At 69.7% G+C, this 57671-nt stretch carries 36 protein-coding genes (2 of these 36 only partly in view); 20 read left to right on the forward strand and 16 right to left on the reverse strand.

Annotation, left to right across the window (positions count from 1 at the left end):
- A protein-coding gene (locus tag ACFOGJ_RS14310) for an FAD binding domain-containing protein (protein WP_379901499.1) crosses the window boundary here: on the reverse strand, window positions 1–626 show its 5' portion. The gene continues 322 nt to the left of window position 1, outside the view; 626 of the gene's 948 nt are visible here — the first part of the coding sequence; it begins with the start codon at window positions 624–626; the stop codon falls past the left edge of the window.
- Between the two features lie 226 nt (window positions 627–852).
- Window positions 853–1509 carry a glutathione S-transferase family protein gene (locus tag ACFOGJ_RS14315; RefSeq protein WP_379901501.1) on the reverse strand — a complete coding sequence of 219 codons (657 nt, stop codon included), beginning with the start codon at window positions 1507–1509 and terminating at the stop codon, window positions 853–855.
- A 268-nt stretch (window positions 1510–1777) separates the two neighbouring features.
- Here ACFOGJ_RS14315 and ACFOGJ_RS14320 point away from each other — a divergent pair, with 268 nt between their 5' ends.
- Window positions 1778–3031, forward strand: coding sequence for a polyhydroxyalkanoate depolymerase (locus tag ACFOGJ_RS14320; protein ID WP_379901503.1), 1254 nt, complete (start codon window positions 1778–1780; stop codon window positions 3029–3031).
- 82 nt (window positions 3032–3113) lie between these two features.
- The gene (locus tag ACFOGJ_RS14325; RefSeq protein WP_379901505.1) at window positions 3114–3929 is read left to right on the forward strand and encodes an SDR family NAD(P)-dependent oxidoreductase; all 816 of its coding nucleotides are present in this window, start codon (window positions 3114–3116) and stop codon (window positions 3927–3929) included.
- A 28-nt stretch (window positions 3930–3957) separates the two neighbouring features.
- Here the strand turns inward: ACFOGJ_RS14325 and ACFOGJ_RS14330 are convergent, their stop codons facing one another.
- The 3 genes from ACFOGJ_RS14330 to ACFOGJ_RS14340 all read right to left on the reverse strand — a co-directional run bounded on the left by ACFOGJ_RS14330 (window position 3958) and on the right by ACFOGJ_RS14340 (window position 5850).
- Window positions 3958–4440: a hypothetical protein gene (locus ACFOGJ_RS14330; protein WP_379901507.1), complete on the reverse strand. Its 483-nt coding sequence runs from the start codon at window positions 4438–4440 to the stop codon at window positions 3958–3960.
- A gap of 96 nt (window positions 4441–4536) precedes the next feature.
- A complete protein-coding gene (locus ACFOGJ_RS14335) occupies window positions 4537–4773 on the reverse strand; it encodes a hypothetical protein (protein WP_379901508.1) in 237 nt (78 codons plus the stop codon).
- 204 nt (window positions 4774–4977) lie between these two features.
- Entirely contained in the window at window positions 4978–5850 is an 873-nt protein-coding gene (locus tag ACFOGJ_RS14340) for a nitroreductase family protein (RefSeq protein ID WP_379901510.1), read from the reverse strand.
- A gap of 157 nt (window positions 5851–6007) precedes the next feature.
- Here ACFOGJ_RS14340 and ACFOGJ_RS14345 point away from each other — a divergent pair, with 157 nt between their 5' ends.
- Complete coding sequence (locus ACFOGJ_RS14345; RefSeq protein WP_379901512.1) at window positions 6008–6811, forward strand: helix-turn-helix transcriptional regulator; 804 nt, start codon at window positions 6008–6010, stop codon at window positions 6809–6811.
- A 19-nt stretch (window positions 6812–6830) separates the two neighbouring features.
- Here the strand turns inward: ACFOGJ_RS14345 and mgtE are convergent, their stop codons facing one another.
- Window positions 6831–8207 carry a magnesium transporter gene (mgtE, locus tag ACFOGJ_RS14350; protein ID WP_379901514.1) on the reverse strand — a complete coding sequence of 459 codons (1377 nt, stop codon included), beginning with the start codon at window positions 8205–8207 and terminating at the stop codon, window positions 6831–6833.
- Window positions 8208–8408: 201 nt separating this feature from the next.
- Here mgtE and ACFOGJ_RS14355 point away from each other — a divergent pair, with 201 nt between their 5' ends.
- Window positions 8409–9578 (forward strand): GGDEF domain-containing protein, encoded by a 1170-nt coding sequence (locus ACFOGJ_RS14355; RefSeq protein ID WP_379901515.1) that lies wholly within the window; start codon window positions 8409–8411, stop codon window positions 9576–9578.
- A 12-nt stretch (window positions 9579–9590) separates the two neighbouring features.
- Here ACFOGJ_RS14355 and ACFOGJ_RS14360 read toward each other — a convergent pair whose 3' ends face one another.
- The 6 genes from ACFOGJ_RS14360 to ACFOGJ_RS14385 form a co-directional block, all read right to left on the reverse strand.
- A complete protein-coding gene (locus ACFOGJ_RS14360) occupies window positions 9591–10313 on the reverse strand; it encodes an ABC transporter ATP-binding protein (RefSeq protein WP_379901517.1) in 723 nt (240 codons plus the stop codon).
- Window positions 10310–11086: an ABC transporter ATP-binding protein gene (locus ACFOGJ_RS14365; RefSeq protein ID WP_379901519.1), complete on the reverse strand. Its 777-nt coding sequence runs from the start codon at window positions 11084–11086 to the stop codon at window positions 10310–10312. The genes ACFOGJ_RS14360 and ACFOGJ_RS14365 overlap by 4 nt, the downstream gene beginning before the upstream one ends.
- The gene (locus tag ACFOGJ_RS14370; RefSeq protein WP_379901521.1) at window positions 11083–12090 is read right to left on the reverse strand and encodes a branched-chain amino acid ABC transporter permease; all 1008 of its coding nucleotides are present in this window, start codon (window positions 12088–12090) and stop codon (window positions 11083–11085) included. The genes ACFOGJ_RS14365 and ACFOGJ_RS14370 overlap by 4 nt, the downstream gene beginning before the upstream one ends.
- Window positions 12087–12956: a branched-chain amino acid ABC transporter permease gene (locus ACFOGJ_RS14375; protein ID WP_379901523.1), complete on the reverse strand. Its 870-nt coding sequence runs from the start codon at window positions 12954–12956 to the stop codon at window positions 12087–12089. The genes ACFOGJ_RS14370 and ACFOGJ_RS14375 overlap by 4 nt, the downstream gene beginning before the upstream one ends.
- 240 nt (window positions 12957–13196) lie before the next feature.
- A complete protein-coding gene (locus ACFOGJ_RS14380; RefSeq protein ID WP_379901525.1) occupies window positions 13197–14450 on the reverse strand; it encodes an ABC transporter substrate-binding protein in 1254 nt (417 codons plus the stop codon).
- A 145-nt stretch (window positions 14451–14595) separates the two neighbouring features.
- Complete coding sequence (locus ACFOGJ_RS14385; protein ID WP_379901527.1) at window positions 14596–15516, reverse strand: LysR family transcriptional regulator; 921 nt, start codon at window positions 15514–15516, stop codon at window positions 14596–14598.
- A 101-nt stretch (window positions 15517–15617) separates the two neighbouring features.
- Here ACFOGJ_RS14385 and ACFOGJ_RS14390 point away from each other — a divergent pair, with 101 nt between their 5' ends.
- Entirely contained in the window at window positions 15618–16949 is a 1332-nt protein-coding gene (locus ACFOGJ_RS14390) for an aromatic ring-hydroxylating oxygenase subunit alpha (protein WP_379901529.1), read from the forward strand.
- Between the two features lie 3 nt (window positions 16950–16952).
- Window positions 16953–17483, forward strand: coding sequence for an aromatic-ring-hydroxylating dioxygenase subunit beta (locus tag ACFOGJ_RS14395; protein ID WP_379901531.1), 531 nt, complete (start codon window positions 16953–16955; stop codon window positions 17481–17483).
- A 184-nt stretch (window positions 17484–17667) separates the two neighbouring features.
- Here ACFOGJ_RS14395 and ACFOGJ_RS14400 read toward each other — a convergent pair whose 3' ends face one another.
- Window positions 17668–18681: a zinc-dependent alcohol dehydrogenase family protein gene (locus ACFOGJ_RS14400; protein ID WP_379901533.1), complete on the reverse strand. Its 1014-nt coding sequence runs from the start codon at window positions 18679–18681 to the stop codon at window positions 17668–17670.
- 204 nt (window positions 18682–18885) lie between these two features.
- Here ACFOGJ_RS14400 and ACFOGJ_RS14405 point away from each other — a divergent pair, with 204 nt between their 5' ends.
- The 6 genes from ACFOGJ_RS14405 to ACFOGJ_RS14430 all read left to right on the forward strand — a co-directional run bounded on the left by ACFOGJ_RS14405 (window position 18886) and on the right by ACFOGJ_RS14430 (window position 26791).
- Window positions 18886–21051 (forward strand): thiamine pyrophosphate-dependent enzyme, encoded by a 2166-nt coding sequence (locus tag ACFOGJ_RS14405; RefSeq protein WP_379901535.1) that lies wholly within the window; start codon window positions 18886–18888, stop codon window positions 21049–21051.
- A gap of 4 nt (window positions 21052–21055) precedes the next feature.
- The gene (locus ACFOGJ_RS14410) at window positions 21056–22624 is read left to right on the forward strand and encodes an indolepyruvate oxidoreductase subunit beta family protein (protein ID WP_379901537.1); all 1569 of its coding nucleotides are present in this window, start codon (window positions 21056–21058) and stop codon (window positions 22622–22624) included.
- 80 nt (window positions 22625–22704) lie between these two features.
- A complete protein-coding gene (gene dctP / locus ACFOGJ_RS14415) occupies window positions 22705–23676 on the forward strand; it encodes a TRAP transporter substrate-binding protein DctP (RefSeq protein WP_379901539.1) in 972 nt (323 codons plus the stop codon).
- 39 nt (window positions 23677–23715) lie between these two features.
- Entirely contained in the window at window positions 23716–24237 is a 522-nt protein-coding gene (locus ACFOGJ_RS14420; RefSeq protein WP_379901541.1) for a TRAP transporter small permease, read from the forward strand.
- 48 nt (window positions 24238–24285) lie between these two features.
- Window positions 24286–25617 carry a TRAP transporter large permease gene (locus ACFOGJ_RS14425; protein ID WP_379901543.1) on the forward strand — a complete coding sequence of 444 codons (1332 nt, stop codon included), beginning with the start codon at window positions 24286–24288 and terminating at the stop codon, window positions 25615–25617.
- A 40-nt stretch (window positions 25618–25657) separates the two neighbouring features.
- Window positions 25658–26791, forward strand: a complete 1134-nt coding sequence (locus tag ACFOGJ_RS14430) for a zinc-binding dehydrogenase (RefSeq protein WP_379901545.1) — start codon at window positions 25658–25660, stop codon at window positions 26789–26791.
- Window positions 26792–26809: 18 nt separating this feature from the next.
- On the opposite strand, the gene ACFOGJ_RS14435 is transcribed toward ACFOGJ_RS14430, so the two are convergent.
- Window positions 26810–27250, reverse strand: coding sequence for a VOC family protein (locus ACFOGJ_RS14435; RefSeq protein WP_379901547.1), 441 nt, complete (start codon window positions 27248–27250; stop codon window positions 26810–26812).
- Window positions 27247–28866 (reverse strand): AMP-binding protein, encoded by a 1620-nt coding sequence (locus tag ACFOGJ_RS14440; RefSeq protein WP_379901549.1) that lies wholly within the window; start codon window positions 28864–28866, stop codon window positions 27247–27249. Before ACFOGJ_RS14440 ends, ACFOGJ_RS14435 begins: the two co-directional genes overlap by 4 nt.
- A gap of 496 nt (window positions 28867–29362) precedes the next feature.
- Here ACFOGJ_RS14440 and ACFOGJ_RS14445 point away from each other — a divergent pair, with 496 nt between their 5' ends.
- From ACFOGJ_RS14445 to ACFOGJ_RS14465, 5 genes are all read left to right on the forward strand, one after another.
- Window positions 29363–46534 (forward strand): cadherin-like domain-containing protein, encoded by a 17172-nt coding sequence (locus ACFOGJ_RS14445; protein ID WP_379901551.1) that lies wholly within the window; start codon window positions 29363–29365, stop codon window positions 46532–46534.
- 205 nt (window positions 46535–46739) lie between these two features.
- On the forward strand, window positions 46740–48425 hold the full coding sequence (locus tag ACFOGJ_RS14450) for a TolC family protein (RefSeq protein ID WP_379901553.1): 1686 nt from the start codon (window positions 46740–46742) through the stop codon (window positions 48423–48425).
- Window positions 48422–49402 (forward strand): efflux RND transporter periplasmic adaptor subunit, encoded by a 981-nt coding sequence (locus tag ACFOGJ_RS14455; protein WP_379901555.1) that lies wholly within the window; start codon window positions 48422–48424, stop codon window positions 49400–49402. Before ACFOGJ_RS14450 ends, ACFOGJ_RS14455 begins: the two co-directional genes overlap by 4 nt.
- A complete protein-coding gene (locus ACFOGJ_RS14460) occupies window positions 49399–50811 on the forward strand; it encodes an efflux RND transporter periplasmic adaptor subunit (protein WP_379901557.1) in 1413 nt (470 codons plus the stop codon). The genes ACFOGJ_RS14455 and ACFOGJ_RS14460 overlap by 4 nt, the downstream gene beginning before the upstream one ends.
- A complete protein-coding gene (locus tag ACFOGJ_RS14465) occupies window positions 50796–53078 on the forward strand; it encodes an HlyD family efflux transporter periplasmic adaptor subunit (protein WP_379901559.1) in 2283 nt (760 codons plus the stop codon). The genes ACFOGJ_RS14460 and ACFOGJ_RS14465 overlap by 16 nt, the downstream gene beginning before the upstream one ends.
- Before the next feature lie 5 nt (window positions 53079–53083).
- Here the strand turns inward: ACFOGJ_RS14465 and ACFOGJ_RS14470 are convergent, their stop codons facing one another.
- Complete coding sequence (locus tag ACFOGJ_RS14470) at window positions 53084–54136, reverse strand: DUF4434 domain-containing protein (RefSeq protein WP_379901561.1); 1053 nt, start codon at window positions 54134–54136, stop codon at window positions 53084–53086.
- 195 nt (window positions 54137–54331) lie between these two features.
- On the opposite strand from ACFOGJ_RS14470, the gene wecB reads away from it, so the two are divergent.
- The 3 genes from wecB to ACFOGJ_RS14485 all read left to right on the forward strand — a co-directional run.
- The gene (wecB, locus tag ACFOGJ_RS14475) at window positions 54332–55441 is read left to right on the forward strand and encodes a non-hydrolyzing UDP-N-acetylglucosamine 2-epimerase (protein WP_379901563.1); all 1110 of its coding nucleotides are present in this window, start codon (window positions 54332–54334) and stop codon (window positions 55439–55441) included.
- Entirely contained in the window at window positions 55438–56943 is a 1506-nt protein-coding gene (locus ACFOGJ_RS14480; protein WP_379901565.1) for a glycosyl transferase family protein, read from the forward strand. The genes wecB and ACFOGJ_RS14480 overlap by 4 nt, the downstream gene beginning before the upstream one ends.
- Window positions 56944–57010: 67 nt before the next feature.
- Window positions 57011–57671, forward strand: partial view of an NfrA family protein gene (locus ACFOGJ_RS14485; RefSeq protein ID WP_379901567.1) — the beginning only. 2705 nt of this gene lie beyond the right edge of the window; only the first 661 of its 3366 coding nucleotides appear in the window; the start codon lies at window positions 57011–57013; the stop codon falls past the right edge of the window.

Genomic DNA, 57671 nt, shown 5'->3' on the forward strand with positions numbered 1-57671 from the left:
TAGATGCCGGCCTCCCGCGCGCCGGCCGGAGCGGGGGGGAAATGCACGGCGGTCACCATCTCGCCGGGCTCCAGGGCATTGGTCAGGAAGTCGACGAAGAAGTCCTGCGCGGCGATCCGCCGCCGGCCGGTGGCCGCGGCGACCTCCACCTGCGCGTCAAGGGCAACGAGGACCCCGGGATAGTCCGCGGCGGGATCGGCATGGCAGATCGAGCCGCCCATCGTGCCCTGGCTTCGGATGGCGGGGTGGGCGATCCGTCCCGCTGCCTCTTTCAACAGCGCGAAGCGGCCCGCCAGGCGGGCATCGCGGGCGACGGCGGCATGGGTGGCCATCGCACCGACGGTCACGCCGGTTTCATTGACTTGAATTTCATTCAAGCCGCTGATGCGCCGCAGCGAAACCAGCCCGCCGACCTCGGCAACCCCGAGATTGAGGACGCCGACCAGAGTCTGGCCGCCGGCGAGGCAGGCAAGATCCTCGTCCGAAGCGAGAAGATCCAAGGCTTCGCCCAGGTCGGTGGGTTCGAAATACTTCATCGCTTCCGCATCGGCCCCCATGCCCTGCCGCACGTCCACCAGTCCCTTCGGCGCTTGCCGGATTGATGGCAGGCGGTCGATCCAGGACATTGACTTTCACAGTGTGAAAGTTGCTGCCGGCGTCGTCAATCGCTTCGACAGCCGCCGGCCCATCAGGCGGGGGGTGGATTGTAGGAAGTGCGCCAGGATGAGCGGCATCGGGCCGCGCCCGACGGACTCTTCGCTGAAATCGGGACAGGCTGCCGCGCGTGCCGGCAGCCGGGCATCGCCAGCCGCCAGGAGGGGGACGGAGTTGCCGCTGCCAGTCGATCCCCGGCTAGAACTCGACGTCCAGCTCCTCGATCTCTTCCGGCTCGGCCAGGGCGGCCTCGGTCCATTCCAGCATCGGCGCCCAGGACAGGATCGTCTCGGAATAAGCGGCAGTCGCCTCCTCCAGCGCGACGTCGTAGGTGCGGAAGCGGGTGCAGACCGGCGCATACATAGCATCCGCCAGGGTCGGCGCATTGCCGAACAGGAACGGCCCGCCATAGGTCTTCAAGCAGTCGCGCCAGATCTCCAGGATCCGCTCGATGTCGGGCTTGGCGCCCGACCAGATCTTGAAGCCCTCGAAGCGGGCCTTGAGGTTCATCGGCAGGGCGGAGCGCAGATTGTAGAAGCCGGAATGCATCTCGCCGGAGACGGCGCGGCAATGCGCCCGCTTCACCCGTTCCTCCGGCAGGATTCCCTTTTTGGGGTCCAGCTCGGCCAGGTACTCCGCGATCGCCAGGGTGTCCCAGACGATTGCGCCCTCATGCTGCAGCCGCGGCACCAGGAAGGAGGGAGAGAGCAGCAGCAGCTCCGCCCGGCTGGCGCTGTCGTCCGGGCCGACGACTTCCTCCTCGAAATCCAGGCCGGCCATGCGGCAGAGCAGCCAGCCCCGCAGCGACCAGGAGGAGTAGTTCTTGCTGGAAATCGTCAGGACCGCCTTGGCCATCCACCTCTCCCCGCTGGCCGGGCCGCTGCCGACCCGGAGGTTTCCGGGGGCAGGGGCCGGCCGCGTCGACCGATTTTTGCCTCGCAACGCAACATAAATGCCGCTTCCCTCTTTCGCAACGCAGCAAAAGAACCTTAACCTGTTGCATGGCAGACTGCTGGTCGGGCTGCCCCATCCCCCCGCCGGCGGCATCGCCCTGGCGGGTGGGGCGGACCGGACTGTCGCCGCATGAAGCGGCGTACCCATCGAGAGCGGACTGCCATCGCCCATGCACTACCTGGCCTATGAGATCCAGTCGAACCTCGCCGCCCCGATGCGGGCGCTGGCGCGGCGGGCGGTGGAAACTGCGGACGGCTGGACCATGGGCACCCTGGACGGCTGGATGGGCGGGCTGCCGGCCTGGCGGGCGATGACCGCCGGCTGGGCGCTGCTGGCCGATACGAAGCTGAGCCACAGGCGGCCGCCCTTCGGCATCGATTCCGTACCCGTCGGCCGCCGCCAGGTCGCGGTGCGGGAAGAGGCGGCGCTGACGACGCCGTTCGGCACCCTGCTGCGCTTCGCAAAGGAGGGCGCGCCCACCGCGAACGGCGGCGAGGCGCCGCAGCCGAAGGTGCTGGTGGTGGCGCCGCTGTCGGGCCATTTCGCCACCCTGCTGCGGGGCACCGTGCGCACCCTGCTGCGGGAACACGACGTCTACATCACCGACTGGCACAATGCGCGCGACGTGCCGCTCGCCGCCGGTCGCTTCGGCTTCGACGAATATGTCGAGCATCTGATGACCTATCTGCGGCATCTGGGCCCGAACACTCATGTGGTCGCGGTCTGCCAGCCCTGCGTGCAGGCCCTGGTTGCGGTCGCCCTGATGGCGGAGGCGCGCGATCCGGCGCAGCCCGCCAGCCTGACCCTGATGGCCGGGCCGGTCGATACGCGGATCAACCCGACCGAGGTGAACCACCTGGCGACGGAACGCTCCATCGACTGGTTCGAGCGCAATCTGATCGCCACCGTGCCGCCCTGCCATCCGGGCGCCGGCCGGAAGGTCTATCCGGGCTATATGCAGCTGATGGCCTTCATGGCGATGAACCCGGACCGCCATGTGAAGGCGCATGGCGACCTGTTCCGCCACCTGGCCAATGGCGACCGGGAAAAGGCGCAGGCCGTGCGGGTCTTCTATGACGAGTATTTCGCGGTGCTGGACCTGACCGCGGAATTCTATCTGGAGACCGTGCAGAAGGTGTTCCAGGAGGCGCAGCTGGCCACCGGCGAGCTGACCTTCCGCGGCCAGAAGGTGAAGCCCGCCGCGATCCGCCGCACCGCCCTGCTGACGGTGGAGGGGGAACGCGACGATATCTGTTCGATGGGCCAGACGGTCGCCGCCCACGACCTCTGCACCGGGCTGAAGCCCTATCTGAAGCGCCACCACCTGCAGGCCGATGTCGGCCATTACGGCGTCTTCAACGGCCGCCGCTGGGAAGGCCAGATCTACCCGATCGTGCGCAACCTCATCCTCTCCGCCGAATAGCCGCGAAACGTCCCGCCTGGACGCCGGCCGCGCCGCCATGAACCATGGCGGCCGCAATCGCATGGCTTCCGGAGGGGAATGAATGACAACCGACAACAGTGCAGTGCCCGACTATCTGCAGGCACTGCGCCTGGACGGCCGCGGCTTCGTGGTGCTGGGCGCCGGCCAGGGGATCGGCCGCCAGGCCGCCCATGCCCTGGCTCAGGCCGGGGCGGACCTGGTGCTGGTGGACCGCGACCGCGACCGGGCCGACCGGATCGCGGCGGAGGTCGGCGGCACGGCGGTCGCCACCGACGTGACCGGCCGGGCGGGCATGGATGCCGTCTTCGAGACCGTCGCCGCCCGCCTGGGAGACAGCTTCGCCGGACTGGTCGACATCATCGGCATGGCCGACAACCAGCCGATCGCCGAGGCGTCGGATGCGGTCTGGGATTGGCATTTCGACATCGGGCTGCGCCATGCCTGGCTGGCGATCCAGGCCGCTTCCGCGGGCCTGGGCGAGCGCGGCGGCAGCCTGGTCTTCGTCGGCTCGATGTCGGGGACCATGTCGATCCCGAAGCAGGGGATCTACGGTGCGGCGAAGGCGGCGCTGCACCACCTGGTGGCCTGCGCGGCGGTGGAGCTCGGCCCCCGCAACATCCGGGTCAACGCGATCGCGCCGGGCTTCGTGCGCACCCCGCGCCTGGTCGCCGCGCTCGACGACGACTACTGGTCCGCGGTCGGGGAGGCGATCCCGCTCGGCCGGCCGGCGGAACCGGAAGACATCGCCAAGGCGATCCTGTTCCTGGCCTCAGACCTGTCGGGCTGCACCTCGGGTGCGGTTCTGCCGGTCGACGGCGCGCTGACCCGCAAGGTGGCCGTGCCGCCGATCCCGGTCAGCGGGCCGATGGTCCAGTAGCGACGCCGGAGGGCCTACTCTGGGAGGGTCACTTCGCGGCTTCCGCCGGGCTGACGGTGCCGCCGGCCCGCTCGCAATCCTCGACGCTGGCGGCACTCAGCCGCACCGCACCGAAGCTGCACGCCACCGCGGCTTGCATCCCGCCGGCCGGAGCGGCAAAGACCGGCACGTATTGCGTCACCGGCATGTAGCCGATGATCGGTCCCGGACCGTTGGGGCTGCCGGCGCCTGCTGCCGGGGCGACGGTCCCGCCGGCGCGGGTGCAGGAATCGGCATGCCCCGCCACCAGCGGTTCGCCGTCGCCGAGGTGGCATACCACGCCGCCGGCCCTTGCGGCGGCCATGCCCGTCGCGGCCCCCCGATCCTGCAGAGTGGCCGGTTCGGGCAGGCCGAAATACAGGCAGGACCCGTTGCTCGTGAGGATATTGCCGCAGCCGGCCTCTGCGCCGGCCGCGATCGAGGTACCGAGGCCAAGCACTGCCAGACCAAGGCCGAATCGCATCTTATCCATCGTCTGTCTCCCGTACCGGCCCGTCGGCACTATAGATCGATTTCCTTCCGGCGGGAGCTTGGGTCCGATCAGCGGCCGCGTGTTGGCGGATGAAGCTCAGCTGACCGTCAGAATCTCCGCCAGCGGCTTCTTCAGCTTCGCCGCTGCGGGCACGGTGGCATCGGCCGCCGGGTGGCCAACGGCCAGGATCATCATCGGCTTCTCGGATTCCGGCCGCCCCAGCAGGCCGTTCAGGAAGCGCATCGGGTTCGGCGTATGAGTCAGGGCGACCAGCCCGGCATGGTGCAGGGCCGCAATCAGGAAGCCGGTGGCGATGCCGACGCTTTCCGGCAAATAGTCGTTCTTGTAGCGGCTGCCGTCGGCCAGCGCGCCCCAGCGCTCCTCCTCTTCCGCCGCCAGCCGTGCCGACGCCGCAGATGGTCGCGGAACGCCTCCGCCGCCGCCTGCATCTGTGCATCCGGCATCTCGATCCTGTCGGGCAGCGGCAGCGCCTCGTAGCGCAGCTCCTCGCAGGAAAACATCGCGCCCTCGCCTGTTCTAGGACTCGTCCGCCCGGGTCTGCCGGCGTTTCGTCGCCTGGCCCGCCACCCGCGGCTTCGAGAAATCGGCCGCCGGCTCCAGGCTGCCGCCGGGATTGGGGTTCGGCCCGGTGAAGGCAGTGTCCCAGTCGCCCAGCTTCTCCGCCCGGTCCGGCCAGGCGGCCATTTCCTCGTGGTGCCGGTACATGGCGAAGGGGCGCAGGCTGCTCTCGTAGAAATCCACCTGCGCGTGGCGCCGGTACTGTTCCGGGTTGTAGCGGTTCCAGTGCAGGCATTGCGCCAGCGGCCGGCGGTAGCGGCGATGCTCCTCCTCCGTCGGGTAGCCGATCGGCACCGTGCCGTAGGCCCGCATCCAGTCCGGATAGCCGAGCAGGTCCGACAGCTCGCGGTTGGTGATCTCCTCGCCGCCGCCGGACAGCCAGGCGGAGGTCAGCCCCTCCGCCGCCACGGCCAGCTGGACGTTCTGCACCGCAGCGCCAAGGGAGCAGAGGAAGATCGCCTGGTTGTTGTCCAGATATTCCCGCTCCCAGTCGGGGCTGGTGGGCTGCGGGAAGCAGACCTTCCAGCGGGGATCGCCCAGCACCAGGACGATCGCCACCGTGTTCGCCAGGTAGCTCTTCTTCACCGCCGGGAAGCCCTTGGCATGGTCCACCAGGCGCTGCGCCTGGCGCAGGAAGACCTCCGTCACCGCGTCGCGCATCGCCGGCTCGTCGACGACGATGAAGTCGAAGCACTGCACGTTTGCGCCCGACGGCGCCCAGCGGCCGGCATCGACGATCCGCTGCAGCGCCGCCCGGTCGACCGACCGGCCCGCCTCGAACCGCCGCACGCTGCGCCGCCGGCGCACCACGTCCTGGAAATCCGCGTTCATCCGTTCCTCCCGGTTCCATGGCCTTTGCACGGAAGCTAGCGCGGCGCCGGCCAGGGATCATTCCCCAGGAATGGGGAAAAGCCCGCTCTCGCCCGCGGCGGGATCGAAGCCCTATGATGCGGCGGCCGAACAGACCGATGCGGCAGGGGAGGCCGCCATGCAGATCCGCAGCTTTGACGAGGCCGGACCATCCGACGGGCAGGTGCCCGTGGCGGCCGTCCAGCGGCTGGTCGCCGGAATCGGCGGGGCCGGCTTTACCGACGCCATGCTGGCGTTCTGCGCCGAAAGCTTCGGCGCCAGCTTCGTCTCGATCTTCGCCCCGGGACAGGTGGCGGCGGCGGGGACCGGCGGCGACCCCGCGACGGCACCGCGCCTGCTGGGCACCGCCACCACCACCCACCCTTTGAATGCGGCGCATGCGGCGGAGGGCTATATGCGCCACTACGGCGAGGATGCGAATTTCCGGATCCTGACGGCGGCGCGGGAGCAGGGTCTCTGCCTGACCTACCAGCGGGCGGACGAGATCGCCGACCTGGGCTACCGGCGGGCCTGCTACGACCGCACCGGCATTGTCGACCGGCTGTCGCTGGTGCGGGCGGGCGGGCGCGATCGGGTTGCGCTGAGCCTGTACCGCAGCCGCGCCGCAGGCCCCTTCGCCGACGGCCTGCGCGAGGCGGCGACCGGCGCCTTCCCGTTATTGCTGGAGGTGGTCGACCGGCACCTGGCCAGCCTGCCGCCGGCGGCGGACGCTTCCCCGGCTGAAGGGGAGGCCCGCCTGCGGCGGCGCTTCCCCGACCTGACCCCGCGGGAATGCGCGGTCGCGGCGCGGGTCCTGGCCGGACAGAGTGCGGCCCGGATCGCCATGGAACTGGGCATCGCCGAAAGCACCGTCGTCACCCACCGCAAGCGGGCCTATGCCCGGATCGGGGTGGACGGGATGAAGGCGCTGTTCCGCGCCTGATCCGCCGCCGGTCCGACCCTCACAGGTACAGGGTGGTGGCGATCACGAAGAAGATCAGCACCCCGATCACGTCGTTGGAGGTGGTGATGAAGACGCCGGTGGCGACGGCGGGGTCGAACTTCAGCTTGTCCAGGATCACCGGCACCAGGGAACCGATGACGGAGGCCTGGGCCATCACCGCGACCAGGGTCAGCCCGGCGGTCAGCGCCAGCAGGTCCGGGTTTGGCACCTCGGCGATTGTGGACAGGACGAAGATGCCCAGGGTGACGATCAGCGCGACAGCGATGCCGTTCAGCAGCGCACCGCCCAGTTCCCGCAGGGTGCGGCCGAAGATGTCGCCGGCCCAGTAGCTGCCGGAGGCCAGCGCCTGCACGGTGACGGTGGAAGCCTGGATGCCGGCATTGCCGGCCAGCGACATGACGATCGGGATCAGGGTGGCGAGAATCGCCGCTTCCGCCAGCGCATCCTCGTAGGAACCGACGACCAGGGCCGCGGTACCGGAGCCGATCAGACCGGCAGCGAGCCAGGGCAGCCGGCGCGGCACGATCTGCAGCGGGCTGTCGGCGGGGCTGGTGTCGGGGTCCAGGCCCGACATCAGCATCATGTCCTCGGCCGCCTCCTCGCGCTCGGTCTCCAGCAGGTCCTCGGTGGTGACGACGCCGAGCAGCCGGCCCTGCGCATCGACCACCGGCACCATCGCCAGGTCGGCGCGCTCCGCCAGGCGGGCGACCTCCTCCCGGTCGGTGTCGGCGGAGACGGAGACCGCGTCCATCCGCACCAGGTCGCGCAGCGGCGTCTCCGGCGGGTTCAGCAGCAGGTCGCGCAGCTTCAGAAAGCCGAGCAGGCGCCGCTCCGCATCCACGACGTAGACGGTGTAGAGCCGGTCGATCCGGTCGGCGCGGGCGCGGATCTCGGCCACCGCCTCGCCGACATTCATCCCGATCGGCACCGCCACCAGCCGGCGCTGCATGATCGCTCCGGCGGTCTCCTCCCGGAAGTCCAGCGCGGTGCGCAGGGCGGCCTGGTGTGGATGCTCCGCCAGCGCCCGTTCCTTCAGCTCCTCCGGCGTGTCGGCAAGGAAATCGGCGGCATCCTCCACCGGCAGGCGGGCGGCGATGCGGGAGATCCGCTTCTGCAGCTTCTCGTCCAGCAGATGCTCGCTGATCCAGGGGTCGAGTTCCGCGACCAGCGCCAGGCTCGGCGCGTCCGGCAGCATGTCCAGCAGCTTGCGCGCCCGCTTCGGCTTCAACTGCAGGATCAGCCGCGCCGCCTCGAACGGCGGCAGGTCGGTCACCGCCTGCAGCTCGCCGGTGGCGCCCCGCTTCAGGGCGTCGGCGACGGCGGCCACCGCCTCCGGTTCGCCATGGGCGGCGCGTTGCAGATCCTCGAGCTTCATGGTGCTTCCTGCCGGCAGAAGGTGCGGGGACGATAGTCGGAACGGACGGCCCCGCAAGCGGTTCCGTGTGACGGTTTCGCGACGCCGGCAGCTTGGTGGCGGCGGCGGACTGGCGTAGGACTGGGCGGCTTGGAATCTGGCGGGCGGCTGGAAGCGGGAAGCCGCGCGCGGCAGCGGACGGGGACAGCGGACGGGGAAGCCTTGCTCGACTACATCACAGCGCTGGTGATCCTCGCCGCGGCGGCCCTGACGGTCGGCGCCGGCCTGCTCGTGGCCTGGCTGCGCGACCGCGCGGCGTCCAGCTTCCTGTGGTGGGCGACGGGCTTCGGCGCCACCGCAATCGGCCTGGCGCTCGTCGCCGCGCATCCGCTGCCCGACATCGTCACCGTCGGTCTCGCCAACCTGCTGCTGCTTCTGGCCTTCGCCGGCTGGATCTGGGGCGCGCGGCGTCTGGACGGCCTCTCCCTGCGGCCGGAGGCGCTGCTGCCGGCGGCCACCTGGCTGCTCAGCATCGCCGTGCCGGAGCTGCGCGAGACCTTCTTCCTGCGCTTCGCCCTGCTGAACACGGGCTCGGCGATCGGCTATGTCCTGCTCGCCCGGGCGATCTGGCCCCGCCCGGCCGCGGCGGCGGCGGCGCTTCCCGCCGGCTCCAGCCGGCGGCCGATGGCGCTTTTCCTGCTGCTGGCCGGAATCTGGAGCCTGGCGATCGCAGGCGCCGGCCTCTGGCTGCGTCCGCCCGCGCTCGGCGGCTTTCCGATCGCCTGGCTGGACGGCATCGTCGAGGTGCTGATCCTTCTGGTGATCGTGATCTATGGCGCCCGCCTGGTGCGGGAGCGGGTGGAGATGCGTCTGCGCGTCCTCGCCGATACCGACCCGCTGACCGGGGTGCTGAACCGGCGGGGCCTGGGCGAGCGGCTGGAGCGCCTGCTGGCCCGCGCCAGGGAGCCCGGCGGGGCGCTGGCGCTGCTGATGTTCGACCTCGATCATTTCAAGCGGGTCAATGACAGCTTCGGCCACGAGACAGGCGACCTCGTCCTGCAGGCGTTCTGCCGGCGGGCCGAAGCGCAGCTGCGGCCGGACGACCTGTTCGGCAGGCTGGGCGGCGAGGAATTCGCCGCGGTGCTGCAGGTGCAGGACATCGGCCAGGCGCAGGAGGTGGCGGAACGCATCCGGCTGGCGCTCGCGCGGGCCCCGGTGGAGGCTGCCGGCCGTCGCGTGCCGGTCACGGTCAGCGTCGGCGTCGCCCTGCTGCAGCCCGGCGCGGAGACAGCAATGGCGGCGCGGCCGTTCGAGGTGGCGGACAGCGCGCTCTACGCCGCAAAGGCGGGCGGCCGCAACCGGGTCGAGCTGGCCGGCGCACCCGCCGGCTGAAGCGGACGCGCCCTACTGCGCCAGGCCCATATGCCGCTGCAGCACCTCCGGGTCGCGCAAGGCCCCGCTTTCGCCGTCGAAGACGATGCGGCCACGGTCCAGGACGATGGCGCGGGGCGCGAAGTCGAGCGCGAAGCGGGTGTGCTGCTCCACCAGGATCACCGCCAGGCCGCCCTCGTCGCGCAGGGCGCCGATGGCGCGCTCCAGCTCCTCCACGATCACCGGCGCCAGGCCTTCCGACGGTTCGTCGAGCAGCAGCAGGCGCGGGTCGCCCATCAGCGCGCGGCCGATCGCCAGCATCTGCTGTTCGCCGCCGGACAGCTGGTTGCCGCGGTTCGCCCGCCGCTCCGCCAGCCGGGGGAACATCGCGTAGACCCGGTCGGCGCTCCAGTCGCCGCCGCTGCCGACCCGGCCCGCCACCGCCAGGTTCTCCTGCACGGTGAGGGAGGCGAAGATCTCCCGCTCCTGCGGCACGAAGCCCAGCCCGGCGCGGTTGCGGGCATGGACCGGCCGGCGGGAGATGTCGTCGCCGGCGAACGAGATGCCGCCGCGATGCAGGTCGGCCAGCCCCATCACCAGGCGCAGCAGCGAGGTCTTGCCGGTGCCGTTGCGGCCCAGCACGGCCAGGCTCTCCCCCGGCGCCAGGGCCAGGTCGATCCCTTCCACCACGACGGTCTCGCCATAGCCGCCGGTCACGCCCTGCAGCGCCAGCAGCGGTTCGGCCGCCCCCGTCATGCCGGATCCGTCCCGGGGGCGGCACGCTCGCCCAGATAGACCGCACGCACCTCCGGGTCGGCAGCGATCTCCTGCGGCGTGCCTTCGGTCAGGATGCCGCCGTCGACCAGCACCGTGATCCGCTCCGCGAAGCGGAACACCACCTCCATGTCATGTTCGATGATCAGGATCGCGATCTCCGCCGGCAGGCGCGACAGGACCTCCAGGATGTTGCGGCTGTCGGCCGCCGGCACCCCGGCTGCCGGCTCGTCCAGCAGCAGCACCCGCGGCTGCAGGCCCAGGGTGATGGCGACCTCCACCAGCCGCTGACGGCCATAGGGCAGCAGCCGCACCGGGGTCAGCGCATCGTCGGCCAGGCCCAGGCCGGCGAGGATCTCCATCGCCTCGTCCAGCACCTCGGCCTGGGCGGCAGCCGGCCGCCATGCATTGCCGCCTTCGCCCCGGCGCTCGGCCACCGACATGGCGACATTCTCCACCACCTCCAGGCCGCGGAACAGCTGGTTGATCTGGAAGGTGCGGGCGATGCCGGCCTTCACCCGCGCCGCCGGATCCAGCGCGGTGACGTCGCGGCCCTGCAGCCGGATCCGTCCGGCATCGGGGCGCAGCCGGCCGGTGATCAGGTTGACCAGGGTGGTCTTGCCGGCCCCGTTCGGGCCGATCAGCGCCTGCCGCGCCCCCTGCGGCAGGGACAGCTCGATGCCGCGGGCGACTTCCAGTGCGCCGAAGCGGCGGCGAAGGCCGCTGACTTCCAGCATCGCTGCGGTCGCGTTCATCGGCGGCCCAGCCGCGCGCGCAGGCCGTCGGCGGCGCCCAGCAGGCCGCCGCGGAAGAACAGCACAACCAGCACCAGCACCAGGCCGATGCCGAACTCCCAGAATTCCGGGCTGATCCGCGCCAGCTCGTCTTCCAGCGCGACATAGACCGCGGCGCCGACGAAAGCGCCGTAGAGCCGGCCGGTGCCGCCCAGGATCAGCACGATCAGGACCATGCCGGAGCGCGCGAAGCTCAGCACGTCCAGGGTGACGAAGGCGGCCTGCTGCGCGAACAGGCCGCCGGCGATGCCGGCCAGCACCGCGGAGAGGGTATAGGCGGTGACCATCCGGCGATGCACCGGCACGCCGATCGCCTCCATCCGGACCCCGTTCTCGCGGATGCCGACCAGGGAGCGGCCGAACGGCGAGCGCACGATGCGCCGCACCGCCAGGAAGCAGATCGCCACCACCGCCAGCGCGTACCAGAAGTAGTTGTGTCCCCACAGGTCGTTCTCGAACAGGCCCAGGACCGGCCAGATCGAGATGCCGACCAGGCCGTCGAAGCCGCCGGTCCAGGGCTCCGCGGTATGCGCCAGTTCCTGCAGCAGGATTGCGGTGGCCAGGGTCAGCATCAAGAGGGTCAGGCCGTGATAGCGCAGCAGGACCCAGCCGGTGAGCAGGCCCAGAAGGCCGGCGACCGCGCCGCCGAAGGCGAGCCCGGTCAGCGGCTCGCCCCAGCCCAGATGCGCCGACAGCATGCCGGTGGCATAGGCGCCGGCGCCGAAATAGGCGGCATGGCCAAGGGTGACGATGCCGGCATAGCCCAGGATCAGGTCGAGGGAGAGGGCGAACAGGATGGTGATCAGGATCGTCGTGCCCATCACCGCGTAGTCGGGCATGACGAAGAAGAAGGCGATCGCCGCCAGCCAGGGCAGCGCCTCGGTCCAGTGCCAGCCGTCGCGGCGGCGCAGCGCGGCCCGGACCGCGGCCGTATCGGCTGCAGGGCCGGCGCCCGCGCCGCTCATCGGACCTGCTCCCGTCCGAACAGGCCGGCGGGGCGCAGCAGCAGGATCGCCACCGTGGCGGCATAGATGAAGAAGCCGCCGCCGGCGGGCCAGAGATACTTGCCCGCGGTGTCGAGAATGCCCAGCACCACCGCGGCGACGAAGGCGCCGCGCAGGCTGCCCAGCCCGCCGACCGCCACGACGATCAGGAAGAACACCAGGTACTGGATCGCGAAGGTGGGGGAGACGCCGACGATCTCGATCGCCAGCCCGCCGCCCAACGCCGCCAGGCCGCTGCCCAGCGCGAAGACCGTCACGAACAGCCGGTCGACATGAATGCCGACCGCCTGCGCCATGTCGCGATTGTCGACGGCGGCGCGGATGCGGGCGCCGACCAGGGTGCGCTCCAGCCCCAGCCACAAAGCGACGATCAGAGCCAGGCCCAGCAGGATGATGAAAAGGCGATAGGCCGGCACCGTGCGCAGGCCCAGGTCGACCTGGCCGGACAGGAAGGCCGGCACCTCGATGCTGGGCGGCGAGGGGCCGTAGAAATAGGTGATCGCGGCGATGGTCATGAAGACCAGGCCGATGGTGACCAGCACCTGATCCAGTTCCGGCCGGCGGTAGAGCGGCGCATAGGCCAGCCGCTCGATCGGCACGCTGACCAGGGCGACCACCAGGAAGGCGCCGATCAGGGCCGGCACGAAGGGCAGGCCCAGGTCGTTCATGAGGGTCACCGTGGCATAGCCGCCAGCCATCGCGAAGGCGCCATGCGCCAGGTTGACGATGCCCATCAGCCCCATCGTGACCGACAGCCCGACGGAGATGATGAACAGCAGCATCGCATAGGCGAGGCCGTCGAACAGGATGGAGATGGCGGCGGTCACGGTTCGGCCTGCACCCGGCGCAGGACCTGTCCTCCCGTACCACCCGTCCCGTCGTCCTCGGCCCCCGAGCCGAGGACCGTGGCAGGGCGGCGACGTCGTGGGGCGGTGCTGCGGGACAGCCGGCGCTGGGATCCTCGGGTCAGGCCCGAGGGTGACGGTGGGCGGGAGAGCAGTGGCACCGGACGGCAGCCCGCCGTCATCCCCGTACCGCAGTGCGAGGATGACGGCGATGTGGACGGCCTATTCGCCGCACTTGCCGACCTTCAGCTCCTTGCAGGGGTCCTTCACCTGCTTGATCGTGTCGACGACCTTGACCTTCAGCATGCCGTCCTCCTTCACGACCTCGTGGATGTTCTCGTCATGCACGATGTCGCGGGTCTCGGGGTCGATCATGATCGGGCCGCGCGGGCTGGCGAAGGTCCAGCCCTTCAGCGCTTCCATGGTACCGTCGGCGGAGACGTCGCCGTCCTGCGCCTTGATCGCATGGGCGATCGCCGCCATGCCGTCCCAGCCGGCGACCGCCATGAAGTCCGGCACGGAATCGGCGCCATAGGCGTCCTTCCAGGCCTTCACGAAGGCCTTGTTCTCCGGCGTGTCATAGTCGGCGGCATAGTGGTGCATGGTGACAAGGCCGACGGCATCGTCGCCCATGCCCTGCAGCTGCGTGTCCTGGGTGATGTCGCCGGGGCCGATCAGCTTCACCCCGTCGGCCTTCATGCCGGTATCGGCGAAGGTCTTGGCCACCGCCGCGGCATGGTTGCCCGACGGCACGAAGACGTAGAAGCAGTCGGGCTTGGCGTCGCGCACCCGCTGGAAGAAGGGGGTGAAGTCCGGCACCTCGGCCGGGCTGCCCATCGGCACCGCCTCGACCAGCTTGCCGCCCGCCTTCTCGAAGCCCATCTGGAATGCGTCCAGGCTGTCCTTGCCGGGCGGATAGTCGGTATAGCCCACCGCCGCGGTCTTGCAGCCCAGCTTGCCGGCCGCGTACTGCCCCATCGGATAGCCGGTCTGCCACATGCTGAAGGAGACCCGCGCGATATAGGGCGACAGGGACGGGATCCAGGCGGTGCCGGCGTTCATGATGATCATCGGCACCTTGCCCTGGGTCGCCAGCGGCGCGCTGGCGATCGCATTGGGCGAAAAGACGAAGCCGGCCAGGATGTCGACCCCTTCGCGGGTGATCAGCTCCTGCACCGCGTTCTTGGCGATGTCGCCGCCCGGACGCTTGGAGTCGCGTTTCACCAAGGTGACCGTATTGTCGCCGAAGGCCTCCGGATGCTCCTTCATGTAGAGCTCCATGCCGCGCGAGATCTGCTCGCCGAACTGGGCGGCGCCGCCGGAGAAGGTCAGGACGACGCCGACCTTGACCTCTTCCGCCTGGGCCGGCGCGGCAGCCGCGTTCAGGGCAAGGGCGGCAAAAGCTGCGGCAGGCAGGGCCGCGGCAGGCAGGACGCCACGCATCAGGCGGCGCAGAACGGCAGAACTGTCTCGCATCGGAAACCTCCCAAGTGTCCGTGCAGCCGCTTGGACGCGGCGATTGATGCAAAAGTATCGCCGGTCGTGCGGCGGCGCGACCACTGAATTGTCGTGCCGGTGGCAAAACCTGGGGCTTAGGAGGGGGCCAGGGCGCCTGCGCGGCTCACTCCGCCGCCGCGCGGGACCGGCAGAGCGCGCGCAGGGTCTCCAGGAAGGCGGCGGCAGGCCGCGGCAGGGAGCCCTTCTCCCGCTGAACGGCGACGACCTGGCGCTCCCAGGACAGCCGCTCGGGCGCCAGCACGGCGAGGCTGCCGTCGCGCAGTTCCTCCGTCACCAGGGCCTCCGGCAGCCAGGTCAGAAAGTCGCTGTCGCGCACCACGCTGGTCATCAGCCGGGCGGAGGAGGTCTCCACCGCCGTCTCCGGCGGGTCCAGGCCGGCGTCGTAGAACATCTCCGACAGCCGGCGCCACATCACGTTGTCGCGCTCGGTCAGCACCCAGGGATAGAGCTGCAGGTCCTCAAGCCCCGGCGGCCCGCCGGCACGCCGCAGCGGATGGTCCGGCCGGCAGACCACCTGCACCCGGTCGACATAGAGCGCCTCCACCCGCACCGGATAGTCGCGGATGCGGCGCATGCCGCCGGCCACGGCCAGGTCGATCTCGCCCTTCAGCAGCGCCTCCAGCAACGGCCCCTCCAACGCCTCGCGGACTTCCACCGTGAGGGCCGGGCGCCGCCCCAGCAGGCGGGAGATGGCGGCCGGAAACAGCCCCTCGATCACGCTGGGCGTGCCGCCGATCTTGGCGCGGCCGCGCGCGGTGCCGCGCATCGCCGCGATCTCCTCCACCGCGCGCTGCAGTTCGGAGGAGACCAGTTCCGCATGACGCACCAGCGCCTCGGCATAGAGGGTGGGCACCATGCCGCGCGGCTCGCGCTCGAACAGGGTCACCTGCAGGCTGCGCTCCAGCCGCCGGATCGCCTTGCTGACGGCCGGCTGGGTCAGGTTCAGCTGCTGCGAGGCGCGTCCCAGGCTGCCGCTCCGGTAGACGGCCAGGAACATCTCCATCTGGCGGGGATCGATGCGCATAACTCACGGTAATGGATTTCGGCCAAAACAGAAATGGCTGGGCAGGGGTAGCCGCCTGTATAACGGAGGCAATGAAAAACCCGGATCTTATGGAGGCGGTCATGCTGCATGTGCCGAAGAAGGGTGGCGACGGGGGATGGGACCCCCGCGACCTGGTCGAGCCCGACCGGGCGCATCGCGCCTGCTATGCCGACCAGGAGGTGTTCGACCTGGAGATCGAGCGGATCTTCCACCGGTCCTGGATCTATGCCGGGCATGAGAGCCAGATCCCCAATCCCGGCGACTTCGCCACCTTCCAGATCGGCCGCCAGCCGATGATCATGACCCGGGCCGCCGACGGCTCGATCCACGTGCTCTACAACCGCTGCCCGCATCGCGGCGCGATGCTGACCAACGAGCATATGGGCAATTGCGGGCAGACCCTGACCTGCTCCTACCATTCCTGGCAGTTCAAGCTGGACGGCAAGGTGCATGCGATCCCGACGCCGGACGGCTACAAGGGCACCCGCCTGTCGACCGACAACCCGGACTGCAGCATGAAGGCGGCGCCGCGGGTGCAGGGCTATCGCGGCTTCTGGTTCGCCAGCCTGGCGGCGGAGGGGCCCGACCTGGTGACCTGGCTGGGCGGCGCCAAGGCGGCCTTCGACGATATGTGCGACCGGGCGCCGGAAGGCGAGGTCGAGGTCGTGCCGACCTGCTTCCGGGTGATCCAGAAGTCGAACTGGAAGATCTTCCTGGAGAACCAGCTCGACGCGCTGCATCCCTCCATCACCCATGGCGCGGCCGGCAAGGCGGCGTCGGAGGTGGAGGACGAGATCAAGGCGGAGACCGGCGAGAACGCGCCGCTGCAGTACCACTACCTGTCGGCCTTCACGACGCCGATCTACAAGTGGGACGGCCTGCAGACCCGCGGCTTCAAGTACGGCCACTGCATCCTGGAAGGCTATATGGGCCTGCGGCCGACGGACCCGGACACCCTGGAATACGAGGCGGTGATGGAGCGTGCCTACGGCAAGGCGCGCACCGAGGAGATCCTGACCACCAACATCCACCACGTGCTGGTCTATCCCTGCCTGTCGGTGCAGGCGCCGCTGCAGCAGCTGCGCGCGGTGCGCCCCCTGGGCCCCGACCGGACCCTGACGGAGATCTGGCATTTCCGCCTGAAGGGTGCGCCGGAGCCGATCTACCGGCGTTCCCTGCACTACTTCAACCTGGTGAACTCGCCGTCGACGATGATCAACGCCGACGACCTCTACAATTTCTGGCGCTGCCAGCAGGGGCTGGAGAGCGAGGGCGGCGACTGGGTCAGCTTCCACCGCAATGCCGGTCAGGACCCGGAGAAGGACGGCGAGATCACCTCCGTCACCGGCCTGAGCGAGATGCCGATGCGGCACATGTTCACCGCCTGGACCGACTATATGGGGGAGGGCTGAGCGATGGCGGAGGCCGCGATCGACAGCGCCGCGGAGCGGGGCCTGCTGGCCCGGCTGGAGACCCAGTGGCAGGTCGAGCAGTTCCTCACCCGTCAGGCGGAGATCCTGGACGAACGGCGCTGGGCCGACTGGATGGAGCTGTTCACCTCCGACGGCCATTACTGGATGCCGGCCGATCCCGCCCACACGTCGGGCGAGGGCGTGCCCAGCATCTTCTACGAGGACCGCTGGCTGATGCGGACCCGGATGAAACGGCTGCAGCATCCGCGCGCCTGGTCGCAGAGCCCGCGCAACCGCACCAGCCATGTCGTCGGCAATGTGGTGATCGAGCGCGACGACCCGAAGACGGGGGAGGTCGTCGCGCGGTCGAAGTTCCACGTGGTGGAGTTCCGGCTGGACGCACAGCGCTACTTCGCCGGCAGCTACCGCCACCATCTGGTACGCACGCCGGACGGCTTCCGCATCCGCCTGCAGCGGGTCGACATCGTCAACTATGACGGCCCGTTCGAATACGTCCTGCAGTTCTGGATCTAGCGGGGCGGGGCGTCGAGCGGCGCTGCCGATGCTCACACTTCGCCGTCATCCTCGGCCCCCGAGCCGAGGATCCCAACGCCGTCGTTGACGGGCCGCCGCCTCGCAGCGGTGCCGTTCCGTCGCGATCCTCGGCTCGGGGGCCGAGGATGACGGCACCGATGTGCCGAGAGGCGCCGCTTGCCCCTCAGACCGTCAGGCAGATCTTGCCGAAATGGCCCTGCGCCTCCTGATGGGCGAAGGCGTCGGCGATGCCCTGCAGGGGGTAGCGGCTGTCGATCACCGGGCGGATGCCGGTCGCCTCGATCGCGGCGACCATGTCTTCCTGGTCCTGGCGGGAGCCGACCAGGATGCCGGTCACGGTCAGCACCTTGCGGAACAGGGCGGCCGTCGGCACCTCGCCGGTGCGGCCGGTCAGCACGCCGATCATCGCGATATGGCCGCCCATGCGGCAGGCGGCGATCGATTCCCCGAAGGTGCCCGGCCCGCCGACCTCGATCACCTTGTCGACGCCGGCGCCGCCCGTGATCTCCTGCACCGCCTTCCCCCAGCGCGGCTCGGCCTTGTAGTTGACGACATGGTCGGCGCCCAGCGCCGTCAGCCGCTCCAGCTTCGCGTCGGAGGAGGAGGTCGCGATCACCCGCGCGCCGGCCGCCTTGGCGAACTGCAGGGCGAAGATCGAGACCCCGCCCGTGCCCAGCACCAGCACGGTCTCCCCCATTTTCAGCGGCTGGGTGTGGGTCAGCGCCCGCCAGGCGGTGACGGCGGCGCAGGGCAGGGTCGCCGCCTCGTCCATGCCATAGCCGGCCGGCATGCGGGTGAAGGCCGTGGCCGGCATCGCCACATATTCCGCGGCGAAGCCGTCGATATTGTCGCCGGGCACGCCGCCCGCCTTCGCCGGGGTCAGCGGGCCGTCCGCCCAGCCGGGGAAGAACAGCGACAGCACCTTGTCGCCGACCGCGAACGCGTCGACCCCGGCGCCCAGCGCGACGACCTCGCCCGCGCCGTCGGACATCGGAATCCGGCCATCGGGGATCGGCAGCATGCCGGTCACCACCGCATAGTCGTGATAGTTCAGGGAACTGGCATGGATGCGGACCAGGATCTCGCCCGGGCCCGGCTCGGGCACCGCGCGTTCGGCGATCTCGAGCTTGTCCAGGCCGCCCGCGGCTGCGGCGGTGGCGACGCGCATCATCGACATGATCGGCTCCTGCTGGCTGGGGGGCGTGCGGGGCGGTGACGCTGGCATGGTGCATGCGGAGGGTCAAACCGGACGGGAGTGCATTCCGGCCGGGCCTCTGTTGCTCCGGAACCGCCGTCGCGCCATCTTGGTCATCCTCCGCCGATACGAAACGCGGGGCGATCTTGGGATACCGAACGATGAAGCGGACGAGGAACCGGGCGCATGGCTGAACGCTCCTTTGCGAAAGAGGTCCAGCAGCTGCGCATCGGCGCAGGCCAGGAGTTCCGCGGCGAGGGCATCCTGGCCCTGACCAAGGCGCTGCTGCAATGCGGGGTCGGCTATGTCGGCGGCTATCAGGGCGCGCCGATCTCGCACCTGATGGACGTGCTGGCCGATGGCGAGGAGATCCTCAGCGAGCTCGGCGTGCATTTCGAGGCATCCGCGAACGAGGCCGCTGCCGGCGCCACCCTGGCCGCCTCCGTCCACTACCCGATCCGCGGCGCGGTGGCCTGGAAGTCGACGGTGGGCACCAACGTCGCCTCCGACGCGCTGGCCAACCTGGCCTCCGGCGGGGTGACCGGCGGCGCGCTGATCGTGGTGGGGGAGGATTACGGCGAGGGCTCCTCGATCATGCAGGAGCGCAGCCATGCCTTCGCGATGAAATCGCAGATCTGGCTTTTGGACCCGCGCCCCAACCTGGAAAGCATCGTCAAGGCGGTGGAGGACGGCTTCGAGCTGTCGGAGGCATCGAACACCCCGGTGATGCTGCAGGTCCGCATCCGCGCCTGCCACGTGCATGGCCGCTTCATCGCCAAGGACAACCAGCGGCCGAAGATGACGGTCGCCGAGGCGCTGGAGAATCCGCGCCGCGACAGCGCCCGGGTGGTGCTGCCGCCGGCGGCCTTCGCGCACGAGCATGAGAAGGTCGACCGGCGCTGGCCGGCGGCGGTGGACTTCGTGCGCGAGCGGAAGTTGAACGAACGGTTCGGGCCGGAAGACGGCAGGGTCGGCATCGTTCTGCAGGGCGGCATGTACAACGGCGTGCTGCGGGCGCTGCAGCTGCTGGGCCTGGCGGATGTCTATGGCGAGAGCCGCATCCCCCTTTATGTCCTGAACGTCACCTATCCGCTGGTCGATGACGAGTTCCTGGCCTTCTGCGCCGGCAAGGACGCGGTCCTCGTGGTGGAGGAGGGCCAGCCCAACTATCTGGAGCAGGCCTTCGGCGCGATGCTGCACAACGCCGACAGCCCGACCCGGCTGCGCGGCAAGGACCCATTCCCGAAGGCCGGCGAATATACCGGGCAGGTGATGCTGGACGGCATCCGCGCCTTCCTGCGCGACCATGCGGCGGAGATGCTGAGCGACCAGGACCGCGCGCCCAACCGCAGCCAGGATGCGGTGCCGGCGGAGGAACTGGCCGCCGCCGTGCCGCCGCGGCCGCCGGGCTTCTGCACCGGCTGTCCGGAACGGCCGATCTTCGCCGCCATGAAGCTGGTGGAGAAGGATCTGGGCGAGCATCACATCGCCGGCGATATCGGCTGCCACCTGTTCGCCAGCCTGCCGCCGTTCAACATGGGCGCCACCACCATGGGCTACGGCCTGGGGCCGGCCTCTGCCTCCGCCTTCAACGTGCCGGCGGGCAAGCGCTCGATCTCCATCATCGGCGATGGCGGCTTCTGGCATAACGGCCTGAACTCGTCGATCGGCGGCGCCGTGTTCAACAAATCGAACGGCCTGGTGGTGGTGGTCGACAACAACTACACCGCCGCCACCGGCGGGCAGGACATCCTGTCCAGCCGCGCCAGCAACGCCTCGCGCTCCACGAAGCATCCGATCGCCAATGCGATCCGCGGCATGGGCGTGGACTGGGTGCGCCAGATCGACCGCACCTATGACGTGCCGAAGATGCGCGCGACGATGAAAGAGGCGCTGACGACCGATGCGCCGGGCCTGAAGGTCATCGTCGCCTCGTCGGAATGCATGCTGAACCGCCAGCGCCGCGAGAAGCCGCAGCGCGCCGAGGCGGTGAAGGACGGAAAGCGGATTGTTCAGCCGCGCTTCGGCGTCGACGAGGATGTCTGCACCGGCGACCATGCCTGCATCCGCCTGTCGGGCTGCCCCTCCCTGTCGGTGAAGCGGCTGGACGACCCGCTGCGCGACGACCCGGTCGCCGCCATCGACGAGAGCTGCGTCGGCTGCGGCAATTGCGGCGAGGTGGCGGATGCCGCCGTGCTCTGCCCGTCCTTCTACCGCGCCGATGTCGTGCACAACCCGAACGCCTTCGACCGCTTCCTGCACCGCCTGCGGTCGCGGCTGATCGGCGCCCTGCAGGGCCGCCGGGCGCGCGGCCGGCTGGACTTCTCCGGCATGCCGGCGCGGGCAGGCTGAGCCGGTGAGCGCGGCAACGGAAAGCACCGGGTCGGCCGGCGGCGCCACGGCGGCCAGGCAGCGGATCATCAAGCTGGCGGTGCTGGCGGTCGGCGGCCAGGGCGGCGGCGTGCTGAGCGACTGGATCACCGCCACGGCGGAGGAAAATGGCTGGCGGGCGCAGTCGACCTCGGTGCCCGGGGTGGCGCAGCGCACCGGCGCCACCGTCTACTACATCGAGATGGTGCCCGACGAGGGGCGGCAGCCGGTCTTCTCCCTGATGCCGACCCCGGGCGACGTGGACATCGTCGTCGCCGCGGAGCTGATGGAAGCCGGTCGCGCCATCCAGCGCGGCTTCGTCACCGCCGACCGCACCACCCTGATCACCTCGACCCACCGCGCCCTGGCGCTGATCGAAAAGGCGGAGCCCGGCGACGGCATCCGCCCGAACGCGCCGGTGCTGGACATCGCGCGCCGGTCCTGTGCGCGGCTGATCGCCGCCGACATGGAGCGGCTGGCGCGCAGCCATGGCAGCATGATCTCCGCCAGCCTGTTCGGCGCGCTGGCCGGCGCCGGGGTGCTGCCCTTCACTGCCGAGCAGTTCAAGGAGACGATCCGGGCCGGCGGCCGCGGCGTGGAGGCGAGCCTGCGCGCCTTTGATGCCGGGCGCACGTCGGTCGAGCTGAACCCCGAACCGGCTGCGTCCGAGGACGCGGCCTGCGCACCGGCGGCGCCGTCCGACCCCGCAGGTCCGAAAGCGCTGCAGGATGCCTATGCGGCACTGACGGCGCGGGTCGCCTCCTATCCGGCGCCGGCCCAGGCGATGCTGGCCGCCGGCCTGCAGAAGGTGGTGGATTTCCAGGACCTGGCCTATGGCGCGGAATATCTGGACCGGGTCGACGCGGTGCTGGCGCTGGACAAGCGGATCGACGGCGGCTCCCGCAACTTCCTGCTGACCGTGGACGCGGCGAAGTACATCGCCAATGCGATGGCCTATGACGATGTGGTGCGGGTGGCGGACCTGAAGACCCGCGCCAGCCGCTTCGCCCGGGTGCGGGCCGAGATGGGCGTCGGGGAGGGCCAGGTCCTGCACACCACGGAATTCATGCATCCGCGGATGGAAGAGGTCTGCGGCACCCTGCCGGCGGGCCTGGGCCGCTGGATCGAGGCGCGGCCGGGCCTGATGCGCAACCTGGACCGGCTGGTCAATCGCGGCCGGCGGGTGCGCACCGACGGCCTGTTCTGGTTCCTGATGCTCTACGGTGTCGGCGGCCTGCGGCGCTGGCGGCGCGGCATGCTGCGCCACAAGGTGGAACAGGCGCATCTGGAAGCCTGGCTGGCGGAAATGCGGCGGGTGGCGGAGCAGGATTACGACCTGGCGGTCGAGGTGCTGCGCTGCCGCCGGCTGGTGAAGGGCTACAGCGATACCCATGCCCGCGGGGAGTCGAAATTCGCCCGGGTGATCGGCGCGATCCCGCTGGTGGAAGGCCGGCCCGACGCCGCCGACTGGATCCGCCGGCTGCGCGAACTGGCCCTGAAGGACGAGGCGGGGGAGGCCCTGGACGGCGGCATCCGGACCCTGCGCGAACTCTGACGCCTTTCGCCGCGACCGCGCAGCGGCTAGAACGGAAGGCAACGATAAAGCGATCAGGGGAGGAAAGCATGATGCGCCACATGATCACAGGAGCGGTCGCCGCAATCGCCATCGCTGCCGCCGGCCTGCACGCCGGCCCGGCCCAGGCGGAGGCCAAGGTGCTGCAGGCCGCGGCCTGCTTTCCGCAGGGGTCGTTCTTCGCCAAGCGGTTCGAGGCCTTCATCGACACGGTGAACATGCGCGGCAAGGACGTCGTGCAGCTCAACTATGTCGGCGGCGCGCCGGCGATCGGCAGCCCCTTCACCCTGGTGCAGAAGGTCGCGCAGGGGGTCTACGACATCAGCTCCTGCACCGGCGCCTACTACCAGAACGTCGTGCCCGAGGCCGATGCCTGGAAGCTGCTGGAGCGCACGCCGGCGGAAATCCGCGAGAACGGCGGCTGGGCGCTGATGACGGAGATCCACCGGGCACAGGGCCTGGTGCCGCTGGCACGCTTCAACTACGGCATGCCGTTCCAGCTCTACCTGGGCGAGGGCCACAAGATCGACAAGCCGGACCTGTCGGGCCTGCATCTGCGGGTGGCGCCGATCTACACCAATTTCTTCAAGGCGATGGGGGCGACGACGCAGACCTCCAACCTGGACCAGGTCTATACCCTGATGGAGAACGGCACCGTCGCCGGCTATGGCTGGCCGATCACCGGCCTGCGCCCCGGCTGGGAGAAGGTGACGAAGTACCGGGTCGATCCCGGCTTCTATGACGTGGACCTGGAACTGATCGCGAATGCCGGGGCCTGGGACGGGCTGAGCCAGCAGGCGCGCGACATCATCCAGAAGGCCGCCCTGGAATACGAGCAGCAGGCGGTGGTCGAGGACGCCAAGGCGGCGGACGCCTCCCGTGCCAAGCAGGCGAACGAGTTCGAGATCATCACCTTCACCGGCGCGGATGCGGAGAAATGGCTGCAGACCGCCCGGGACACCGGCTGGGCCGGGGTGGAGGAGACCAGCCCGGAGAACGGCCCGAAGCTGCGCAAGCTGTTCGCCAAGGAATAGCGGCCGCGCGGGCGCCGGCGCAGCGCCGGCAGGCTTGCCATGAACGGCTTCCGGCGGATCGATGCCGCCGTCGGCCGGGTCTATGCCGGGGTGGGCACCCTGGTGGGCATCAGCATCGGGTTGTTCGCGCTGGCGATCGCGGCCGACCTGGTGCTGCGCCTGCTGGAGTGGGGCAACCTGCCCGGCATGCAGGAGATCGTTGAATACGCGCTCTATGTCGGCGTCTTCCTGGCCGCCCCCTGGGTGCTGCGGCTCAACGCCCATATCCGGGTGGACCTGCTGCTCTCCGGCCTGCCGCGGGCCCTGCGCGCCGCGCTCGAGAGGCTCCTCGACCTGGCGGGAATTGCGATTTCCGCGCTCATGTTCTGGTACGGCCTGCAGAACCTGCTGGCCGCAAAGGCCTTCGGCGCGGTGCAGTACGGCTATTACGAAGTGGCCGAATGGCTGCTGCTGACCGTCTTCGTCGCCGGCTTCGTCCTGCTGGCGCTGGAATTCCTGTTCCGCATGATCCGCGCCGGCGAGGCGCCGGAGGCGCTGGACGACGCAGAGGGCGGCTTCTGATGCGCAGCCTGGCGCCACGGCTGCTGCGGGACCGGTCATGATCATGGAATGGGCATGATTATGGAATGGTACTGGGCGCTGGTGCTGATGCTCGGCACCGTGGTCGGGCTGATGTTCCTCGGCCTGCCGGTCGCCTTCGCCTTCTTCGGCGCCAACATCCTTGGTGTCTTCCTGTTCCTGCGCGGCGAGATCGGGCTGGCCCTGATGCCGATCGAGTATGTCTTCTCGATCTCCAAGTTCACCCTGGTGCCGGTCGCCCTGTTCATCCTGATGGGCGAGATCCTGTTCCAGACCGGCATGGCGTTCCGCGCCATCGCCGCGATCGACCGCCTGATCTCCCGCGTGCCGGGGCGGCTGTCGGTGGTTGCGATCGCCGGCGGCACCGTGTTCTCGTCGCTGTCCGGCTCCACCATCGCCAATACCGCGATCCTGGGCAGCGTGATGCTGCCTGACATGCTGAAGCGCGGCTACGAGCCGAAGATTGCGATGGGCCCGATCATGGCGGTCGGCGGCATCGCCATGCTGATCCCGCCCTCGGCCCTGGCGGTGCTGCTGGCCAGCCTGGCGGAGCGGTCGATCAAGGACCTGCTGATCGCCGGCATCCTGCCCGGCGCGGCGATGGCGGTCCTGTTCGTCGCCTATGTGGTGCTGCGCTGCCGGCTGAACCCGCGCCTGGCGCCGGTGGAGACCGTCGCGGAGGCGCGGCTGTCCGGCTGGGACCGCTGGCGGCCGTTCGTGATCGACGTGCTGCCGCTGTTCACCATCTTCGTCGTGGTGGTCGGCTCGATCTTCTTCCGCATCGCGGCGCCGGAGGAGGCCTCGGCGCTGGGCTGCGTCGCCGCTGTGATCGTCTGCGCCTGCTATGGCGAACTGACCTGGCCGAAGCTGAAGAAGGCGCTGACCGAGACGGCGAAGATCAACGTGATGATCCTGTTCATCATCGCCGGCTCGCTGACCTTCTCGCAGGTGCTGCAGATCTCCGGCGCCACCAGCGGCCTGCTGCAGGAATTCGCCACCTGGAACATGACGCCGCTGCTGGCGATGCTGCTGATGATGGCGGTGCTGCTGTTCCTGGGCGCCTTCATGGACCAGATCAGCATGATGCTGCTCACCCTGCCCTTCTTCCTGCCGATGGCGGACGGGCTGGGCATGAACACCATCTGGCTGATGGTGATGATGCTGATTGCCATGGAGATCAGCCTGCTGACCCCGCCCTTCGGCCTGCTGCTCTACATCATGAAGGGGGTGGCGCCGGCCGGCATCAGGCTGACCCAGATCTATGCCGCGGCCTTCCCCTTCATCGCCCTGGAACTGCTGGTGATGGTATTCCTGATCCTGTTTCCCAGCATCGCGATCTGGTTGCCTTCGCTAATCCGGTAGCCGCAGGCTGCCGACCCTGTTCAACCCCCTGGAGCCCGAGATGACCGAAGAGATCCCCGCCACCAACCTGTCCATCCAGTCCCTGGTAAAGGAAGCGGGCGAACTGGACCTGTCCTTGGCGGCGCAGCCGATGCCGGAGCCGAAGGATCACGAGGTCCTGGTGCGGGTGCAGGCCACGCCGATCAATCCGTCGGACCTGTTCCTGCTGCTGGCCGGCGCCGATATCTCCGCGGCGAAGACCGGCAGCCGCGACGGCCTGCCGGTCATCCATGCGCCGATCCCGCAGGCGGCGATGCGGGCGATGGGCGGCCGGGTCGGTCAGGCCATGCCGGTCGGCAACGAAGGCAGCGGCGTGGTGGTGAAGGCCGGCGGGTCGCCGGAGGCGCAGGCCCTGCTGGGCAAGACGGTGGCGATGCTGGGCGGCGCGATGTACGCGCAGTACCGCTGCCTGCCGGCGCAGATGTGCATGGCGATGCCGGACGGCACCGATCCGCGCGACGCCGCCTCCTGCTTCGTCAATCCGCTGACCGCGCTCGGCTTCGTGGAGACGGCGAAGGCGGAAGGGCACGGCGCCATCATCCATACCGCGGCGGCCTCCAACCTGGGGCAGATGCTGAACCGGATCTGCATCGCCGACGGCATCCCGCTTGTGAACATCGTCCGCAAGCCGGAACAGGTGGAGCTGCTGAAGGCGCAGGGCGCGAAGCATGTGCTGGATTCCAGCGCAGCCGACTATATGGACGGCCTGATCGCGGCGATCGCCGATACCGGCGCCACCCTGGCCTTCGACGCGATCGGCGGCGGAAAGCAGGGCGGCCAGATCCTGGGCGCGATGGAGGCGGTCGCCGCGAAGGCGATGAAGGAATACAACCGCTACGGCTCCGACACCTTCAAGCAGCTCTACATCTACGGCGCGCTGGACCTGTCGCCGACGGTGTTCAACCGCACCTTCGGCTTCAAATGGTCGATATCGGGCTGGCTCCTGCCGAACTTCCTTGCCGCGGCCGGGGCGGAGACGGCACAGCGGATGCGCGCCCGCGTGGCGGCGGAGCTGACCACCACCTTCGCCAGCCATTACAGCCACGAGATCTCGCTGGAGCAGGTGCTGGACCTGCCGACGATCGCCGCCTACGACGCCAAGCGGACCGGAGAGAAGTACCTGATCCGGCCCTGAACGGGCGGGGGGCCCCTCTCATATCCAATCCGGGGTGTGCGCCACCTCCAGCTTGATGCCGTCCGGATCCTCGAAGAAGACGGCATAGTAGCTGCCGTCATATTCGGGATAGTCCTGCGGCGGATGGAGGATCGCGATGCCGGCCGCGACCATCGCCGCATGCACCCGGTCCACTTCTGCCCGGCTGGCGGCCCGCCAGGACAGGTGATGCAGGCCGGGCGCATAGCGGCGATGCGGATGGTCGCGGTCCGCCGCCCTGGCCTGCAGAATGGTCAGGGCGGCGCCGTCGCCGGCGCCGGGGGCACTTTCGGCGAAGTCCCACCGGCACTCCTCTGCCGTGTCCACGGCACAGCGATAGCCCATCGCCGTCAGCAATGCCGCATAGACCGGCCGCGACCGGGCAAGGTCGCGCACGTTCAGGTCCACATGGTGGAAGGCGCCTGTGCGTCCGCGGCTCATGCCTGCAGCGCCTCTTCGGCCAAGCGGCGGAGCGCGGCGCGCTGGATCTTCATCCCGTTCGGGCTCATGGCGCGCGGGAAATCGTCGAGGGCGAAGATGCGGACCGGCACCTTGAACCGCGCCAGCCGTGCAGCGCAATGGGCCTGCAGGGCCGCCTCGTCGAAGCCGGCGCCGTCGGCCAGGGTGACGAAGCCGACCGGGCGGGTGCCGTCGGGGCCCGGCACCCCCACCACCTGTGCCGCGGCGATGCCGGGTCCGGCCTGCAGCTGTGCCTCGATTTCCGCCGGGCTGACCAGGAAGCCGCCCAGCCGCAGCACGTCGCCCATCCGCTGCAGGAACAGCAGGCTGCGCGGGCCGTCCAGTTGCGCCAGGTCGCCGGTACGGAACCAGCCATCGGCGGTAAAGGCGGCCGCCGTGGCCGCCGGGTCGTCGGCATAGCCCGCCATCAGCGACGGGCCGCGCACCTCCAGTTCGCCCGGGGCGTTCATTCCCAGCACCGCACCGTTGTCGGGGTCGCGCACCCGGATCTCGGTGACCGGGGAGGCCAGTGTGCCGCCCGGCTTCAGCCGCCGCTCCACCGGGTCATCGGCGGGGCGTGCGGAGAACAGCGCCTGGATCTCGCTCATGCCGAACAGGCCGCAGAAGCGGATGCCGGCCGCATCCGCGCGACGGCCCAGCGTCTCGTACCCGGTACCCCATGCCGCCCAGCCGATGAACGGGGTGCGCGCCATGGCGGCGGGGCCGCCGGCCGCGTCCATCAGGGCGGCCAGCATGTCGTCGGTGCCGTTGATGTCGGTGACGCCATGTTCGTCCATCAGGGCCACCACCTCGGCCGGGTCGAAGGCGCTGCGGATCACGGCCGGCCGGCCGGCGGCCAGGGCCGCCATCACCTGGTTGAAGCCGAACACGCCGCAGAACGGCAGCACGCACATGAAGCCGCCGCGACGGGCGGGATAGCCGAACGCCGTCGCTGCGGTCTGCGCATGCCCGGCGATGGAGGCCTGGTGATGGGCGACGAACTTCGGCGCCCGGGTGGTGCCTGAGGTGGTGAAGATGTTGCAGTGCGCCTCCGGCGCGGCGCGGTCGCGGCCATCCGCAGGTGCCATTGCCGGGGCACCGGCCAGGTCGTGCCAGTCGACCCGTGCCGCATGGTCCAGATGGCCGGGCAGGCGTGCCGGTCCGCCCTGGCCGAACGGATCGACCGTGACGACATGCCGGATCCCCGCGAGCGCGGCCGGGTCGCACCCCTCCAGCAGCCCCAGGAAGTCGATGCCGCGGAAGCCCGGCCAGAGCACCAGGACCGACGCACCTGAGCGGCCGACGATGTCGCCGACCTCGGCTGAACGGTAGCGGGTGTTCACCGCGACGGCGGTCGCGCCCAGCCGGCAGCAGCCGAGATAGAGGCCCAGATAGGCCAGGCTGTTGGGCAGCCAGAAGGCAACGCGGCTGCCGGCCCCGACACCGAGCGCGGCCAGGCCGGCCGCCGCGCGCCGGCCCAGCGCGTCGAGCCCGCCATAGTCCAGCCGGCCTTCGTCGGCGATGACGGCCGTTGCTCCCGGCGCCTCGGCCGCGCGGGCGGCGATCAGGCCGGTGACGGTGTCGATGCTGTGCGGCATGGCGATGGGCGTCCTCCTGCGCGCCGGTTGTCCGGTCTTGGGGTGTGAGTCTAGCCGGAAACCCTGCGGCGAGGGGGAGGCGCGTCACCGCTTCCGCCGTCGGCGCCGCTTGTGCCGAAAGGACACAAGCGGTGACTTGGGAATCTCGCCCCAGGTCACGATGCGGCAGGTCGGCGCGATCGGGGCGTCATAAACGCTTCCGATGAGGGGGTGAACCGTTATGCAGCCGATAGTTGATTTTAACCACTTGTTATTCGTTTTTTATCAAATTTTATTGTGCCTTGCTTTGGACCTGCCTCAGGATGCTCGCCGTCGGGACGTGCCGGCCATCCGGCCGGCGTGAACCGGCACGCCCTTTGCCTCGCTAGTTGCAGCCTGTTCTCAAATGGCACAGGCGCGATTTGCCCGATCCGCTCAGGTCGGTCGGCGGGGTCTTCCCCGACCGGCGTGGGGCCGCGGGGGAGGGCGCAGGGTTACGGAGGCGAGGCAAATGGGGATGATCGCGCTCGAAAAGCGGATCCTTCTGGACGCAGCCGGCATGGCGACCGCGGCCGATGGCGGCAGCGGGCCCGACCCGGACCAGGCGAAGCCCGACCCCCGTGATGCCGCGGCCGAAAAGCAGGTCGCCGATACCATCGATGCCCTTGGCGCGGTCGCGCCCAGCCGGGACGAGAAGAATGTCGCGGCCGAGGCCGATGCCCGGCCGGACCAGCAGGATGGTGAAGGAAAGGGCGGCGAAGCCGACGGGCGCACCCTCCTGGTCGTCGATTCCCGGGTCCGCATGGCCGATACCCTGCTGGAGAGCCTTCCCGACGGGGTCGAGGTCCTGCGGGTCGGTGCCGGCGAGGACGGGGTCGCCAAGATCGGCGCCGTGCTGGCGGCGGACCGCCCCACGGCGGCGATCCACATTCTCGCGCATGGCGAGGAAGGCTCCTTCACCCTGGGCAACCAGCTGGTGGACGGCGACCGGGCCCGCACCCAGCTGGCGGACAGTTTCCGCGCCTGGAGCGAAGGGCTGATCCTGGACGCCGACATCCTGCTCTACGGCTGCGACACCGGTGCCGGCGCCGAAGGGCGGGACCTGGTGACCGCGCTGGCCAGCCTGACGGGCGCCGACATCGCCGCCTCTGACGACGATACCGGTGCGCAGTCCCTGGGCGCCGACTGGCAGCTGGAGGTAACCGCCGGTTCGGTCACCAGCCTGTCGCCGCTTGCGGCGGCCGCGCGCGCCGCCTGGGTGGACAAGCTGGCCGCCCCGACGGTGGAGACCCCCTATTCCTACGCCGTCAGCGAGCCGACCTCGCTGGCCGGCGGTGGCAGCCAGACGGCCACCCTGACCGGGCTGTCGATCACCGACGACGACCATTCCGGCGCCAACGACATCAATGGCGATCCGATCCTGGATGCCACCGTGACCGTCTCGGTCACCGTCGGCGATCCGGCGAAAGGCAGCCTGTCCGACTCCAGCGGCAACGGCACCGGCATCGCCAACGGCTTCAGCTTCAACGGCTCGCGCACGGCAGCCAATGCCTGGCTGGCGCAGCTGCAGTTCACCGCCGCCGACTACGAGGTCGGCGCCACGGCCGATTCCGTTGCCCTGTCGATCAACGTGACCGACGCGGAAGGGCTGTCCGGCTCCGGCACCGCCTATGCCATCATCCGGCCGTCCAGCGATCCGGCGCAGGTGCCGGACGGGTCGATGACCGTCGTGGAAGGCGCGGCCTCCACGACAGTGACGGCCGCCGCCCTGGCCCTGACCGACCCGGAGCTGGCCGTCGGGGCGCAGGAAAACAGCCAGATGGTCTATCGCCTGACCGCGGCGCCGACCCACGGCAACCTGCTGAAGAGCGGCAACCTGCTGGGCGTGGGCTCGATCTTCACCCATGACGATGTGGTCAACAACCGCATCACCTACCAGCACACGGCGACCGGCGCGGACCAGAACACGGCCGATTCCTTCGCCGTCTCCGTCAATGACGGCGCGACCCCGCAGGCGGATTCCGACACCGCGACGGTCGCCATCGCCATCACGCCGGTGAACCAGGCGCCGACGGTCGGCGGCTCCGCCTCGGTCTATGAGGGGCAGCCCGCCAACGCGCAGAATGCCAATACCGGCAATGGCGGCGCCAGCTATACCCCGGTCGGGGCCGGCATCGCCACCGGGACCGGCGGCGATCCGGGCGACAGCGTGACCATCAGGATCACCTCGCTGACCAGCCGCGGCACCCTGTTCTACAATGGCAATGCCGTCATCAACGGCGTCTCCACCAGCATCAACCGGGCGCTGACGGCCGGCGACCTGGCCGGCGCCGGCTTCGTCATCGCCGCCGCCGACAAGTCGAACCTGACCTATGTCCATGACGGGTCCGACCCGGTGGGCGCGGCGGCGACCGACAGCTTCGGCCTCTCCGTCACCGACGCCGGCGGCGGCCTGGGCAGCGGCGGGGCGAAAACCACCGCGAGCACCTTCACCATCAACATCGCCGCGGTGAACGACGACCCGACCTGGGACGGCGGCAGCACCCTGACCGCCACCGTCACCGAGGCGGGCCCGGACGGCAATGCCGGCGCCACCGCCGACAATTACCGGGTCGTCCTGACCCAGGCGATGATGAACGCCACCGATGGCGATTCGAACGACAGCGCCCTGACCTTTGCCCTGGTCGGCACCGGCCTGCAGTACGGCCAGCTGCTGAAGAACGGCAATGTCCTGGCGTCGGGCGAGACCTTCACCCTGGGCGACGTGATCGCCGGCAACATCGTCTATGTGCAGACGGTGAACCCCGACCCGCAGACCACCGATACCTTCAAGTTCGTCGTCTTCGACAATGCCCAGAGCCTGCGCTGGGCGGCGAACGGCGAGGACTTTGCCCGCCAGGGCGGCATCTATGACGGGCCGACCGAAGGCGATGCGCTGACCCAGTTCACCTTCACCATCAACCTGGCGGAAGGCACCGGGACCGTCGGCGGCGGCGGCGGCAATGTGCCGGAGCCGCCGCAGCCCGACCCCAACCAGATCCTGTTCGTCGGCCAGAACCCGACCGACCCGACCGATGCCGGCACGGTGTCGGAAGGCGGCAACGGCACCATCCTGGGCGATGACGGCAATGGGGGCACGGCGGTGATGCTGCGCTACACCGCGGCCGGCGTGACCACCGACCAGATCGTCTACACGATCATGGGCCTGGACCTGCCCGGCAGCCTGCAGCGCGACACCACCGGGTCCGGCAGCTGGTCGGGCCTGAGCCTGTTCGGCACCTTCACCCAGGCGGAGATCGACGCCGGCCGGATCCGCTTCGTCCATGATGGCGGCGAGGATTTCAAGGGGAGCTTCGATTTCGAGGTCTCCGCCGGCATGGTCGACCCCAACACCCTGGTCGACCAGACCGCGACCGGCACCTTCACCGTCTACGCAACGCCGATCAACGACGATCCGACGATCTCCGGCTCCAGCGACAACAAGCTGAAGGAGGGCGATACCGTCGGCATCACCTCGGCGATGATCAGCGCCGCCGACCCCGACGACACGAACTCCGCCGAGAGCTATCTGGAGAACCCGGCCGACGGCGATTATGTCGGCGACAATTTCGCCCTGAACCACGGCACCGGCGGCGGCAATGTCCTGCGGCTGCGGATCACCGACCTGCCGGACAATGGCAGCCTGCAGGTCGACACCACCGGCAGCGGCAACTGGGTGACCATCACCCAGGTCGAGGTGACCGGGCAGACCGGCAATGCGCTGATCGACGCCAGCTGGATCACCGGCGATTCCGGCACCACCCGCCTGCGCTATGTCCATGCCGGGACGGAGACCACCGCCGACAGCTTCCAGGCGGTGGCGGTCGATCGCCGCGACGCCACATCGGGCACCGGCACGGTGACCTTCAGGATCTCGTCGGTGAACGACGCGCCGGAGATCGCGCAGACCCCGTCCGACGCCGACCCGACCGAAGTGGGCCGCGACGAGAACGCGATCGACGACAACACCAATGCCGACGACTCCACGGTCAAGAACGACCCGGTCACGGTGACCGAGGGCGGCAAGGTCAACATCACCTCGACCTACCTGCAGGCCTACGATCCGGACAGCACCACCAAGCAGGTGCAGTACCGGATCACCCAGCTGCCGACCCTGGGCTATATCGCGATCTCCAACGACGGCGGCGCCAGCTTCAACTATCTGGGCCTGAACTCCGCCTTCACCACCCAGGACGTGCTGGACGGCAAGCTCTGGTACATCCATGCCGGTGCCGAGCCGACCACCAACGGGGTCAGCCCCGACGATCTGTTCAAGTTCACCCTTGCCGATGGCGACAAGGAGCAGAACAACAACGAATTCCACATCTACATCGACCCGGCGAACGAGACGCCGACCGTGACCGTGCCGTCGGGCAAGGTCGACATCACCAGCGTCACCCCGGCGAACAACATCATCGCCGGGGTCTCCGTCGGCGATACCGACCTGACCGACCTGGTCTCCACTGCGGACGGGGAAAGCGACTTCCTGCGGGTGGTGGTGCGCCTGACCCAGAGCAACGGCACGGCCTTCGCCGCCGGCGAATATGCGGATGTCGCGATCGGCATCAAGGCGGCCACCGGCGTGACGGTGGATGCCGACAAGAACGGCAGCAACGATTATCTGGTGATGCAGGGCACCCGCGCGCAGCTCAACGACGCGCTGTCGGAACTGTCGGTCACCTTCACCACCGACCGCAACGCGGAATACAAGGTTCAGGTCATCGTCGACGACCGGCTGCGCGACGGCACCGGTACCCTGACCGCAGGCGCGAACGGCGGCGCGGTCAACCAGGCGCCGACCATCGGCGGTACACCGGGCACGGTGCCGAACACGGTCTACGACTATTACAGCCAGACCCCGACCGACAGCGGCGATTTCGACAATTTCGCCCTGGCCAGCATCACGATCCGTGCGTCGCTGACCAATGAACCCCCGAGCCTGGACAATGTTCCCGCCAACATCACGGTGGACGAGGATTCGACGGACAACGCGATCAGCGGCATCTCCGTCTCCGATTCTGACGCGCTGACCAGCAACATCCAGGTGACGATCACCGTCAGCAACGGCGACGGCCAGGTCACCATCGACCAGACCAGCGGCGTCACCGGGCATGGTACAGGCACCACCCTGACCCTGACGGGCCAGCGCACCGCCATCAACACCGCACTGAATACGCTGAAGTACACGCCGACCACCGACTACAACAACCAGAACAACAGCCAGGCCAGCATCTCGCTGACCGTCAGCGATCTGGGCAGCACCGGTTCCGGCGGCGCGCTGACCGACAGCGAGACGATCGCGGTCAAGGTGAACCGGGCCAACGACGCGCCGACCGTCGGATCGAATCCGGGCACGCAGGTGATCGATAGCGGCACCACGCTGACCTTCAGTGCCGCCAACGGCAACCTGATCCAGGTCGGCGACGACAAGGACATCGCCACCACCGTCACGGACCGCGAGTTTACCACCGGCCAGATGACGGTCACCGTCTCTGTCACCACCGGCACAGTTGCCGCCAGCACTGGCGGCGGCGCGGGCATCAGCAACAACGGTACCGCGACGGTCACCATCACCGGCACCATCGCGCAGGTGAACGCCGCGCTCGACGGCATGGTCTATACCGCGCCGTCGGCGGACCCGGATGCCACCGCGACGATGACCGTCACGGTCGACGATGGCGGCAATGGCGGCGCCGGGGCGCTGCAGGCGAGCCTGAACTTCGACATCCAGATGTCGACCCTGAACGACCCGCCGGTGAACACCCTGCCGACCGCGTTCTCGGTGGCGGAGGATTCCTCCTGGACCCAGGTGAAGGACGGCGCCAACCAGTTCATCCAGATCGCGGATTCCGACAATTTCGGCAGCAACCAGTATTCGGTGAAGCTGACCTCGATCGGCGGGCAGATGCGGCTGCAGAATGCCCAGAACGTGACCCTGAGCTTCGGCCAGGGCAATGCCAACAACACTACCGACATGACCATCACCGGCACCCTGGCCAACATCAACACGGCCCTGGAGCTGCTGCGCTTCCGCCCGACCGGCGACCTGCACGGCGCGGCCGGCGTGGCGTCGATCAAGGTGCTGACCACCGACGACCATCCGGGCGGCCTGGCCGACCAGACCGACACCGACACCCTGAACATCACCGTCACCCCGGTGAACGACGACCCGTCGGCCAGCGGCACCTATACCGTGGCGGCGGCGACCGAGGATGCGAACGGCGGCGGCGAGACCCTCTCCACCCTGCTGGCGGCGGCCTATGCGGACGCCACCGACGACCAGGACGGCTTCACCAACAGCGATACCGGCATCAGCGGCAATGACGGCGCGACCGCGCTGAGCTTCGTGGCGATCGTCGGTTCCACCAACTATGTCGCCGGCCAGGGCAGCTGGCAGGTGCAGAACGGCGATGCCAGCGGCTGGATCGACATTCCGGCCTCCGGCCTGTCGACCACGTCGGCGCTGATCTTTGCCGCCGACCGGCAGATCCGCTTCGTCCCCGCGGCCGACTTCCACGGCACGCCGGGCACCCTGCAGGTCCGGCTGGCGGACAGCTCCAACCTGGGCGCGATCTCCGCCTCCACCGGCAGCGGCGACACCAAGAACCTGAATGCCACCGGCGGCCTGGGCAATACCGGCGCCTGGTCGCCGGGCAGCGCGACGATCCAGACCAGCGTCGACAACGTCAACGACGCGCCGGCCCTGACGGCCTCATCCGCCGCCGCCGGCGTCGAGGATGTCACGCCCACCGGGCAGACCGTGTCCGCCATCGTGTCGGCGCAGTACAGCGACGCCACCGACGACCGGACGGGCATCACCGGCGGCGGCGACGCCTCCGCGTCCCTCGGCGGCATCGCCATCGTCGGCAATGCCGCCACCACCGAAGGCGTCTGGCAGTATTCCGCCGACGGCAATACCTGGACCGATATCGGCGAGGGCGGCAGCGCCCCGTCGGACGCCAATGCGATCCTGCTGACCGCCAGCGCCCGCCTGCGCTTCGTGCCGGCGGCCGACTACAACGGCACGCCGGGCGCCCTGACGATCCGCGCCTCCGACGCGACCATCGGTTCGATCCAGACCGGCCAGACGGTCAGCTATTCGGCGACCGGGCAATGGTCGCTGACCTCCACCATCGGCGTGACAGTGGCGGCCCGCAACGACGCGCCGTCGATCACCGGCACGGCGACCAACCCGAATGTCGACGAGAATGCCGGCCTGGGCACCGGCACCGAGGGGCTGGCCCTGGTGACCGGCGCCGGCGCGACCGACGCGGTCGACTTCCTCTATCTCAGCGACGATACCTTCGGCGGCGGCACCATCACGGTGTCGATCACCGACGGCTATGTCTCCGGCGACGTGCTGTCGCTGAACGGCAGCCCGGCCGGTGTCGCCTCGACCTCCGGCGGTAACGGCGCGGCGCTGGTGATCAACCTGTCCTCGTCCGCCAGCGCGGCGCAGGTCGCCGCGATCATCGAGGCGATCCGCTACAACTCCACCTCCGACAATCCGTCCGTCTACGGCACCGACACCGATCGCGCCTATTCGATCGTGCTGAGCGACGGCAACAACAATTCCGGATCGGAGAATGCCGGCGGCCCGACCGCGCTGACCTCCAACACCATCACCGGCACGGTGACCTTCTCGGTGCTGAACGACGCGCCGGTGGTGGACCTGAACGGCGGGGCTGCGGGCAGCGACAATTCCGTGACCTTCACCGAAGGGGCGAACGCCGCCGGCACGCCGGTGAAGATCGCCGAGAATGGCGACCTGTCCGACGCCGACAACCAGAACCTGACCCAGATGGTGCTGCAGCTCGGCGCCCTGCCGGACGGCACCGACGAGGTGCTGAACATCGGCGGCACCGACTTCACCCTGTCGGGCACGACCTATACCAACACCGATGTCGGCAGCTTCCTGGTCAGCTACAACCCGACCACGCGGACCTTCACCATCACCCCGGACGGGTCGACCGTCGCGACGGTGGCCGCGTTCGAGACCCTGCTGCAGGGCATCACCTACCTGAACAACTCGGACACGCCGAATACGGGGAACCGCACGATCGACGTGACGATCACCGATGCCGGCCTGGACGACAGCGCCGGCGGTCAGGCGGACAACCAGCTGGGCAGCAACACCCCACGGGTCACCATCGGCATCACGCCGCAGAACGACCAGCCGCGGATCACCGGCGCCGATCCGGTCACCTTCCTGGAAAATGCGATCAACGCCGCGGCGCAGACCCTGGATTCCAGCTTCTCCATCACCGAGCCGGATTCCGCCAACTTCAACGGCGGTTCGCTGGTGGTCGGCGGCCTGGTGGCGGGCCAGGACGTGGTCTCCCTGCCGGAAAGCGCGACCGCGCCGGCGGCGCCCAGCGACGGCGATGTCTGGCGCGACACCGACGACAACAAGGTCTATGTCCGCGACGGCGGCGCCTGGATCGAGGTCGGCACCGCTTCCGGCGGCAACGGCGCGAACTTTACCGTCAGCTTCACCACCAACGATGCCACCACCGCCCGGGTGGAGCGGGTGCTGGAGGCGCTGACCTTCGCCAATTCCTCCCACACGCCGACCCTGACCCGCACCCTGACCCTGACCCTGGACGATGGCGATGGCGACGGCACCACCCAGGCGGCGAACCTGGACGTCACCATCACCAGGCAGAACGACCCGGCCTCGGTCACCGCCAGCGACGTGAACGTGAACGAGGGCTCCGCCACCGTCACCCTGGATGCCAGCAACGCCGCCTTCGCGGTCAGCGACCTGGACAGCCCCGGCACCTTCGGCGCGACCGTGACGGTCAGCAAAGGCGTGATCAGCGCGGTCGGCGGCTCCGGTGGCACGGTCAACGATGTCGGCACCGCAACGGTGACGATCTCCGGCGTCACCCAGGCGCAGCTGCAGGCCCGCCTGCGGGCCCTGACCATCCAGTTCATCGACGAGCCGGCCGGCACCCATGGCGACCCGACCCGCGCCGACTGGAACGGCAGCTTCACGGTCACCGTGGCGGTCAATGACGGCGGCTCGTCGCAGAACCGCGAAGCCACCGGCACGATCGTCGGCGACACCGACAATGCCACCGCCAATCCCGGCGACTTCGCCTATGCCAACGGCACCGATCCGAACATCATCACCACCCGCACCATCGCGGTGACCGTCGCGGCGGTGAACGATGCGCCGATCGCCACCGCGACGACCGACGTGACCCTGACCTCGATCACCGAGGACACGGCCGACAATGCGCTGTCGACCCATACGGTCAGCAGCATCGCCGCGTCGCGCTTCGCCGACCCGCTGGACGCGATCACTGACGGCTCCAGTTCCGACAGTTTCCACGGCATCGCGATCGTCGCCAACAGTGTCGACAATGCGAAGGGCGACTGGCAGTACCAGATCGACGGCTCCGGCGCCTGGACCAATGTCGGCAACCGGACCATCGCCAACGCCCTGGTCCTGGACTCCAACGACCTGCTGCGCTTCAACCCGGCGGCCGACTATTTCGGCGCCGCGCCGAAGCTGACCGTCCGCATGGTCGAGGACGGGACCGATGCCGGCGATGCCGGCCTGCCGACCGGCGGCACGACGCACAACCTGACCGGTGCCACAGGCGGCACCACCCGCTATTCCGCCAACAGCTTCGACATCGCCGTCACGGTGACGGCGGAGAATGACGCGCCGACCGTCGACCTGAACGGCGCCGGCGCCGGTGTGAACAACAGCGTGACCTTCACCGAGGGCGCGAATGCCGCCGGCACGCCGGTGAACATCGCCGCCAGCGGCGCGCTGGCCGATATCGACAATACCAACCTGATCCGGATGACCGTGACGGTCGGCGGCGTGGTGGACGGCAATGCCGAGGTGCTGACCATCGGCGGCACCGCGTTCCAGCTGGGCGCCGACGCGACCAATGTCGATATCGGCGATTTCCGGGTCAGCTACGCCTCCGGCACCGGGGTGTTCACCATCACGCCGGACGGCTCGGCAGTCGACGCGGTGGCGGACTTCCAGTCCCTTCTGCAGGGCATCACCTACCACAACACGTCCGACACGCCGGCGACCAGCGACCGCACCGTCGACGTGGCGGTGACCGATGCGGGCCTGGACAATGCCGGCTCCGGCGGCGGCAACAACGAGCTGGTCTCTAACCTGCCGCGCACCACGATCTCGGTGACCCCGGCGAACGATCAGCCGCGCCTCAGCAACCTGGATCCGGTGACGTTCCTTGAGAATGCGCTGAACGACGCGGCGGCGCTGCTGGATACCTCGATCACCATCACCGACGCTGATTCCGCCGATTTCAACGGCGGTTCGCTGGTGGTCGGCGGGCTGGACGCGGACGACATCGTCTCCCTGCCGGAAAGCGCCACGGCGCCGGCGGCGCCCAGCGACGGCGATGTCTGGCGCGACACCGACGACAACAAGGTCTATGTCCGCGACGGCGGCGCCTGGATCGAAGTCGGCACGGCGGCCGGAGGCGTCGGCGCGAACTTCACCATCAGCTTCACCACGGCAGACGCGACGAAGGCGCGGGTGGAGACGGTGCTGGAGCACCTGACCTTCCGCAACAACAGCCACACTCCGACGGTCAACCGCACCCTGACCCTGACCCTGTCCGACGGCGACACCGGCGGCAGCACCCAGGCGGCCAACCTGGCGGTGACGATCACGCGGGAGAACGATCCCGCCTCGGTCAGCGCCAGCGACGTCAACGTGAACGAGGGCTCCGCCACAATCGTCCTGAACGCCGGCAATGCCAACTTCACCGTCAGCGACCTGGACAGCCCCGGCACCTTCGGCGCCACCATCACGGTCAGCAAGGGCACGATCACCGCGATCGGCGGCGCCGGCGGTACGGTCGGCGCGCTGGGCGGCAGTTCCGTCACGATCACCGGCGCGACGCAGGCCGAGCTGAACTCGCGCCTGCAGGCGATCACCGTCACCCTGCCGGACGAGCCGGCAAAGGCGGCCGGCGACCCGACCCGGGCGGACTGGAACGGCAGCTTCACCGTCACCGTGGCCGTGAATGACGGCGGCTCCTCCCAGGCGCGGGAGGCGACCGGCAGCATCGACGGCGATACCGGCGACGCGACCGCCAATCCCGGCGACTTCGCCTATGCCGACGGCAGCAACCCGAACATCATCACCACCCGCACGATCAGCGTGGTGGTGGCGCAGGTGAACGACGCGCCGGTGGCGACCGCCACCACCACGGTGAACGCGACCAGCGTTGCCGAGGACACGGCCGATGGCAGCCTGCCGGACTACACCGTGGCCAGCCTGGCCTCCGGCCGCTTCGCCGACCCGATCGACCAGATCACCGGCGGCACGACCGGCGACAGCTTCCACGGCATCGCGATCGTCGATCACACCGTGGATGCGGCCAAGGGTGTCTGGCAGTACCAGGTCGACGGCACCGGCGCCTGGACCGATGTCGGCAACCGGGCGATCGGCACCGCGCTGGTGCTGGATGCCAACGACAAGCTGCGCTTCAAGCCGGCCGCCAACTATTTCGGCGCCGCCACCACCCTGTCGGTGCGGATCGTCGAGGACGGCACCGATGCCGGCGATGCCGGCGTCCCGACGGGCGGCAGCCAGGTCAACCTGACCGGGGCCACCGGCGGCACCACCCGCTATTCCGCCAACGGCTTCGACATCACCACCACCGTCACCGCGGTGAACGATGCCCCGACCGTCGACCTGAACGGCGGTGCGGCCGGCACCGGCAACGCGGTGACCTTCAGCGAAGGCGCCAATACCGCCCATACCCCGGTGAAGATCGCCGCCAGCGGCGACCTGGCCGATATCGACAATACCAACCTGGTCAGCATGACCCTGACCCTGGGCGGGGTGGTCGACGGCAATGCCGAGGTGCTGAACATCGGCGGCACAGACTTCCAGCTGGCCACCGACGCGACCAATGTCGATGTCGGGGCGTTCCGGGTCAGCTATGCCTCCGGCACCGGCACCTTCACCATCACGCCGGACGGCGCCACGACCGCCGCGCTGACGGCGTTCGAGACCCTGCTGCAGGGCATCACCTATTCCAACAGCTCCGACAACCCGACCGCCGGCAACCGCACGGTCGACGTGAAGGTGCGCGATGCCGGCATCGACAATGCCGGCACCGGCGGCGTCAATGGCGAGCTGGACAGCAACGAGCCGGTGGCGACCATCACCACCACGCCGGCCAACGACCAGCCGCGGCTGACCGTCGATGCCGCGACCTTCCTGGAGAACACGCTGAACCAGGGCGCGCAGTTCCTGGATACCAGCATCACCCTGACGGACGCGGATTCCGCCGACTTCAACGGCGGCTCGCTGGTGGTCTCCGGCCTGGTCGCCGGGCAGGACATCGTCTCCCTGCCGGAAAGCGCGACAGCGCCCGGCAGCCCGAGCGACGGCGATGTCTGGCGCGACACCGACGACAACAAGGTCTATGTCCGCGACAGCGGTTCCTGGGTCGAGGTCGGCACCGCCACCGGCGGCAATGGCGCGGACTTCACGGTGAGCTTCACCTCCACCGACGCCACCAAGGCGCGGGTGGAGCGGGTGATCGAGCAGCTGACCTTCCGCAACACCTCTGACACCCCGACCACGAACCGCACCCTGACCCTGACCCTGTCCGACGGCGATGCCGGCGGCAGCACTGCGGCGGCGAACCTGCCGGTGACGATCACGCCGGAGAACGACCCGACCTCGATCACCGCCAATGCGGTGACCGGTGCGGAAGGCAGCGCCACCGTCGTGATCGACGCGAGCAACGCCGCCTTCTCCGTCAGCGACCCGGATGTCGGCAGCGGCACCTTCGATGCCACGATCACGGTGTCCGCGGGTACGATCACGGCGGTCGGCGGCGCCGGCGGCACGGTCGGCGCCTTGAACGGCACCTCCGTGACCATCACCGGCGCCACCCAGGCGGAGCTGATCTCCCGCCTGCGGGCCCTGACCATCACCCTGCCGGACGAGGCCGGCACGCCGGAGCGCACCGACTGGAACGGCCAGTTCACCGTCACCGTGGTGACCGACGACAATGGCAATTCCGGCCAGCGGCCGACCGGGCTGATCGGCGACACCAACGACGCGACCGCCAATCCGGGCGATTTCGACTTCGTCGACGGGGTCAGTTCCGACCTGAAGACCACCCGGACGATCACCGTCACGGTGGCGGCGGAGAACGATGCGCCGACCACTTCCTCGACCGCGACGGTCAACCTCACAGCGATCGCGGAGGATGTCTCCAGCGCCGCCAATACCGGGGTCACCGTCGCCAGCTTCGCGGCTGGCCGTTTCGGCGACGCGCGCGACGCGATCACCGGCGGCTCCAGCGCCAACAGCTTCCATGGCGTGGCGATCGTCGGCAACACCGTCGACAATGCGAAGGGGTCCTGGCAGTACCAGCTGAACGGCACCACGACCTGGACCGATATCGGCAATCGCGGCCTGTCCACCGCGCTGGTGCTGACGGCGAACGACAAGATCCGCTTCGCCCCGGCGGCGGACTATAACGGCGCCGCCCCCAACCTGACCGTGCGGCTGGTCGAGGATGGCGGTACCGGCGTGCCGGCCGGCGGCACGGCGGTCGACCTGTCGGGCGGTGGCGCCACCGGCGGCACCAGCCGCTATTCCGCCACCGGCTTCGACCTGGCGATTTCCGTCACCGCGGTCAGCGACCCGCCGACCGTGGACCTGAACGGCGCCGGCGCCGGGACCGGCAATGCGGTGACCTGGACGGAGACCCTGGGCGCCGGGCCGAACGTGCCGGTGAAGATCGCCGAGAACGGCGCGCTGGCCGATATCGACAATACCAACCTGGTGCGGATGGTCCTGACCCTCGGCGGGCTGCAGGACGGCAATGCCGAGGTGCTGACCATCGGCGGGACCGACTTCCAGCTGGGCACCGACACGACCAACACCGATGTCGGCGACTTCCTGGTGAGCGTGAATGCCACTGCCGGAACCGTCACGATCACCGCCGACGGGGCGAATTTCGACGCCCTGACCGACTTCCAGTCGCTGCTGCAGGGGATCACCTACAACAACACCTCCGGCGACCCCACGGCGGGCAACCGCACGGTGCAGGTGACGATCCGCGACGCCGGCAACGACGACGCGGCCGGCGCCAACCAGCTGGACAGCAACCAGGCGGTGGCGACGATCACGGTCAACCCGACCAACGACACCCCGTCGCTCAGCAATGTCGATTCCGTCACCCTGCTGGAAAACAGCCTGAACCGGAGCTGGCAGGCACTCGATACCTCCGTCGACATCAGCGACCTGGACAGTCCGCATTTCAACGGCGGCAATGTAACGGTCACCGGCCTCGTGGCCGGCGAGGACCGGATCGCCCTGCCGACCCATGTCGGCCAGCCGCTGAGCCCGGCCGACGGGCAGGTCTGGCAGAATTCCACCGGTGTTGTCCGGATCTACGATCAGGCGACCACCAGCTGGCTGCAGATCGGCACCGCCACGGGCGGCAATGGCACCGACTTCACGGTCACCTTCACCAGCGCCGATGCGACCCTGGCCCGGGTGGAGCGGGTGATCGAAAGCCTGCTCATGCGCAACAGTTCCGATGCGCCGACCACGAACCGCACCCTGCAGATCACCGTGAATGACGGGGGCACGGGCGGCACCTCCACTGCGGCGACCCTGCCGGTGACGATCATTCCGGAGAACGATCCGGCATCCGTCTTCGCGACCGACCTGACCGTCGACGAGGCGGGTGCCACCATCACCCTGGATGCCTCCCGCGCCGGCATCCGGATCGCCGATCCCGATGCCGCCAACGGGCTGATGAGCGTGCAGGTCAGCATCTCCGGCGCGACCTTCAGCGCGGTCGGCGGTGCCGGCGGCACGGTCAGCGGCCTGGGCAGCGGCACCATCACGATCACCGGCGCCACCCAGGACCAGCTGAACTCCCGCCTGCAGGCCCTGACCATCGCCCTGCCGGACAGCCCCGGTGCGGCGGAGGCCGCCGACTGGAACGGCAGCCTGACCCTGACGATCCGGGTCAACGACGAAGGCAATTCCGGCCAGCGGCCGACCGCCCTGTTCGACGACACCGACAATGCCGGCGCCAATCCCGGCGACTTCGCCTTCGCCGACGGCACCTCCAACAAGCTGGCCACGACCCGCACCATCGCCGTGGTGGTCGCCGCGGTGAACGACGCGCCGGTCGCGTCGAACAGCAATGCGGTCTCGCTGCCGGCAGTGCCGTCGACGATCAGCGACGCGGCCCATACCGGGCAGGACATCGCCACCATCGCGACGGGCAAGTTCACCGACCCGCGCGATGCGATCCCGGGCGGCTCCGCCTCCAACAGCTTCCACGGCATCGCGATCGTCGGAAACACGACGGATCCGGGCCGCGGCTCCTGGCAGTACCGGGTCGACGGCACCGGGCCCTGGATCGACATCGGCAACCGCTCCGCCGGCAATGCGCTGGTGCTCGACGCCAACGACCGGGTCCGCTTCATGCCGGCCAGCGGTTTCGGCGGCGCCGCGCCGGCCCTGTCCGCCATCCTGGTCGAGAACGGCGGCACGCCGCCGGCGGGCGGCACCACGGTCGACCTGTCCGGTGGCGGCGCCACCGGCGGCACCAGCCGCTACGCGGACCGCTCCGTCCCGTTCGAGATCAACGCCTCTTCCACCGCGACCAACACCGCGCCGACGGCGGACCTCAACGGCGCGGCGGCGGGCACCGACCGGGAGATCGTGCTGCAGCAGGGCGCGCCGGGCGCCAATCCGCTGCAGAACGTCGCCCTGTTCCAGGGCACCCCGCTTGCGGATGCCGAGAACCTGAACCTGATGTCGGTCACCCTGTCGATCGGCGGCCTGGCGGACACCGGCGCGGAACTGCTGCGCCTCGACGGCCAGGCCCTGTCGCTGACCGCGCAGCAGAGCATGAACGTGACCGGCGCGTCCGGTGCGCAGCTCACCCTCTCCGTCACACCGGGGGCGGGCGGCACCGCGACGGTGACCCTGGCGCGTTCCGGCGGCGGCGTGATGAGCCTGGCCGACGCCAATGCCGCCCTGTCCGGCATGACCTACAGCAATGTGTCCGGCAGCCCGAGCCTCGGCGTCCAGCGCAGCTTCGCGATCAGCACCGTCGATGCCGGCATCGGCGATGCCGGCGGGGCCAACCAGCTGGGCAGCAACCTGGCCACGGTGCGGGTGCGGGTCGTGACGGCCGGCGCCAACAACCCGCCGGTCGCGGTGCTGGACACCAACTCCACCGACGAATCCACGCCGGTCTCCGGCACCGCCCTGCCCAACGATTCCGATCCCGACGGCGATTCCCTGTCGGTGGACCCGCGGACCGTCGCCGGCTCCACCGGCGGCACCTTCGTGATCCGGGCGGATGGCAGCTACACCTTTACCCCGGGCGCCGACTTCACCGGCCTGAATGCAGGCGAGTCCCGCGTGACGGAGGCGACCTACACCGTCCGCGATCCGGGCGGGCTGACCGCCACCGCGACCATCCGCATCACGGTCAACGGCCTGAGCGGCGCCGTGCCCGCGCCGCCGGCGCCGACTCCCACCCCGGGGCCGACCCCGACCCCGGGCGCGCCGGATCCGGCGCCGGGCCCGACGACGGGACCGACCGGTACGCCGGCCCCGGGACCCGGCACCGGCCCCGCCACCGGGCCCGTCGGCACCGTGCCGCCGACCGTCGACATTCCCTTCGGCACGCAGCCGTTCGTCACGCCGGGCCTCGGCCCGGCTGGGGCGCCGGCCGGTCCCGGACCGGCCGGACCCGCGGCCGGGCCCGGCGTCGCGCCACCGACCTTCAACTTCGCCAATTTCGACCCCTCCACCCTCAGCAATATCGCCACGGCAGCCGGCGGCAACGGCTTCAGCCGCACCGGCGATCCGCGGGACAACCCGGTGCGCCTGACCGTGGCGCTGGATGCCCAGGTCGTGGGCGATACCGGCGCGCAGACCTTCAGCCTGCCGTCCAATGCCTTCCAGCACAGCGACCCGGCGGTGCAGATCCGGGTGGAGGTGACCCTGGCCGACGGCTCGCCGCTGCCGAAGTACATCCAGTTCAACCCGCAGACCCAGGGCTTCATGGTCAATCCGGACCTGATGGAGCAGGGCGATCCGCGCAAGCTGGACATCAAGGTGGTCGGCCGTGACCCGGACGGGAACGAGGCGTCGACCACCTTCACCCTGACCATCGGCGGCGAGGGCGACGACCAGGTGATCGAGAGTGCGACCGTCGGCCAGTCGGCGGCGGAGAGCCAGTTCGATGCCGGGGAGGGTGCGCCCGCCGATGCGCCGGCGGAAGACGGCGCCGAGGGCGAGGGCCTGGGCATTCCCGAACTGGGCGAAACCGGCAACCAGCTGCCTGGCCTGGACCCGCTGCTCGGCCCGGTCCCCGGCCTGGACGGGGAAGCCGGACCCGATGCCGGGCTGGCGCCGGATGCCGGCCAGGATCCGGCCCTGCCCGGCGACCAGGACGCGTCGCTGCAGTCCGACCCGATCCTGGTCGACCTGGCGGCGCTGGACGCCTGGGAAGGCGATTTCGACCTGGCGGGCGAGGCGGGGCCGAGCGGCCGCGCGGAACTGCAGCGCCAGTCGCTCCGTTTCGCTTTCGCGCAGGAGCGGGAGGCCCTGCTCGACGATATCGCCCGTCTGTTCGCCTAGATCCCCGGTCCGCTGCCCCGTCCCAGTCCGATCCCAATTCGGGCGGAACATTTGCTGCAACGAAAGGGATATGGGCGGCACTTATTGTGCCAAAGCGGAACAACCCCGAATGGGGAAGCGTGGGGATGTGATGCGTATGCTGCGATGGGGGTTAGTCTTGCCTGTCCTGCTGCTGGCTGCGGCATGTTCGGTCAGGCCGGAACCTTTGAACACGGAGACGATCGAAGAGAATATTCGCTTCGACCAGTTCATTATCCGCAACAACCAGGCGCCCATCGAGGGCGAGCTGGACCTGCCGGAGGCGATGGCGCGGGCGGTGGCCTACAACCTGAGCCACCGGGTGGAGCTGATGCGGATCGCACTGGCCAAGGGGCAGGTCGACCTGGCGCGGTTCGACCTCTATCCGACCCTGGCGGCCAGTGCCGGCTTCGATTACCGGACGCCGGAGGATGCCTCGATCTCGGAGACGATCCGAAGCGGCATCCAGTCGAACGAGCCGGCGACTTCGGCGGACAAGTTCCGCACCCTGGCCGACATCAGGGCCTCCTGGAGCGTGCTGGACTTCGGCGTCAGCTACCTGCAGGCGAAGCAGGAGGGCACCCGCCTGCTGATCGCACAGGGCGCGCGGGAAAAGATCATGCGCGACCTGCTGATGCAGGTGCGACGCGCCTACTGGTCGGCGCTCGCCTCGCAGCGGCTCCGCGACGAGGTGGTCCGGATCAAGGAAGAGGCGCTCAATGCGCTGGCCGAGATCGACACCGGCATCAGCACCGGCGCCTATCTGAGCAATTTCGACGCGCTGACACAGAAGCGGCGGCTGCTCACCGTGGTGCAGCAGCTGGAGACCACCGAGCAGCGCCTGCGGGTGGCCGAGGTGCAGCTGAACTCCCTGATCAACGAGCCGCCGGGCGCACCGATACGGCTGGTCGACGATGGGCGTCTGCCGGATCTGCCGGAGATGGACGTGCCGATGGAGGCGCTGGAGCTCTATGCGCTGACCCAGTCGCTGGACTATCGCGAGACGCTCTATGCGCTGCGCATCGAGCAGCTGGAGGCGCGCAAGGCGCTGCTGCGCCTGCTGCCGGGGCTTGAGTTCGGCCTGTCGGGCAATTTCGACAGCAATTCCTACCTCGCCTACAATAACTGGCTGAACGCCACCACCACCGTCACCTGGAACCTGCTCCGCATCGCCACCTACCCGGAGACGCGGAAGATGAACCAGGCGCGGACCGACCTGGCGGCCCTGTCGCGGCTGGCGACCAACATGGCGGTGGTGACCCAGGTCAATGTCGCCTCGCGCAACTACATCAACGCGCTGCGGACGATCGAGCTGGCGCGCGAGCGGGCGGACCTGGACCAGCAGATCGCCGACATCCAGGTCGGCGCGGCGGCAGCACAGGCCCTTGGCGAGGTCGACCTGATCCAGAGCAAGGTCGACTCGCTGCAGAGCGAGCTGGCCAGCATGCAGGCCTATGCCGACGCGCAGGAGACCCTGGGGACCCTGCTCAACGCTTCCGGCCTGGACCCGGTGCCGACCAACTTCCACCTGCTGACCGTCGACCAGCTGGCCGCCTATATCCGGCTTGTCGGCAACGACATCGATTCCGGCGACTGGATGGATACCCTGGTGCCGTATTTCGAGGATATCGGTCTGGACTATGAAGGCCTGCTGGCCGACGACCGGCCGCTCGGCACCGCACCGCCGCCGCCGTCGACGACCTCGGTCGAGGGACGCCCCGGCGGCGTGATGGGGGTCGTCGAGGACATCCTGGACTACCTGGCGCCGGCGCCGAAGGAGAGCCTGCCGGAACCCGCCACCGCGCCAACCCCGGCCCGGCGGGAGGAGTCCGGCGCCCTCGATGCGGTGGAGACAGAGGGGGCGGGGGCGTGATCCCGCGGCTGCTGCTGGCGACCCTGGCGGTCGCCGGCATCCTCCTGCCCGCCGGGCTGCCGCCCGGCGCCCCGGCGGCCGCACAGGAGGCGCGAGAACCCCTGCCCCTGCCGCCGGGTCCGGCGATGCCGAAGGCGCGGCCTGGTGCCGACATGCCCGCGGCGCGCGGCGATGATGCAGCGACCGCGGGAGCGGCCGGCGCAGACGGTCGCGATCTCGGCGGCGAAACGGGCGGCGATCTCGGGCACGATCCGGGGGGCGCGGCGGACGGCACGTCGCCGGTGCGGGCGCAGCTCCGTTCCTACCGCTTCACCACCCTGGCCGCCGGGATTCCGGCGCGGATCGACAGCTTCGCCTTCCTGGAGGGACAGCGGGTCGCGGAAGGCGAGACCGTGATCGCCTTCGACTGCTCTACCGAGCGGGCGGAGCGGCGGGCCGCGGCCGCGCGGGCCGATGCCGCGCGGGCGGCGATGCGTGCCGATGCCGCGCTGGTCCGCCGCGGCGGGGCCGGCCAGGTGAAGGCCGATCTCTCCCGCGCGGAATATGCCGCCGCCGTGGCGGAGCTGGAGGGCCTCGACACGATGCTGGAGAAGTGCAGCATCGCCGCGCCCTTCGACGCACTGATCACCGCCAAGGCCGCGCAGCAGTCGCAGTTCGTCAATGCCGGCGAGCCGGTGGTGGAACTGGTCGATACCGGGGCACTGGAAGTCGACATGGTGGTGCCCTCGCCCTGGCTGGCCTGGCTGGCGCCGGGCCATGCCTTCTCCATCGCCGTGGACGAGACCGGCGACCGCCTGGACGGCCGGGTCGACCGGCTCGGCGGCACCGTCGATCCGGTCAGCCAGACGGTGCGGGTGATCGGCCGCCTGGCCAGCCACCCGCCCGGCCTGCTGCCCGGGATGAGCGGCCTGCTGCGCTTCGCCCGGGCCGACACGGCAGGCGCCGCCGCTGCAGACGACGGGGGCAAGGCGAAGTGAGCGCGCCCGACGGCCTGAACCGCCAGCTGCGGGGCCTGGCCAACCTGATGACCCTGGGCCAGAAGGCCCGTGCCGCCACCACGCCGGAAGAGCTCTGGCACCTTCTGGTCAACGACACCGCGATCCTCTGCCGCTATGGCATGGCAGCGCTGTGGTTCCGCCGCTCCCGGCGGGTGGAGGCGGTGTCCGGCATTCCCGGTCCGGTGCGGGAGGCTGCCTTCACCCGCTGGGCCGGGCGGCTCGGGCAGCTGCTGGCTGCCGGCAAGGGCACCGGCGAGCCCCGGGCGGTGGATCCCGCCACGCTGCCGCGCGGCCTGAAGGAGCCGTGGCCGGAGGCGGTGCCGCGCAACGGCGTCTGGTTGCCGCTGCAGCCGCCGGCCGACGATGCGACCGGCCCGGCGCTGGCGCTGGGCGGCCTGCTGCTGTTCCGGGAGCAGCCCTTCTCTCCGGAGGAACTGCGCATCCTGGCCGGCTGGGTGGAAACCGCCGCCCATGCCTGGTTCGCCCTGCAGGGCCGGCGGCGGTTCCGGCCCGGTGTGCGGCGGCGCACGCTGGGCTGGGCGGCCGGGCTGGCCGCCCTGGCGGCGGTCGTCGCGGCGATGTTCATCCCGGTGACCCAGAGTGCGATCGCGCCGATGGAAATCGTGCCGCTGGAGCCCAGCATCGTGCGCTCCCCGCTGGACGGGGTGGTGGGGGAAGTGCATGCCCGCCCGCAGCAGACCGTCGCCAGGGGCGACCTTCTGATCAGCCTCGACGACCTGGAGCTGCGCGCCCGGCAGGCGGTGGCGGAACGCGACCTGCAGGTGGCGCAGGCACAGTTCCGGCAGGCGCAGCAATCGGCGGTCACCGACCGCAAGGCGCAGGCGGAACTGCCGATCCTGGAGGCGCGCATCGCGCAGGCGCGGGCGGAGGCGGACTATGTCGGCGAACTGCTGAACAGGGTCGAGGTGCGCGCCCATGCAGACGGGGTCGCCATCGTGCCGGAGCCGGAGGACCTGGTCGGGCGCCCGGTGCGGCTGGGCGAACGGCTGATGACGGTCGCCGATCCGGCGCACAAGGAGGTGGAGATCCACCTGCCGGTGGCCGCCGACCTGCCGCTGCCCGAGGGCGCCGATGTCGATGTCTATCTGAACGTGGCACCCGACCAGGCGCTGCCGGCGCGGCTCAGGCGGTCGGACTATCATGCGACCGTCGGCGATGACGGCGTCCTGTCCTACCGGATGCGGGCGGAGCTCCTGCCGGATGACAGCCAGGCAGGTCCGGGGCAGCCTGGCGACGGGTCGGTCACAGCGGCGGATGTGCGCTTCGGCTGGCGCGGCACGGCGCGGCTGAACGGCGAGACCGTGCCGCTCTACCACTACCTGTTCCGGCGGCCCTTCGCCGCGGCGCGGCAATGGCTGGGATTCTGATCCCGGGCCTGCCCGGCGCTGCGGGAGCCGCGACCGGGACCGCGCCGGCCGGTGCGGCACCGGACCCGGCCGCGTCGGCCAACCCCCTGCGTGTCGATCCCGCGGCCGCGGCCGAATTGCAGCAGCGTGCCGCCGGCGCCGGCGCCGGCGCCGGGCAGGGCATGCCGCCGCAGCCGGTGCCGGCATTGCGGACCGACCTGACCCTGCAGCCGGCGGAACCGGAGGATGACGGGGCACCGGCCTGGCTGCTGCACGACCCGGTCGCGGAAGGCAATTTCCGCCTGGGTTGGGTGGAACTGGAACTGCTGCGCCGGATGGACGGCGAGACATTGCCGGAGGAGGTCGCCGCTTCGGCCACCGCCCATGTCGGCTTCGCCATTTCCGAACAGCAGGTCGTGGACTTGGCGCGGTTCCTGCGGCAGCACAATCTGGTGCAGGTCGATGCGCAGCAGAAGGCGCTGTTCCGGATGCGCAGCGAGCGCCGGCACGGTCCGGTGATGCGCTTCCTGCACTCCTACCTGTTCCTGCGCCTGCCGCTGGTGAAGCCGGACCGCTTCCTGGCCGCGACCCTGCCGACGGTGCGCTGGCTGGGCCATCCCGCAAGCCGGGCCGTGCTGTGCGTCCTCGGCCTGTTCGCGCTGTTCCTGACCCTGCGCGACCTGGAGACCTATGTCGGCACGATCGTCGACTTCTTCTCCCTGGAAGGGGTGCTGGCCTATGCGGTGGCCTTGTGCGGCATCAAGGCGCTGCACGAGCTTGGTCACGGCTATATCGCCAAGGCGCAGGGCGCCCGGGTGCCGCGGATGGGTGTCGCGCTGATCGTGCTCTGGCCGGTCCTGTACACCGACACCACGGATGCATGGCGGGCCACCGGCCGGCGCGGCCGGCTGTGGATCGACGCCGGCGGCATCCTGGTGGAGCTGGCGATCGGCGTGCTGGCGCTGCTGCTCTGGCATCTGCTGCCGGACGGCCCGCTGCGCAGCGCCTGCTTCCTGCTGTCCTCGGTCACCCTGGTGCTGACCCTGGCGATCAACCTGAACCCGCTGATGCGGTTCGACGGCTACTACCTGTTCGCGGACTGGCTCGGCGTGGCGAACCTGCAGGACCGCTCCTTCGCCGTGGCCAAGTGGTGGCTGCGGGAGAAGCTGTTCGGCTATGGCGACACCCCGCCGGAAACGGCGCGTCCGCTCTGGCTGGTCTACGCCTTCGCCACCTGGATCTACCGCTTCTTCCTGTTCCTGGGCATCGCGCTCCTGGTCTACAGCTTCTTCGTGAAGCTGCTGGGGATCGTGCTGTTCGTCCTGGAGATCTGGTTCTTCATCCTGCACCCCGTGACCCGCGAACTGGCGGTCTGGGTCCGGCGGCGAGGGGAGGCGCGCATGCGCACATTGATGCGAACGGCTGCAATCCTGGCCCTTCTGGTGGGCGCCCTGATGATCCCCTGGCGATCGGAATTGTCGCTGCCGGCGATCCTGCAGGCGCGCCACGCCGTGGTCTACCTGACGGAGCCGGGCCGGGTGGTCGAGGTGAAGGCGCGTGACGGGGCGCAGGTCCGGGCCGGCCAGGCGCTGGCAGTCCTGGAGAGCCCCGACCTGAACCACGAGATCGCCCAGACCGAGCGGCGCATCGCCGAGCTGCGGCGCCAGCGCGACAGCCGCGGCATGGACGACCGGCTGCTGGAGCAGACGGCGGTGATCGATGCCGACCTGGCCGCCCAGACGGCGACCCTGTCCCGTCTGCGCGCCCGCCGCCAGGACCTGGTCCGGCGCGCGCCGTTCGACGGCACCGTGCGCGGCGTGGTGCCCGACCTGCGGCCCGGTCAATGGCTGGGCGAGGGCGAACGGCTGGCCGCGATCGTCGGCGACGCGACGCCGGCCCTCACCGCCTATGTGCCCGAAGACGACCTGTCGCGGCTGAGTGCCGGTGCCGAGGCCCGGTTCGTCGCCGATGGCGCCCTGCTTCCCGACATTCCCGCCCGGCTGGCGTCGCTGCCGCAGACCGCCGTCCGCGACTGGGAGGAGCCCTACCTGGCCGCCCATCTGGGCGGTCCGGTGGCGGTCCGTCCCCTGCCGGCAAAGGACGGGCGGGAGGAGCGACTGGTGCCGGCGCAGGCGCAGTACCGCCTGCGGCTGGAGCTGGAGGAGCTGCCGGCGCTGCCGGCGCGGCCGGTTCCCGGCCGTGTGGTGGTGGCGGCGGCACCGCGCAGTGCGCTGGACCGCCTGTGGGCCGGAACGGTCGGCCTGCTGCGCCGGGAACTCAGCTTCTGACGCGGTCAGCGGCAGGCGGCGAGATCGGCATGCAGGGCGTCCAGCAATGTCCGGTCCCCGTTCTCCGGCAGCAGATAGTCCGGCACGGTGAAGGCGATGCGCCGGATGTCCGCCAGGGCCGCGGTGGCATCGAGCTGCTGGCGGACCCGTGCCGGGGGCGCCGGGGCGAACAGCGGCGGCGCATCGCCCCCTGCGTCCGGCCGCTGCCCGAACTGCTCGATGATGACGCCGAACTGACGATCCGCGTGCCGCACCTCCCGGGCCAGCGCGGTGGCATACCTGCCGGCCTCGGCAGGTGTCAGCTTGGCGGCGCCGACGCCGTCCTGGAACAGCAGGAGGTCGATCTCCGCTTCCTGCATGGTGTCGCGCCAGAACGCAGCGTAGCGCTCCGGCGGAAGGTGTCCGTTGGCGAAGGCGGAAATCGCCACGGGACGGTCGATGGCCGTCTTCAACATCCGGCTGAGCCGCTGCAGGTGCCGGCGGACCGCCGGGCCTGCCGGACCGTCGATCCAGGCCCCGTCGTCGACCTCGGCGGAGATGTACCAGCCCGCCAGCCTGTCCTGCCGTCGCAGATAGGCGGCCAGGTCGGGCAGGAGACGGGCCAGACGCCGCTCTCTTTCCCGCAGATGGGCGGCGAGGGTGGCGGCCGGCTTCCGCAGGTTCGGCAGAAAGTCCTTGTCCAGGTCAAGGCCCACCCAGACATCGAGCTGCCGTCGCCGCGCCAGGTCGAACAGGCGGTCGATCGGCGACCCGACCGGACCGGGCAGGGCGCTGCTGGGATAGAAGGCAATGCCGTCGGCAGAACTCCATTGCACGAAGACCTCCGTCATGCCCAGGCCGTGCAGCGTGTCCTCCAGGCTGCGCCAGCGGTCCTCACCCCATTCCAGGTCCTTCACCAGCGGCTGGTAGAAGGTGCCGGACATGGCCGGACGGCAGCTGCCGCCGGCCGTTGCCGGGGGAACACCGAAAATTAAGTCGTCCGGTGCAAGATCGACATTGCCCAGCCACAGCCCCGCCGACAGCAGCAGGAGGGCCGATATCCGGCAGATCATCGACATGCGGCGTCCGGAACCATTGCGGTTGCGGTCGATTTACCGGCATAGGCTGCGATTCGTGGGGCACCCGGCATGACCGGCAACCCGCTACCGATGACATCCATCCCGTCGTGCTGCGCCGATGCAGCCTGAAGTGCCGGCCCGTGAACGCGTCGCGTCAGGCCGGGGGGATCCTCGCACATCCACGGCTGAGTCACGTTGAGTAAGACCTTCCTTCTGGTCCTGGGCACCCGACCCGAGGCGATCAAGCTGGCACCTGTCCATAGCGCCCTGTGCCGGCGCTTCGGCAGCGACAATGTGAAGCTGCTGGCGACGGGACAGCATCCCGATCTGGCCCGCCTGGCCCTGCAGGACTTCGACATCGCCATCGACTTGTGCCTGGAGGCCCCGTCTGCCGGCGGGCTCTCGGCGCGGAGCGCCTGGATGCTCGATCGCCTGGGCGGGCTGATGGACGATGCTGTCCATTCCCATGTCGTGGTGCAGGGCGATACGTCAACCGCCTTCATGGGTGCCCTGGCCGCCTTCAACGCCCGCATCCCGGTCGTGCATGTCGAGGCCGGCCTGCGGACCTACGACCTGGCGGCGCCCTTTCCCGAGGAAGCCAATCGCCGCCTGATCGCCCCGCTGGCCGATATCTGCTTCGCGCCGACGGAACGGGCGGCGGAGAACCTCCGGTCGGAGCGCATCCCGGCGCAGCGCATCGAGGTCGTGGGCAATACGGTGGTGGATGCGATCGAGCAGTTGCGCCCCCGGTTCGAGGGCGCCTGGCCGGCCGCCGCGCCCGGCGTCCGGCGGATCGCGGTGACCTTGCATCGCCGGGAAGCCTGGGGCGCACCGCTGCAGGCGCTCTGCGAAGGCCTGGCGGGCCTGTGCCGCCGCCGGTCCGACGTCGACCTGGTCCTGCCCGTGCATCCCAACCCCATGGTCGGCGACATCGTACGGACCGCCTTTGCCGGCGTGCCCAATGCCGAGCTGGTGGAGCCGCTGGGCTTCGTCGCCATGCAGTCGCTGCTGTCCACCAGTACCCTGCTGGTCACCGATTCCGGCGGCCTGCAGGAAGAGGCGCCGAGCCACGGCGTGCCGGTGCTGGTCACCCGCGAAGTGACGGAGCGGGTGGAGGCGGTAGAGGCCGGCACGGCTCGCCTGGTCGGCCTGGATGCCACCCGCCTTGTGGCGGCGGCGGAGGACCTGCTGGATAACGAAGCGGCCCGCAGGGCGATGGTCCGTGACGGCAATCCCTTCGGCGACGGCCATGCCGCCGAACGGATCGCCGCGCGCCTCGCCACCGACAGGGCGGAAGCGGCATGATCCCGGTCGAAAGCCTGCTGGACTATGCCGCCATCTACTGGTTCGGCGTCTATGTGATCCTGGTCATCGCCGCGGTGGGCAATATCCTGTCCAGCCTCGACGACCTGTTCGTCGACCTGACCTACTGGGTCTGGCGCGCCTATCGCGGCCTGATCATCCGGCGGATCCACAAGCGCCTGACGGTCGAGGAGCTGCGTGACTGCCCGCAACAGCCGATCGCGATCCTTGTGCCCGCCTGGGACGAGGCAGATGTGATCGGCCAGATGCTGGCACTGTCGGTGCACAGCTTCGACTACGACAGGTACCGGATCTATGTCGGCACCTATCCGAACGATCCGGAGACGCAGGCGGAGGTCGACCGGATCGCCGCCGAAAGCGACAAGGTCCGCAAGGTGGTCACCCGCCAGCCGGGTCCGACCAGCAAGGCCGATGCGCTCAACCATTGCCTGGAAGCCGCATTCCGCGACGAGCAGGAGAGCGGGACGGAATACGCAGCCTTCGTCCTGCATGATTCCGAGGATGTGGTGCATCGCCTGGAGCTGCGCCTGTTCAACTTCCTGATCCCCCGCAAGGACCTGGTGCAGCTGCCGGTCTTCTCCCTGGAGCGGGAGTGGTGGCAGATGACCGGCGGCCATTACCAGGACGAGTTCGCGGAAGTGCATTCCAAGGACCTGGTGGTGCGCGAATGGCTGGCCGGCCAGGTGCCCAGCGCCGGCGTGGGCACCGGCTTCTCGCGGCGGGCGATCCTCGCCCTGCTGGAAGACAGCGACGGCGAGGTGTTCGACGAATCCAGCCTGACCGAGGACTATGAGATCTCCTTCCGGCTGAAGCATCACGGCGGCGGCATGAAGGAGATCTTCGTCCGCTTCCCGATCGAGGTCGAGGAGCTGCGCCGCAACCTGTTCGGGTCGGAGCGACGGGTCCGGCGCCCGGAATGGGTGGCGGTGCGCGAATACTTCCCCGACGACTTCTGGGCCGCGGTCCGTCAGAAGGCGCGCTGGCTGACCGGCATCGTGTTCCAGGGGTCGCGCCGCATCGGCTGGCGCGGCGCCTTTGCGCTGCGCTATTTCCTGATGCGGGACCGGAAGGCGCTGTTCACCAACCTGGTGAACATGATGGGCTATTTCGTGCTGGCCAACGCCCTGGCGATGGCGGCCTACAGTGCCGCGTTCGAGGACGGCTTCGCCTTCCCGCCGCTGGTGATCCCCTATGGGCCGCTGTGGTGGCTCCTTCTGCTGAACGGCCTGTTCCTGCTCAATCGCGTGCTGCACCGGGTCTGGTTCACCTGGATGGTCTACGGCGCCTATGCCGCGCTGATGTCGGTGCCGCGCCAGGTCTGGGGCAATTTCATCAACTTCTTCGCCTGCCTGCGGGCCATCCGGCGAGTGATCCGTGCGGCACGCGGGCGCCAGACCCTGGACTGGGAGAAGACCAGCCATGCCTTCCCCGGCGCGGAGGAACTGAAGGTCCTGAGCCGCCGGTCGAAGGATCTGGCCAGTTGACCGGGGCACGCGCAGACCTGCCGGAGATGCCGGGAACGGGGCTTCCCCGCGGTGGATCGGGGGTGGCATGAAATGGCGCGGATGGCGCTTCCTGCCGCTGCTCATCGCCCTGATAACCATGGCCGGACTTGCCTGGCTGGCCGCCTCGATGCTGCTGTTCGAGCAGCCGGACGACGAAGTGATCCCGCCGGACGGGCTGCAGGGGCGGCTTGAAAGCTTCAGCACCTATCCCCGGATGGCCCGTGCCTTCGAGCTGATCCAGCAGGGAAAGCTGGACGCGGCCGCGGACTGGCTGCAATCGGCGATCAGGGAGGATCCGACGCGGGTGCCGCCGCTGGTGCAGCTGGCGGAGCTGCGGCTGCGCCAGGAGCGGCCGGCCGACGCCGTCGCCGCGGCGCGGCGCGCCGTCGACCTGCGGCCTGCCGACCCGGAACTGCAATGGCTGCTCGCGCGGTCCCAGGCCGCAGCTGGCGACTATGCCGCCGCCCTTTCGGCGGTCGACCAGGCGCTGGGCCAGGGCATGTGGACGACCGGCCTGAAGAACCCCGAGCGCCAGCGGGCGGAGGCGGCACGGGTCGGCTATCTCCTCGAGCTCGGCCGGGCCGAGGCGGCGGCCGAGGCGCTCGCCGCGCTGCCGGAGCCGACGGCCGACGACCTGCTGCGGCTGGGCGACCTGTTCTATGGCAAGGGCGATCTGGCACGGGCGGCTACGGCGTTCCGCCGGGCCC

This window comes from Marinibaculum pumilum (assembly GCF_042646425.1).
Classification (GTDB): Bacteria; Pseudomonadota; Alphaproteobacteria; order Ferrovibrionales; family Ferrovibrionaceae; genus Marinibaculum; species Marinibaculum pumilum.

Excerpts from the sequence above, each read along its gene's own strand:
- ACFOGJ_RS14315 (WP_379901501.1), bottom strand. The coding sequence starts at position 1,509 with ATGGCCAAGGCGGTCCTGACGATTTCCAGCAAGAACTACTCCTCCTGG.
- ACFOGJ_RS14320 (WP_379901503.1), top strand. The coding sequence starts at position 1,778 with ATGCACTACCTGGCCTATGAGATCCAGTCGAACCTCGCCGCCCCGATG.
- ACFOGJ_RS14325 (WP_379901505.1), top strand. The coding sequence starts at position 3,114 with ATGACAACCGACAACAGTGCAGTGCCCGACTATCTGCAGGCACTGCGC.
- ACFOGJ_RS14330 (WP_379901507.1), bottom strand. The coding sequence starts at position 4,440 with ATGGATAAGATGCGATTCGGCCTTGGTCTGGCAGTGCTTGGCCTCGGT.
- ACFOGJ_RS14340 (WP_379901510.1), bottom strand. The coding sequence starts at position 5,850 with ATGAACGCGGATTTCCAGGACGTGGTGCGCCGGCGGCGCAGCGTGCGG.
- ACFOGJ_RS14345 (WP_379901512.1), top strand. The coding sequence starts at position 6,008 with ATGCAGATCCGCAGCTTTGACGAGGCCGGACCATCCGACGGGCAGGTG.
- mgtE (WP_379901514.1), bottom strand. The coding sequence starts at position 8,207 with ATGAAGCTCGAGGATCTGCAACGCGCCGCCCATGGCGAACCGGAGGCG.
- ACFOGJ_RS14360 (WP_379901517.1), bottom strand. The coding sequence starts at position 10,313 with ATGACGGGGGCGGCCGAACCGCTGCTGGCGCTGCAGGGCGTGACCGGC.
- ACFOGJ_RS14365 (WP_379901519.1), bottom strand. The coding sequence starts at position 11,086 with ATGAACGCGACCGCAGCGATGCTGGAAGTCAGCGGCCTTCGCCGCCGC.
- ACFOGJ_RS14370 (WP_379901521.1), bottom strand. The coding sequence starts at position 12,090 with ATGAGCGGCGCGGGCGCCGGCCCTGCAGCCGATACGGCCGCGGTCCGG.
- ACFOGJ_RS14380 (WP_379901525.1), bottom strand. The coding sequence starts at position 14,450 with ATGCGAGACAGTTCTGCCGTTCTGCGCCGCCTGATGCGTGGCGTCCTG.
- ACFOGJ_RS14385 (WP_379901527.1), bottom strand. The coding sequence starts at position 15,516 with ATGCGCATCGATCCCCGCCAGATGGAGATGTTCCTGGCCGTCTACCGG.
- ACFOGJ_RS14390 (WP_379901529.1), top strand. The coding sequence starts at position 15,618 with ATGCTGCATGTGCCGAAGAAGGGTGGCGACGGGGGATGGGACCCCCGC.
- ACFOGJ_RS14395 (WP_379901531.1), top strand. The coding sequence starts at position 16,953 with ATGGCGGAGGCCGCGATCGACAGCGCCGCGGAGCGGGGCCTGCTGGCC.
- ACFOGJ_RS14400 (WP_379901533.1), bottom strand. The coding sequence starts at position 18,681 with ATGTCGATGATGCGCGTCGCCACCGCCGCAGCCGCGGGCGGCCTGGAC.
- ACFOGJ_RS14405 (WP_379901535.1), top strand. The coding sequence starts at position 18,886 with ATGGCTGAACGCTCCTTTGCGAAAGAGGTCCAGCAGCTGCGCATCGGC.
- dctP (WP_379901539.1), top strand. The coding sequence starts at position 22,705 with ATGATCACAGGAGCGGTCGCCGCAATCGCCATCGCTGCCGCCGGCCTG.
- ACFOGJ_RS14420 (WP_379901541.1), top strand. The coding sequence starts at position 23,716 with ATGAACGGCTTCCGGCGGATCGATGCCGCCGTCGGCCGGGTCTATGCC.
- ACFOGJ_RS14425 (WP_379901543.1), top strand. The coding sequence starts at position 24,286 with ATGGGCATGATTATGGAATGGTACTGGGCGCTGGTGCTGATGCTCGGC.
- ACFOGJ_RS14430 (WP_379901545.1), top strand. The coding sequence starts at position 25,658 with ATGACCGAAGAGATCCCCGCCACCAACCTGTCCATCCAGTCCCTGGTA.
- ACFOGJ_RS14435 (WP_379901547.1), bottom strand. The coding sequence starts at position 27,250 with ATGAGCCGCGGACGCACAGGCGCCTTCCACCATGTGGACCTGAACGTG.
- ACFOGJ_RS14440 (WP_379901549.1), bottom strand. The coding sequence starts at position 28,866 with ATGCCGCACAGCATCGACACCGTCACCGGCCTGATCGCCGCCCGCGCG.
- ACFOGJ_RS14445 (WP_379901551.1), top strand. The coding sequence starts at position 29,363 with ATGATCGCGCTCGAAAAGCGGATCCTTCTGGACGCAGCCGGCATGGCG.
- ACFOGJ_RS14465 (WP_379901559.1), top strand. The coding sequence starts at position 50,796 with ATGGCTGGGATTCTGATCCCGGGCCTGCCCGGCGCTGCGGGAGCCGCG.
- ACFOGJ_RS14470 (WP_379901561.1), bottom strand. The coding sequence starts at position 54,136 with ATGTCGATGATCTGCCGGATATCGGCCCTCCTGCTGCTGTCGGCGGGG.
- ACFOGJ_RS14480 (WP_379901565.1), top strand. The coding sequence starts at position 55,438 with ATGATCCCGGTCGAAAGCCTGCTGGACTATGCCGCCATCTACTGGTTC.